Here is a 57,671-nt window from a genome sequence, read left to right as displayed (position 1 = left end):
TGTTGATTCGGGTCAAGCAGGGTTCAACTGTCGTACCCATTAATTTAGCATTGGAGAAGGAGATGTTTTAGTACCGTAATGCGGTTATTGTTCCAATACCTTTTCAAGCTCGCCGCACCAATTAGTCCAGCCATACTTAGCTCCATTGAGTGCTTGAGCATTGGAGATTCCGGTTTGTTCGAGATGAAGGTTAACCTTTCCGTCCCCTAAATCCTGCAGCGTCCAGGTGACCGTGTGCTTCTCTCCTCCACTGGCCCATGTATAGGACAATCAGTTTGGTGCGTCCACGATAAGCACTTCGCCGTCAACAATTCCATCCCACCATTCGGTCGGCTGCGTGCGAAACTGAAAACGGTGTCCCACGACGGGCTTAAAATCATTTTCCATCGTCCACTTGGCGAGCTTGCTTGAATCGGTTAAGGCGGACCAAAGCTTCTCAATTGATGTCGTGTACTGAAAATCCAAGGATAATGTTAAACTCATTCCTCTTCCTCCTCTAATAGTTGGTTCAGGCGCAACAAATTCGAACTCCAGAACTTGCTATAGAAAGCCACCCAATCTTGAATTTCTTTGAGCGGAGAGGCGTTTAGCCTAAATCGCGTTTCTCTGCCGACTTTTCGGTCAAGGACCAGTCCGGCCTCTTTAAGAATTGCCAAATGCTTGGATACCGCTGTACGGCCCATTTGAAATTGTGCCGTCAACTCATGAAGCGGTATCTCCTCTTTCTCTGCTAACAGACGAATCAGTCGGCGCCTAGTTGGATCTGCAATCGCGTCATACACATCCCGCAACGGGTTGTTCTCGCTCACAACACTCTCTCCTAAATATTATTACCAATATTACTAAGGGACAGCCGTTATTTCGCCGCCCCCCTCGTAATTGTTACGAGTGAAACTTATTCAGGGTCCTGTCCAAATGACTAACTCTTAATTAGACACCATTTAGTGTCACTTTGATTATAGGCTACCATTTTGTGTCGTGTCAACCTCATTGAAAAAAGCCTCGGCGCAATGTACCGAAGCTTGTCTTCCAACGAATCACCTCCAACTAAGACTCCTAATTTAGTTGAATTAGCACCATTTGTGTTTTTCTGCGGGCCTGCCTGCCTTGCGCCAGAACTCCCCCTTTTCCCCATCATAAACGAAGGTGAATAGAACAGATCGATAGGACCAGAAAAGAAGGCGGGAGTTTCCTGTATAATAGAGACACACGCGCAAGTGCGTATTTGCAGGTTAATGGGCCTGGGGGCAAAACATATGAAAAAAAACAGTTCTTTCAAGCGGATGTGCGGATAAACACGATTTGCGATCCGCTTAAAGAGTACAAATCATGGATACGCCTCAGCTATTCCTATCTAAATGAGCAGCTATTGAGAGAAGGCATCCTGAGGCTTGTCGAATTGGCAGACAGGGGCAGCGGTTCATCTAAGAAACAACTGCAGTAAAGTTGAAGCTCTCTCTCTAGTTTCTTCCATATACGATGTTTCATCAAACCGGCTGCATCACCTGCATAAACCTTCCCATCCGCTCCAGCACCTTCTCCAAATCGACGAGCGAGGTTGCATAGGAGCAGCGAATAAAGCCCTCTCCGCCCGATCCGAATACATGTCCCGGCACGACCGCCACCTTCGCTTCCTCCAGCAGCCGAAGAGCGAACTGCTCAGATGACATCCCGGTAGAAGCAATTGAAGGGAAGGCATAGAAAGCCCCCTCAGGCTCGTGACAGGACAGCCCGATTGCATTCAAGCCGGCTACAAACAGCTTGCGGCGTTCATTGTAGCTCGCGATCATCTCATCCTTGGCAGCCAAGCCATGACGCAATGATTCGAGCGCGGCGATCTGTGCAATGGTAGGGGCGCACATGGCCGTGTACTGGTGGATTTTCAGCATGCCGGCTATCAACTCGCGCGGGCCGCAAGCATAGCCTACCCGCCAGCCTGTCATCGCGAACGCTTTGGAAAAGCCGCTGATGACAATTGTACGATCCTTCATGCCCGGCAAGGAGGCGATACTGACATGTTGTCGCCCATAAGTCAGCTCGGCATAAACTTCATCCGAAATAACAACCAAATTATGTTTAATAATGAGCTCTACAATCGGCCACCAATCCTGTTCCGTCATAACTGTTCCGGTCGGATTACACGGATAATTAATCATCAGAGCCTTTGAATGAGGCGTAATCGCCGCTTGCAGCGCTTGCGGTGTCAGCTTGAACCGCTCCTCTGCCGTAGCCGCCACCTCCACGATTTTACCGCCATGTAGACGGGTAATCGGTTCATAGGCAATATAGCTTGGCGCGGGAATCAGCACCTCATCACCTGGATTGATCACTGCCCGCAGCGCCAGGTCGACGGCTTCACTGCTCCCCACCGTCACGATGATTTCCTGCCCGGGGTCGTAGGAAAGCGCGAAGCTGCTGGTAAAATAAGCCGAAAGCTCCTCCCGCAGCTCCGTCAAGCCGGCATTTGAGGTATATTTCGTCTGCCCTTCACGCAATGCCTGAATGCAAGCTTCACGTACCTTATCCGGTGTAACGAAATCTGGCTCTCCGACTCCAAGGGCGATTGTATCTCCGCCTGCTGCATTCAGATCAAAAAAAGCGCGAATTCCCGATGGTCGAATATCCCGTACATGCGAGGATAAAAACCGCCCTGCACTATCTTCACTAAACATATTGCCCTATCCCCCATTCCTGTTTCCGCTCATGGAGCGAGCTGACAATAATACGGTCCAGCAGCTGTGTAAAGGTCATACCTGCTGCAGCTGCGCTCTTCGGAAGCAGGCTGCCCGCGGTCATTCCCGGTAAAGTGTTTACTTCCAGCACGTAAGGTACATCCTGACACAAAATCATATCGACCCTTGCATAGACCTTGCACCGCAGCAGCCGGTAGCTGGCAAGCGCCGCCTCACGCACACGCTGCTCAATAACGGGAGGAAGCTGGATCACCTTCTCCTCAGCGCCGCCGTCCTCGTATTTCGCTTTGTAGTCGAACCACTCCGAATGCGCGGGGCGAATGCCGATAATCGGTAATACCTCGCCATCCACAATCGAGCAGGTAAGCTCCGTCCCTTTAATATAGGGCTCAATCAAGATTGCCTGACCCAAACTGCAAGCCTCCCGAACGGCCGGCAGCAGCTCCTTCTCATTATGCACAAGCTGGATGCCGATGCTGGACCCCCCCATATTCGGCTTCACAATAACCGGGTAACCCAGCTGCTCCATCGCATGCGGATCATATTGGTCCATCCCCTGCCAGCAAAGGCCTGCAGGCGTATGCACGCCCACTGCCTTCAGCAGCATCTTGGACAGTTGCTTATTCATGCATAGGCTGCTTGCCAGGACACCGCTTCCTGTATATGGAATGCCCAGCGTCTCCAGCGCTCCCTGCACCGTGCCGTCCTCGCCATATTGGCCATGCAGCGCCAATAGCGCGAGATCGATGCCTGCCTGCTGAACCTGTGCGATTAAATCCGCTCGCTGATCGATCACAATTGGAACCACCTGATAGCGACTGCGATCCAAATGATGGATCATCTCTTGACCTGTCTGCAGAGATACCTCACGCTCAGAGGAAATACCACCCATAACAACGCCAATCTTCATCATGACACCTCATTTTTAATAAAAATCGTTATGCCTTAAGAAAGCTACGCGCCTGTCTGCCGATGATCTGAATACCCCGCTCGATATTTTCATCCGTTACTCGTGAAAAGCCAAGCCGCAATGTATTCGTCCCTTCGCCTTCTTGAATAAAAAACTTGTCTCCCGGTGTAAATATAACACCCTGTTCTGTGCAAGCTTCTAGCAGCTGGCGTGTATTTACGCCTGACGGGAAGGTAAGAAACAAATGCAAGCCCCCGTCGCCAGACAGTTGCACTTCAGGGAGATGTGCCTCGCAGCATGCCTTCGTCAGCTCATATTTGCGCTTATATTCCATCCGTGCTTTTTTTACATATTTATCGAAATTTCCATTGAGCAAATATTGATATAATATCGATTGATCGATTGTTGATGTATGAATGGTGCGTGCACGCTTAATGCTTTCCAGATTGTCGATCAGCGCCCGGTCTCCAAGCACCCAGCCCACTCGCAAGCCGGGAAACAGCACCTTGGAGAGGCTGCCAATATAGATTACTCCGTTGCCTTGCCCTGCCGTCGCTATTAATGGGGCAACATGCGCTCCCGAGTAGCGCAGCTCCTCATTGAATCCATCCTCGATCACCGGAATCTGATAGCGCATCATTATTTTCATAACGGCGCTGCGCTTCGCCGGCGACATGACGATGCCTGTAGGATTGTGATAGGAAGGAGTCAAATAGGCCAGATCGAAGCTGTTTGTCTGCTTCTGCAATACCGCCTCAAGCTGCTCCACATCCATACCGTCACGCTCCATTGGAATGCCGGTAATCTCAAATCCTTGCAGCTTCAAATTTTTGATCGCTGTATGATGGGTTGGATTTTCACAAATTGCCGCTCCGCGGCGCGCAGAAGGGCGCAGTGCCGACAGCACAATGTCAAACCCTTCCGTAAACCCGCTAGTAATCAGCATATCCTTGCCGCTTAGATCGATGCCCTTATTCTCCATATAACGCATCAGGTAATCGATCAGCGGCTTGTAGCCCTTGGCGTAGCCGTAGTTGAGCAGCACCTGCCCTTCGATTGCCATCCGATCCATAAAGGCTCGCCTTACATCCCCCAGATCAAACAGCTGCTCATCCGGAGCGATGCTTGTGAACGAGATGGTTCCTTTTTTGGCGCGAATGCCCTGCTTCATCATATCCAGCTCCACAGCCGATACAGCATACTCGTTCATTCTTGCCTTCCAGTCGATCTGCCAGGCGGCTGAGCCGTCATCTCCTCCGTTTTCTGCAGCCAAATGGCCCACCATAGCGGCCACATAGCTGCCTTTGCCGGGAATCGCATACGTAAATCCGTCATCCTCCAGGCCTTCATAGGCTGCAATGACTGTATTGCGGCTTACCTTTAGCAGACCGCTCATTTCTCGTGTGGAGAGCAGCTTCTGATCCGCCTGAAGCGCCCCTTTTATAATTAAACGTTTGACGTATTCTTTCACTTGTATCGCGGCCGGACGGTCACCGACGAGCTTGAAATCCTGGAACATCCTTCATCGCCCCCATCTATAATGATGGCATAGGAGACAAGAGAAAAAAAGAACCACCGCACTGGATTTTTCATCCTTCGGTGGTTCCTCCGCATTGTACCCCCTGTACGTCCTCATATCCGTACCTCGTTACCCTGCATTATTACCTCTCATCTACTCTTCTATATATGGAATGACCGGGCTCCCGAGCTCCACAAGTTGTTCATAGGCTTCTTAGTCGGTTCACAAGAAACTTCTCATGCTCCCTTCACCAAACTCATCCTCCTTATGTTTGCCCTGCATGTCGCACCGTCATCCGATGCCGAACGACCGAGTCAAGCCTTTCCACTCGACCGGGTTTATAGTATGCTAGCCATATAAGGGAGGAGAGGGAATCTATGGTGAAACAACTGATCATCGGAGACGCCATGCATGAGCTGGCCACTACGCGCCGCATCCTGGAGCGTTTGCCCGAGGAGCATATGACGTGGAAGCCGCACGTGAAATCGATGACGTTGGGCGGGCTGGCCACGCATCTAATCAACCTGCTGAACTGGCAAGTCGCGATTTTTCTTTACCCGGAATTCGATCTTTCGACCGTGCCGCTTCGGCGGGAACCTTTGGAAAGACGCGAAGACGTGCTGGAGGAATTCGACGCGAACGTCGTCAAGCTTGAAAAGCTGTTAGCCGAATGCGACGAGAAAACGCTCGGCGAGGAATGGACCTTGCGGAACGGCGACCATATCATCCTGCGCCAACCGCGGGCCATCGCGCTTCGCACCTTCGGATTAAGCCACATGGTCCACCACCGGGCGCAGCTCGGGGTTTATTTGCGGCTTCTCGATATTCCGGTGCCGGGCCTCTACGGTCCCTCGGCCGACGAGGAAGGCAAATGAACTAAGACGCGCCGAAAAGTCGCAGGGCATCGGCATGACCGCCGGTACTCTGCGACTGTTTTTTGTCTGTATAAATCCGTATTCTCCTCAATGCTTTCCCTAAGTTTCTCTCCTATTAGGGAATAACGTCAAAATAAATTTTTTTAACTAATTTTGGAGGTGTCCCATACCAATCGTCATATGTGTCCCAAACTTCAACAATTACCGTCCCAACTTTTTTCCCTGTGAAATAATTATTTGCTGTAAACGCTTCTCCCCTAATTGATACTTTACCCGTACTACTTGGATCAATTCTATGAAACCCATAGAAATCAACTGTCTTCAACTTGATGTCTTCGTACAATTTTAAAGTATAATGCTCAACCGGTGCGAAAGCTCGGTTCACTTCTTGATTCTCCGTTGAAAGCTGCTCTGTGGAGATTGCTGCCGAAACTCCCCCAGACATCAACGAAAACGTTAGAACTGTAACAAAAAGCACTTTTCCGATTATTTCCACACTATTTCCCCCTCCTTCGTTTTTTGTTATTGGGCGCTTAGTTCACGACAACTACACGATCCCGAAAGCCTAATCGCCCGAAATCAACTATATAATACCATATATCCAATATTTTGGATTGTTTAATTGTGAAAATATTCGCATCCACGAATTAACGTGAACCCCTTGTGACTGTTAGCATTGATGGAAAACATCCGTGAAGCTTGGATCAATTTTTAGTCCGGACCGTTTACAGGTAGCCAACCGGTCAGCAGAGCTCCACCCTCCGAATGGTTTCCAGCAGCAAGTTCCCCTCCGTGACGCCTAATAATTTTTTGGGAAATCGTCAACCCTAACCCGCTGCCTCCGGTCGAACGATTCCTCGATGTTTCACCACGATATAAAGGTTCAAAAGCCCACTGCAGTTCTACCGGTGAGAAGCCCGGTCCTGTATCGCGTATCGTAAATTTCACTTGGTCGCGATCTACATAGCATTGAACAACAATTTCACCATAGGATGGGGTATGCCGGACCGCATTATCCAAAAGGTTGTTGATGGAACGCTCCAATAAGTGCATGTCACCGCTAATGAAGCAGTCGTCTGCGGCATGGTTCGAGATCGAGATTTGCTTTTGCCGGGCTAGCGGACTTAGACTGTCAATCGACTGCTGGATTAGGTGTTTAAAATCAATCTTCTTGTAATGAAGCTTCATCTCCAAATAGTCCATCTTGGTAAATGTGAAAAGGTCCTCTACCAGCCGGTCCAATTGCGCCGATTTTTCCTTACATACCGCCAAATATTTAGCTATTTTCTCCGGAGATTGCGCAACTCCTTGCTCCAAACCATCCAAATACCCCCGCAAGGCAAACAATGGGGTCCGTAAATCATGCGCGACAGCAGCGATCACGAATCGACGTTCTTCTTCCAATTCCGTTTGTTTCTGAAAAGATTGTTGCAGCCCCTTCACCATCACTTCGAATCCGTCGCGGACTTCAGAGATTTCGGTGATCCCGGACCAAGGCAGCTTCACATCCCAATCCCCTGCGGCGATTTGTCTGGCTGCCAAGCTCATCCTTTCGAGGGGCTTAAGAAGGAATCTTCGCATGGCAACACCGATAATAATGAAAGCAAGCAATACTCCGGTAAACACCGAAATCGTCTGAACCGTATTGGACTTCGGCAGGTAAATGACGACCTTTCCGAGTATTTGACCGTTCTCTATGACGGAGAACCGTTCGGCTGACGACAAAGCGCCTTGACGCTCCGGATTAGACTGATAAATTTCCTGATCTGACGCAGATAAGATAGCTACCTCTATGTTCGCTTGCTGTAACTGGGTATGCAGTTGATTTTGCCAATTCGAGTCTCTCCATTTGTCCGGGTTCGTTTCAATCAGGTGCGTGATGTCGGTCAAATATCTTTGCAGAACCTCGTCTTGCGGTTGGCTTCTTGCGAAGCTGAGCGTTTTCGTCTCCATGAAGTGAGCCGTCACAAAGAAGATCCACGGCACCAACTGGATGAAAAAGAAGCACAGCAGAGTAAACGTACGAATGCGAATCGTTCTCATGTTATCCTCCCTCGAAGCGATACCCTACTCCCCATACGTTGACCAGGTATTGTGGATGGTTCGGATCGGTTTCGATTTTTTCGCGAAGTCGACCGAGATGCACCCGGATCGTATGCTTATCGCCTACCCCATCCCAAAATTTTGCAAGTAATTGTTGATAGGTAAAAACATGTCTGGGATGTTCGGCAAATAATCGCAGCAACTCGTATTCTCTCGGCGTGAGCATTACATTCCTCCCATCCACCGTCACTTCTCTTGTGGACAGATTTAGCTTGATGCGGCCAAAATCCAGGATCCTTCCCTCCGTTTGATGCGGAGAAGCGGAACGCCGCAATACTGCTTTTACCCTGGCTATGATCTCGCCGGGTGAAGCGGATTTGACGATATAATCATCGCCGCCGAGCGTCAGCCCTCGAATCTTGTCCACGTCATCGCTGCGTGCGCTCAAGAAAAGGATCGGAACGTTGCTTTCCGCCCGAATCCGGCGGCATAACTCAAATCCGTTTTGTCCCGGCATCATGATGTCAAGAATAATACAATGAACGGAACTCTGCTGGAACACGGCCCACGCTTGAGCGGTATCGCAAGCGGTTATCACGTTAAAGTTTTCATACTCTAAAAAGTCCCTCAATAGTTCGACGATACTTGGGTCATCGTCCACAACCAGTATCGTAGTTGCTTCGCTCATGAATATCCCACCTTTGTTTGAATTCCAGTTTATCATGTTTCCCGCAAGAAACTAACGTAACCATCTGATTTGTGATGGATTGTTATTGTTTTGTGACCTTTTTACAGCTTCGTTTGAGATATTCATTTGTTAAAATTCTTCTAAACGGATAAAGGAGGTATTCAACTACTTTGGATACGAGGAGGATGAGGATTACTGATGTTAACGGTTCAAATTGTACTTTTTGACGGCTTCGACCTTCTGGATGCCATTGCACCTTACGAAGTTTTTTGCGCCGCTGCCATGAATGCCGAAAACGCGTTAAGTGTAGAATTCGTCACCGCCGAAGGGCCGAGGGCCGTGACTAGCGGCATCAACGGGTTAAACATTGAAGCAAGCGGCAGCTTGAATCCGGAACGTGCGGGCATCATTCTCGTGCCCGGCGCAGCGGGTGACGTTGAAGGAGATGGCCCCGATTCCATCCCGGCTATTCTGGCCCGGGCCATGAACACGGAATTGACCGATAGGATTGGACGTGCGCTCGGGCAAAAAGACATCGTAGTCGCCACGGTATGCGGCGGCTCCCTGCTGCTGGCCATGGGAGGGCTCTTGGAAGGCAGACCGGCGGTAACACATCATCTGGGCATGAATGTACTTGAAGCAACCGGAGCCGTTTCCGTCTCGGCGCGGGTCGTGGACGATGGCAACCTGGTTAGCGGCGGCGGCGTAACTTCGGGACTCGATGTAGCGCTGTATCTGGTGGAACGTGAGCTTGGACCGCGTATCGCTCACGCCGTAGACGGTTGTTCGAATTTGAACGGAGGGGGACGGTTTGGAGAGCAGCAGGAATGGCACCTTTCCGTCCAAAAACATGGACAGGCGACGAATCGAACATCACGGCGAATAAAGCCCCAATGGCTTATGTCACCCCGGATAACAAACTCACACAGGCATCCGTCTTCGAAGGCGATTGGGATACGACAATCGCTACGCCAGTTGGGAAACTACAGGTTAAGCTCTCCATCTCAACACGGAATGGGGTGATCCAAGGCAAGGCCACTCAAGGGAATGAGACGGTAGAGTTGTTGAACCCAATCCTTCTGGATAACAAGCTTACTTGGTCCCTGCAAATCACGAAACCGATGCGCTTGAATCTGAAATTCGAAGTTGCCGCCGACGGAGATCGCATGACCGGAATCGCCAAGGCCGGCATGCTGCCGGCATCCAAATTAACAGGCAATCGCGTTTCCTGACCCGGAGCTGTGTATTTGGTCATAAATAAGGAGCCGCGGAGGTTCGGATCACATGAAGAAACGGAACATACTATCCGGCCTTTTGGCTGGCGTCACGATTTTATTTATCCTCTACGCCTTGGTGGACAATTATATTATCGATCCCGGAGCCGAGGGATTTTTAAGCCATAAAACCGGACTCAAGCGGGAGCTGAATCTCCCGGTTTGGTTAAACGTGATGTACGTTCATGTTGCATTTGCCTGCATCGCCATGGCGGCCGGGCTGCTCAACTTTTCCAACCGAATTTTGGAAAAAAACCGCAAGTTCCATCGCATCAACGGCTACATTTATTTCGTGTCCGTACTTCTTGTCGTGCTGACTTCCGGATACATGGCGCCTTACGCCACCGGAGGAAAAATAAGCAGCATGGGGTTCAATGCACTGAATATTATATGGCTGTTTATCACAATAACGGCGCTCGTCCAAATCAAAATGAAACGGATCATCCGGCACCAAAACTGGATGATCCGAAGCTACGCTTTTTGTTTTACGAACATGTTCATTCATCTCATCACCTTTCTTTTTCATCAGGGTTTCGGTCTTGTTTACGCTACCAGCTATACCATTGGCGTCTATAGCTCCATTGTGCTGCTGCTGGTCATTCCTGATTTCATCATTAGAATGAACGGTTCATCCGGAGAAGCTGCGGTTCCCCATCAATGAGGTGGTCCACTCACCTCCAATCGAAAGGAATGGATAAGGTTGAAAATTTTTTTTGGATTGCTCCTGTCGTTTGTCCTGGTGCTAAGTCTGGTTGCCCCGGCAGCAAGTGCGCAAACAAGCGAGAATCATGATGCATTCAAGGACAAAAGTGTGCATGTTCAAATCGTTTTATTCGATGGCTTCGATCTGTTGGATGCCTTAGCGCCATATGAAGTATTCGCTGCTGCGGGAATGTACTCGGGAGGAGCTGTTACGCTGGAATTGGTCTCCGCAGAAGGCAAGCGCTCTGTCCCGAGCGGTATGAATGGGCCCGCCCTCGAAGCGCAAGCGGCATTAGATCCGAATCGTCCGGGGATTATTTTGGTGCCTGGAGCTGCGGGTAAACCGGCGGGAAATTCGGAAGATGCCATCCCGAATATATTAGGGCAGGCCATGAAGACAGGTTTACCGGATTTGCTGAAGCAAGCTGTTGACAATAAGGAAGTCACTGTGGCTACCGTATGCGGAGGTTCATTGCTGCTTGCTATGAAGGGTTTGTTGAAAGATAGACATGCCGTAACAAACCATTTGGGCATGGCTGCTTTAAAAGCTGCCGGTGCAATTCCGGTTGATGCAAGAGTCGTTGTAGACGGTCCTCGCCTCGTGAGCGGCGGAGGCGTGACTTCGGGACTTGACGTGGCCTTGTATTTGGTTGAGCGTGAGCTAGGGCCTCGAATCGCGAATGCCGTCGAAAAGTTATTCGAGTACGAGCGAAGAGGCACAGTGTGGAAAGCGGAAGGCGTTACGCCGATCGACTTTACGACGAGTCAGGAAGCATCTAAAGAAGCACAACCTGCTGCTGCTATGTAAGGAAACCAATATGCTTAACTGATTTGCTCGGCTCTGGGGAGCACCGAGAATAAGGGATAAAGCGATTCTTGGCGGAATCGATCTCGGTGCACCCGGGCCTGCTATTCCTCGCTTGCCCGTATCGTTTAAGCCAACTTGAGAAAAAGAAATGCCCCGGAATCGGCGAAAGTCGCCTCAACCGCCGGACCCGTTGACGCCGAAGGCGATCAAGCCGAGTGCAACCGTGTAAAGCATCCAGCCAGGATGACGGCCGCGTGTCGCCCAAAGGTTGACGAGAGCGCCATACAGGTAGGAACTGCCGACAAGCAGGCTAATCGCAAGCCTTACGTCCTTCTCGAACCAGAGCGCAGAAGCGATCAAGGCTAGACCGCCGAGAAACCAGTTGAACGTACTGAATTGCAAGAGTGACGGCACGAGCTTTTTGACTAACGTTAGCTCGTCGGCTAGAGCAGACTTCGTCAACGGCCTGATCATGAGCCGTTGGGTCAGACTCCCGTGAATCACCGCCACGCCACTTCCGATAAGCCCAGCCATCACCAAGGCTGCATCTTGCCAATTCATGTCAATCCCTCTCCTTTTTTATGCCCATAGTTCTTTTTAGTACGAATTCGTAGTAAATGTGTAAAAGAAGAGTCCAGATTACTACGAAATCGTAATATAAGTCTGAACTCAATTTAATACGTTTTCGTAGTAATGTCAATACTTTCATTTGACTGGACAGAAAATCCCCTCCAAGCAAACAGTAAGGACTTATCCTTTACGGTCTACTTAGAGGGGATACGATCAGTGCATTGCACCAGGGTTTCTGCTAGCCTCAATCATCCGCTTAATCTGATCGGTCACCTTTCGGGAAAACACCTGGTCAAACGTCTCAACGGGAATCTCTTGCGCCAGCAGCGGTCTGAGCACATTCGCCTCAAACTCATCCCAATTATCCCGAGTGTAGATAAAGGTGCCAAACCCTTTTCCGGGAGTAAAGTAAATATACTCTTGACTATGGTCGTCCATCTGCGACAAGCCGCAGATCTGACAATGAACCTCCAGCCAGTACAATTCTTTCTGCGTCAAACGCTCCTCGAACTCCCGGCGCACTCCCCACACATCATTGATTAGCGAAAACATCCCTTGAATTTTCATAGGAGGCACAAGTTCCGGATGTAGCCCGTGTACAAGGCCAGGCACCAGCATAAATTGACGAAGTGCATCCGGCAAGGCAAACCCTAATTCCTTTTCAGCTTTAGCAATCATGTCCTCCCTAAACGCAAGGGAGAGAATGGGCCCGAATTCCTTTTCCACTTGCGAGTTGAATTGGCTAAATGTTTCGTATGCCTTGTGGTACCGGGTCACTGCCTCCATAGCGGTTTCCTGTGCAGGTGCCTGTACATATTCTTGATCGACATCATGGCTGCTTTTCAAAAAGGCCTGGTACTCTACTGAGTTTATCGCATTTGCCAGTCGAGGCTCGTCTCTCAGATACGGTGACCCCATGGTTTGCATCCGCTGAAGAAAAGCAAATGCCTTCGCTTTCTCAGTGGGGTCAAACTCACTCAGCTTCAGGAGCAAAAGCGCTCTGGTGTCATAGAAATATTCAAGTACCGCTTCACCCTCGTTCGGTTTCGCCACTTTGAAGCAAGCCTTTACATGTTCCCAGGCTGTCAGGCATTCCTCTTTGGTAACAGCGCGTTCCATCAGCTCCCGTGCGAGCATATTATGGCAAGCGCGCAGCGTTTGGCGGGGCTCCGGCCGGTAGTTGAACAACATCCTCGGGGAGACATCGGCAATCGCTTCGCGGCAGGTCTCGAGCGCTTCTTCTACCCGCCCCAATTGATACAGCGCATTCCGCTTGCAGTCATAGATCCAGCTCATGTGCGTGACATCTACATCCGTGGAATCTGAGGCGAGCTCCTCCATTTGGAACGCCAAATCCAGAACTTCCTCATGTTCCTCCGCATCCATATGAGCCTGTGCCTCTTTCACCAGCTTCTCAAACTGATCGAGATCGAATGTCTTGTCATTTTCTTGGGTTTCTTCCTCGTTTGTACTGTATTCGTTCTCGGCATCCTCCTCATCATCGTATTCCAAATCCTCTTTGCATCCTGCAGCAAGCCACAGCCGGTGGACAAAATCGCCATCGCCATATTCAGTGAACCATTCCAGCACCAGATATTTGCCGTTCACTTCCCATACCTTGCTAATGTTGTTATCGCCCCAGCGCAGCATGATAGACGCATCGGGCAGCGGGTCGCCAAAAGAATCGGAAAGACGCTCAGCGATCACTGCAAAATACTGCTTAAACGCCTTTCTTTCCCATTCTCCGAGAAAAGGGTAATGCCCGTAATGCTCCTCGCTCACATAGGTGCCTGCCAGGACCTCCATCGCGCCTCTTTTTTTATACTCGTCGATCTCATCTTCATCCTCTTCCGATAGATCGTACACATCCCGTTCATACTGGCCATAGGGATAAAAATCTCTAGGTTCCGCATTCAAGAGGTCTTGTGCGGCAGCCGTAATATCTCCCTCCCAATATTGGATATCCTCAAAATGCTGGGCAGGCCGCTTGCACAAAAACGGACTCTCGACAATAAATGTATCCTTCTCACCTTCGCTTTGCCATACGATTCTTCCCTCAGCATTCAATAGCCGCAATACACGCTCCTGGGGATTCCCAGTCTCCTCCACCTGCAGTCTGCAAACTTCCCTTCCAGCAGCGTCCACGTAGACGACTTCGCCCTGCCGGATAAGAAACGGAGCCATTCCCTTGCCGCCATAAAAGCCCAGCACCCAGCCTTCATGATCCGTCAGCGGCTCCACATAAGGCATTTCCCGGAACTGGCCGTCCATCGTAAGAATCCCCCAGTTATCCTTGCGAAGAACGACACTGGCGCCGCACTCATGAAAAGGATCGGCCCAGTACTGCGGCGGGATCACCATCGTACCGGTACGATCGAAGAAGCCGATACCTCCGCCATAAGGCACATCTTCTTTTGCCAGCCCGCACAACATTTGGTCCGAGATCGACGTTCCCTCGACGATCACGTCGCCCTTTGTATTCAGATAACCCTTTCTTATGTTCATCATATCGGTATAATCACTGAAAAAAGCGAGCCCCTCTTCGTTGAACTCTTCGATACGTGAATAGGTCGGCTGCACGATCCATTCGCCTTGCGTATCGATCAATCCCCATAATTTACGTTTCTTTGCGGGGGCTATGCCATCGCTTGTATACATGCTGACATCTGTAAATTGCGGGGCAATCACCATTTCGCCTTTCATATTGATAATCCCACAAGCGGAGCCCCCCTGCTTTTTCACGGCAGCCAGCCCGATCGGCGAAAAGAAGCCTGCCTCGGCAAACGGCCCTTCGATGACGACTTGTCCCGTACAATCGATATAAGCATAACCATTGTGCAATCGAACCGCCGCCAAACCTGCGTGAAATGGCAGCGCCTCCTGAAACTGGGGTTGGATTTTGATCTCGCCGTTTAAGTCTACATAGCCCCATAGCCCTTCTTTTTTGAATCTGGCCATGCCCTCCTCGCCAAAAATGCGCGCATCCTCCAAAGTCGGCTCGATCAACCATCTGCCGTTTTGATCCATATACCCCCATTTTTCGTTTAAGTCCTGAGCAGCAGTAATGTAACCTCCCTTACCATTTGGAGTAAAGTTATGTACTTTAAGCAAATTCGGCTCGCGAACAAGATTTCCATTAACGTCGATCAACGCATTACGTAGCCCGAGCGATTTTTCGAATGGAAAACGTACGACATAGGGTGGATGAAACACGTTGCTATTTTCCGTCATGACCGCTTCTCCTCTGCATATTATTGGTGCAGCACGATTAAATGATCTGCTTGGATAGTGCACCAAAATATTCTACAACTACTTCACGGAATTCCAATGCGGCCCGCGAAATGTACCGACTCTTGTGCCATAATAAAGCAATCTCCCGTACTAATTCGTGGTCCTCTACCCGGAGGTATTGAATATGTTCCCGCGGATTCATGGCCGTGCTTGGTATGAAGCCAATGCCAATTCCGGCCTCCACAAGAGCGCTTAGCCTGGCAGGCTCATTTCCCTCATACACATATTTAGGTGCAAATCCGGCCGATTGGCATACGGAGTCTATTAAATCGCGAGTAAGGTAACCCCTCTTTACACCGACAAACCATTCGTCCCTTAGTTCTGCCAAGGATACGCTGGTTCGGTCTGCCAGCCGATGCCCCTTCGGAACAGCTACAAGGATGGGGTCGACGAACACGATTTGGCATTCGATGTCATCCCCTTGCATTGGGGGTGAGGACAAGCAGAAATCGACCTCTCCACGATGAAGAAGCGTTATCATTTCTTGCGTGGTCAGCATTTGCACATGAAATTGGATATGGGGATGCTTTTTCCGAAACTCTCGCAGGATTTGGGGCAGCGTGCTTGCGTTGGTCACCGCCAATTCGAGTGTGCCATGTTCCGGGCTGGACAAGTCGCTAATCTCCTGCTTCCCCTGTTCCAATTCAAACAACGCCCTTTCCGCACGACGAAGAAATCTGCTTCCGTATTCATTCAACCGCAGCTTCCTCCCTGTCCGATCAAATAGAGGGACCCCCAGATCCTCCTCCAGGCGCTGAATCGTTTTGCTTAGCGACGATTGAGTAACATGCAGAGCTCGTGCCGCTTCGGTCACATGCTCCAATCGAGCGACCGCGAGAAAATATTGCAGTTGAAGAAGCTCCATAACGCACCCTCCGTTCATTCCTTCAAGTCAATGAAATTATAGCATAAAATGCGTTGGAATAAATGTTCGATTTCAAGTACGATGACATCAATACACTTTGAGGAGGGCCAAAAATGGGGGTTCGCGGCTGGTGGTTGATGATTTCTGTTGGGCTTGGGGTACTACTGAACCCATTGAATTCTTCGATGATTGCTGTTGCTATTGCAAGGCTGCAAAATGTTTACCAACTTGACTTTACAGGTGTCTCCTGGATTATTTTTTCATTTTACATTGCGAGTGCTATCGCTCAACCTGTGATGGGAAGGGCCAGCGATTTATTCGGTCGCCGAAAGATATTTATTACCGGGCTTGTTGTAGCTTTCATTGCATCATTATTAGCTCCGCTATCGCCAAACTTTGGGTGGCTCCTCGTGTTCCGCATTGTGCAATCGATCGGAACAAGCATGATGGTTGCCGTTGGAATGGCCATCGTGCGAATTTATATTACGGAGAAACAAGCGACGGCACTGTCTGTTTTGTCCATATTCCTATCTGGAGCGGCAGCCATTGGACCCTTTATTGGCGGGGTTTTGATTCACTGGTGGGATTGGCCCGCGATCTTTCTCGTCAATATTCCGTTCGTGGCGGCGAGCTTTCTATTCGCTTGGAGGACCATTCCTAAGGACGAAACGCCAACATCTGCTGCTCGCAGCATGTCCTTTCGTAAATGGTTTGATTTGATTGATGGGTCAGGGATCCTGCTCTTCACCGTGGGTCTGGTTACCCTGCTCGTTGGACTACTGTCGGCAAAATCATCTGGGCACGTATCATTTTGGTATATCATTGTCGGGTTGATAGGCCTCGTTATACTGGGGGCTTTCGTACGACATGAGTTAAAAGCGACGTCACCCTTTATTCCTTTGCGCACATTCGCCAAATATCCTGCGATGACTTGGGTCAATATCCAATTCATGCTCGTTAACATTCTTTTCTACGCACTCTTTTTCGGGCTTCCGTCCTACCTGCAAATGGTACGTCATGTCAGCGAATTCCATACAGGGATTCTTATGTTAAGTTTAGGCTTGTGCTCGCTCGTTGCTTCTCCATTGGCAGGACGATGGATCGATAAATCAGGACCCAGGCCGGCATTGCTCGTATCCGCAATGTTAATGACATTGGGGTCAGTGTGGATCGTGACATTGAATCAAACTTCGCCGGTGATCAGTGTGTGTTTGGCTTTAGCTGCTTTCGGAATTAGTAACGGGTTGAACAGTGTCGGAATGCAAGCGGCCTTGTTCCAAAGTTCTCCAAAAGAAATCATCGGTGTAGCATCCGGATTATTTAATACATCAAGATACTTGGGAACCATTCTCTCTTCATTGTTGACAGGCATCGTCATGGGAGGTAAGTTCAGCTTCGAGGGATTTCGATGGCTTGGGGTGATCCTCACGGTAATTGCATTGTCGTTGTTATTCATGAGTTGGCGGCGCTGGAAGTCGGGGCAATGGGAAGAGCTTGAATTTCGTAAATGAACGCCTTGTTGGAATTAGAATGCGTAGAACCTGTAAAAGACCTTAGCTCGCCGCTCTTGATGCGGATGCGAAGGTCTTTTACAGGTTCTTATTCGTTAGGCATTTCGTTAAAAAAAGCTACATCCTCGATTGGCAGCCTCGTCGTCGGATGACCGGGCTTCGCCGCCTTGCCGATGGCGATCAGCATAATCGGAACATACCGGTCTGATATGCCGAAAGCTTCCGTGAACTTTTGTTTGTCATAACCGGCCATCGGTACCGTATCATAACCTTTGGCGCGGGCGACAAGCATAAGTTGCATCGATACTAGCCCGCCGTCGGTATAAACGATTTGACGGATAGCCTCGGGCGGCATGCTTGAATACATACCGGTATAGCGCTCAACAAATGATTTTGCCGTATCCGCAGGCATGAAACCCGCATCGACAGTCTGGCCGTAAATTTTCTCGGCCATCCGGATGTTCTCGAGGTCTCCAAGAACGGCGATGACAGCCGAAGCCTCGACCACTTGCTGTTGATTGAATGCGATCGGAAGCAGCTTCTGCTTCAGCTCCGGCGAGTCGATAACGAGGAACCGCCACGGCTGCAGGTTAGCGGCCGAGGGAGCCAGCGTGGCTTCCCGCACTATTTCGGTCAATTCCTCCCGCGAAATCTTAACCTCGGGATCATAGCCACGAACCGACCGGCGTTCTCGAATAACATCAAAAAAAAGTTGTTGCTCCATCGTTTGCGACGGTTGTGAAACCGACATGGTTCTCTCCTCCTCTTGGAAATGCGTCATTCAGCATTCTGTATCAATACAACAGTAGTTGCTTGAACAACACTTGTTGTATTGATATGTTATAATAACAACCGAATGGTACGCAACCATCAATATCCATAAACCGTTGCATAGACAACACTATTTCTATAATGTCGTTTTATTTGGGAGGTCCTTAACCATGATAATGAAAAAGAATGAAGCTGATCCTCGTGTGATACGTACACGGCGACTCCTTCAGGACGCTTTCGCTTCATTAATTCAAGAAAAAGATTTTGAATCGATAACCGTAAGGGATATTGCAGAGCGGGCTACTGTAAACAGAGCGACTTTTTATGCGCATTTTGCAGATAAATTCGAAATTCTCGAGTCCAGACTCACAGAATCTTTTATGACAATCATAAATCGTAGAATAAGCGGTCACAAAATATTAAATGAAGAAACCATTCAGAGTATTTTTCTGGGTGTATGCGATTTTCATAAGGATCTAAGCACCATGTGCAAAAGACGGTATAATTCGCTTGGACCTGTATTCGAAATTCAAATAAAGGAAAAAATTCAAAAGATACTTCTTTCCTTTATAGACAAAGACAAGATGCTTTCGAATCCAAACGCGCAATTCTTACTAAATACAGCTTCTATCATGTTAAGTTGGGGTATGTATGGAGCAGCTTACGTTTGGAACAATGAAGGGCGTCTAATATCTGCGGAATCATTCGTTAAACAGACCATGCCCTTAGTGATGAACGGGGCCAAAGAACTGCTGGACTAGGTCCTGTCTGGAAATTTCCCATACGGCGATGATCGCTCAGATCGAAGAAGCTTACGCGGGCGATTCTTCCTCCTATCGGCGAGACGAAGCGATTCGCAACGCCTCGCTGGCCGCTATGCAGCCTATGCTTGCGGCGAAAGCAAAAGGTCTCGACTCGGGCCCGTTGGTTGGCTTCGACGCCAACGCCTTTGTCAAAGCGTTCCATGTGCCGCCGATGTTCCCGTGCCGCGAAGCGCGATGTCAAATCTTTCTGATTGGAAACAATCCCATCCATACGCAAAAACGCAGCCTTATCCGGCTGCGTTACTTTTCTTCACTTCAATTTATCCCATCGTTTCGAAAAAACGAATCAACCGAAAGGTGGATAGGCAAGGTTTGGCGCATCCTCGGGATCTAAGTTCGACATTAAAACCTAAATGACCCGTAAGATGGTCAAAGTGTCCATCTTACGGGTCATAGATCAGAAGGTCATAGACCAAATTTCCGAACTGTCTTATATCTTTTAAATAACTATATTCGCCGGTATTGGTTAACTGGTTATACATTCGTACGACGACTGCATCATACTCCGGAATAACTAAGCATGCGCATCCCGTTATGCCAAGTATTTGATAAGAACTACCTGGCAAACGTTCACCTACTTGGTTCAAAGGAGTATCGCTTTGAAGCCACCATATATAACCGTTGCGAGGCAAATGAAGCGGAACCGTCTTCGGCGTGGCCAGTAAGGTTACTCGTTCAACACGTTGAATTGACTTTTTTGGTTCACCGGCTGTGAATCTTCGGGAGAGTCATGTCTTCCTGAATACCACTCATTTACAATAGTATCGTTTTTAATAATATAGGTGGCTGCTGCCGTGGCATGGATAGCCAATTGTATGTTATATACGTATTCATTGAGGCTTTGAAAATGATTGGTATTCAATTTCAGCAAGCTGCATGTCTCCTTTTCCTTGGCATAGGCGATAAGAAAAAGCCAAAACTGTTTATCCCCTTACGCCGGTGGTTTGATGGCTACGATGCGCAATCGGCGGGTGTCGGCCATCCATTGACCTCCCCGGTCAACGTGAGGCTTAACCTTTGCCTCGATGGTTCGGTAGATCGACGTTTTGTCTGCCGGGGTGACGTCCGGGAAGAAATAATCGGCGAACTTATCCAACCAGTTCCGTAGCCCTGTCTCTCCCTTCAGCGGAGTTGGCTTGTCGAAGTGCTGAGCCAACGTGACGCTGAAGCCCGTCTGCTCTAGAAGGCTGGAATATTCGCCAATGGTGGGAAAATACCACGGATTCCGACCCGCCCATGTATAACCATGTGTCTCCAGCGCCTCCTCCATCGCGTTGGTTAGCAGGGCGACATTGCCGCTGCCGGCGAATTCGGCAACGAATCGGCCGCCATCCCGCAGGGCCAGCCATATGGAGTTGACAACGGCAGGAGCATCCTTGATCCAATGCAACGCTGCATTGGAGAACACAGCGTCAAAGCGGACATCTGTGCGGTAATGACAAACATTTTCTACCTGAAAATTCAGTTCAGGGTATTTCTGTCTTGCCTGCCTAACCATCTCCTCCGACAGATCGATACCTGTAGGTATCGCTCCGGCGGCTGCGATCTCGGCCGTCAAGTTCCCATTCCCGCAGCCCACGTCCAGGATTCGCTCTCCGGGTCGGGGCTGCAGCAAGGTCAAGACCCCGCCCCCCGGCTTAGCGACAAAATCTTGGTTTTCATCAAATACTTCTGAATTCCGGTGACGGTCGCTTTCGAATTTCATATTCCCCACCCCAATTACAGACTTAATGTGTCCATGATAGCCATAATATTAAGGCCTGTCAAGAACCCTTTGTCGGCAATGGGATAAAGTTCTTGCCTTTTGCTCATGACAACAACATTATCCCATAAAACAAAAAAGCCGCGATTTACGTGGCAATTCACGAAATAATGTTACTGAAATTTTAAATTTCTATTTTTGTCTCAAAAAATTCAAGATACTTCGGGTCATCTTCCATAAAATGGCAATACCGCCACCCATGTAAGCCCGGGTTAGCTCGTCTGCTGCCTTCTCTAGGTTTTCCTGTTCATAGTACAACTGCCCTAGCCGAAGATGAATATAGGGGTTACCCAACCCCTTCGGACACTGTACCGCATTAAAAAAGCATTTGAATGCCTTGTCGTAATTCTTCATTCGAAAATGAACATCCCCAATAGCCACGTACAACCACGCAGCGGCCTCCCATTCTTGATGGTTTTCCGGCAATAAGCGGAGAGCCGCAACATACTTATGCTTGCCCGCCTCAAGATCGCCCGCCTTCACCAAATCATCGCCTTGTTTAGACAGAGCGGTAATTTCGGAATAGGTGGAATCAGAAAGTTGCACTGCCACCCCTCCTCTCCTATTCGATTCGATCCATGTTAAAGACTCTGCTCGTTGCCCTTTAACGAATTATCGTTTTTTGACTTTCATCAAAAATGATTGCGTTGGATATCGCCAATAAATAGTCTATCACCCAAATGATATGATTCGTGAAATCTCGTCGCTCATCGATCTTATCAACCGTATCAGATATTCCCGACATACGGCCCTCTGGAATCAGACCTCTTCGGCGCTGGAAAGATTGTCGAATCCGACAATTCGCACATCGTGGAAATTCACCAGCACGCCGTAAGGCTCACAGATATCCAAACTCCCCTCGGCAAACAAGATGGACCAGTCCAACCCGCCCCAGAACGTGAACTCCGGATCGGCAATCAACGGTGCCTTGCCCTCCCCTTCGGGATCGAGGCCCAGCTCGAGATCAAGAAATCCCTCGCCATATGGTATAGGCCTCTACCCCTGCGATTCTTACGCGAATGAACTCGAAATCGACTTGTTCCAACGATCGCGAGCGGGCAACTTGATGGAGAAAAACACCGGATTTCCTGAAGCGACATATTATAGTTTGTTTCACAGTCCATATATCCTACTATAGGTCCTATACAAACTAAATACGACAATTTACTTATTTTTCCCCAAAACGATCCTTTAATCCATACTTTAGTATCTATGACGGCGAGACGTATTGCGGATATAATGCACGTGAATGAGCGTGAATCACCCAATTCGGCCATATGCAGGCTGTAAACTACGGAGGAGGGAAACATGGATGCGAATCGAAGGTCTGCAGTCATTGTTGGCGTATTATTTTTAATTGCAACGGCGGCGTATATTTCAGGAAATGCACTGATTGAATCTATCATGAGCGCTCCGGATGATCTCAAAGATGTTTATTCAAAGAAAGACCAAGTCATCTGGGGAGTATTGCTTGAGCTCATAAATTCCGTCGCTGTTGTCGGAATCGCGATCGTATTGTTCCCGATCTTAAAGCAGCATAATGAAAAAATCGCCTTAGGCTACGTTGCTTTTCGGGTGATCGAAGCTATGCTCCTTATCGTTGGGACCATCGGCCCGTTATTGCGGATCAGATTAAGCCAAGAATATATCCAGGCAGGAGCCCCGGCTCATTCCTATTTTCACACCATTGGAGCGTTGGCGGCAGAAGGCAGTTTTTTGGCTTTTCAACTCGCGATGATTGTACTTGGTCTGTACAGCCTTTGGTTCTGTACTTTGCTGTATCGGACAAAACTCATTCCGCGATTCCTATCCGTCTTAGGCCTCATTGGATACGCATCGTTGTCAGCCAGCGCCATCGTAGAACTTATGGGTCACAATGGAATGGTACTGTATGCTCCGGGAGCCCTTTTCGAGATCATTATGCCGCTTTGGCTGATCGTCAAAGGGTTCAACTCATCCCAAATAAGGACTTGAAGGGTAAAATTAAAAAATCACCAAATCCATAAAAGGATTGGTGATTTTTTTCATCATCAGCTGAGATTTTACAGGTGAGATCCGCCACTTACATCGAGCAATTGACCGGTTACCCAGCGGCTGTCCGTCGAAGCGAGAAAGGCGGCAACATCCGCCACATCCTCAGGTTCTCCCCATCGGTTGAAGGTTGAAAGTCCCGCTGCATATCGCTGCCCATCGGGATTTTGCAGCGTCCCGGCATTCATCTCTGTATTAATGATCCCGGGCTGAATGGCGTTAACCGTAATATTACGGCTTCCAAGCTCTTTGGCCAGAAGGCGGGTGAAGGTGTCGATGGCTCCTTTAGACATGCTGTAGGTGAACACGCTTGGGGAGGCTACCCGCGTCACAAAGGAGGAAATATTAATAATGCTTCCCCCGTCCTTCAGACGCGGCAAAGCTTGCTGGGTGACGAAAAGCGGCGCTTTGACGTTGATTTTCATCACCTCGTCAAAAGATTGCTCCGTTGTCTCATCCAGGCTGACAATTTGACCGATTCCGGCATTGTTGACAAGAATATCGAATTCGCTGCCGCCCGTATGTTTCTTAAGGGCATCATCCAGTGCCGCGAATAAATCATGAACGCCATCGAGCGTGTTCAGGTCAGCGCCAATCGCGCAAGCGCGCCCTCCGCTTTGTTCGATCTGCTGTACGACGGCCTCCGCTTCACTTCGTCTTTTTCCATAATGTACGGCGACAAAAGCTCCCTCCTGCGCCAGACGCAATGCGATGCTGCGGCCAATTCCCCTGCTCGCCCCGGTGACTAAAGCGACTTTGCCTTCCAACTTATTCATGTCTTCATCTCCTTGTCCGAATTCAAGTATAGTTATATCACAACACATCATTTGAAATGTTGCTCTCCTATTCGGTTCCAAGGGGAAGGCTTTTTAGTCTATGACAGCCGGGATAATCCATTCCTTAATCAGTGTCCATCTGTCACGAGGATGAATGATGAATTCCGATGCCATGGCTACGACCAGGTCTTTTTCCGGAATGCAGCAAATGACGTTACCGCCATCGCCTAGCGCCAAGGTTGCGAAAACTCCGTCTTCTTCGCGTAACCACCATAGATAACCGTAGTTATGGGGGGTCATCGCTGTCGATTCGTCAATCCAGGCCTCGGAAACAATCTGATGATTGTCCCAATGGCCGCGGTTCAGATATACGAAGCCGAAACGTGCCATATCACGGGGAGTTAACGTAAGTCCCCATCCTCCTGTGGAGTTGCCGTTCGGGTCGTTAACCCACCCTTTCACATTTTTCCCGAATAAATCCTCAAACCCGAATGATTTCATTTCGTAATCCGGGATTTCTTTCATGCCGATCGGTTTAAATAAACGTTCGTTGGCAAACTCGCGGGCACTCGTTCCCGTGCTGCGAGTCAGGATGGCTGAAAGCAGATGCGCCCCTGCGGTAGAATACTTAAAAGCCCCGATACTTCCTTGTTGGCCCAGCATATCCAGTGTATATTTTACCCAGTCGGGCTGCATACACATCTTGTCCAGCGGTTCGTGCCAGTCCTCAAATGGGTAAGGAGCCGTCATCGTGAGAAGATGTCGTATGGTGATTTCGCGTTTCTGCCTGTCAGCAGCATCAGGAACATATTCGGGGAAAAAATCCAGCACCTTCTGATCTACACTCTTAATATATCCTGCATCGATGGCAATACCTATGAGGGCGGATAGTATGCTTTTCGTTACAGACGCAACATGGTGCGAATCGTCCGGGCCATAGCCGTTATAATAGCTTTCATAAGCAATGTATCCATTCCTCACAACAACAATACCGTTGATATTGCTGTACTCGGATTTTATCGTTGGTTCGAGCGCTGAAAGCTTTTCAGAATCCATGCGCAAGGTGGCCGGGTCTGAGGCTTGCCATTGTGTCGTTGGCCAATAGTTTTTTTGCATGATAGACACCTCTCTATTTTTTCTTTATGGGAAAATATACCTCGGTCACCATCTCCTCAGGACCGGCGGTTTGATTGGGGTCGGTTACATACACTTCATATGGGGATTTCACCGAGGCATATCCTTCGTTTTCCACCCATTCCCTCAGCTTGGCGTATACCGATGTCAATTCCGAATAGGAACCCTTTAACACAGACTTCGCACAGAGGCCTCCGGGCAAATCTCTCGTTCCTTTTACAGGCTCCTTGATCGGGATGGCAAACTCGGTATCATTGCCGGCAGGATTGTATTCAGCGCTGTGATATATCGTCATTGGCGTACCGAGCATGGTGAGTTTTTCCTTAGCAATCTTTTCATAGAGCCTGCCAAAATACTTTCCATATCCTGCAGCATAGTCATCACTGCTCAACATCTCACGCATATAAAGGATATTCATGGGCTGGGTTTCAACAAGCTGTACTTCGATTTTGTCAAGGTATGACATCATGGGGATGCCCTTCTCTAAGCTTAAAATGTCATTGCTCATTTGGTTTAGGGTATATTCTAGAGCATGCAGCTTCTCCTGTATTTCCCTTCTCTTGCGATGAAGGGCAGAACAAAGCTTCTCTTCGGATTGATCCTCTTCCAATTCCAGGATGGCTCTGATTTCTTCCAGAGAAAAATGATAAGATTTCAAGCGGTTGATAAAAAGCATCTTTTTTAGCTGCTTGATGGAATAATACCGATAGCCGGTTTCAAGATTAATCTCATCGGGATGAATTAATCCGACTTCCTCATAATACCGAAGCGTCTTTGTCGAGACTTCGCAGATCTTCGAGAATTCTCCAATCGATAGCAAAAGGTCACCTCCATTCCTATTTTGATGCGGACTTTGTTCCCTTTCACTGTACAGCTTACCCTAAGGGCAAAGTCAACGGCAAAAAATAAAACGACCGTTTCCCGGTGGAATACCGATAAACGGTCGTGACATACATGAGTTCAGCCCATCGCTTCGAGACTTTCCGGAATAATCTGCCCGCCATCGACGACGATCGTTTGGCCCGTAATATAACCGGCCTCCTTCGAAGCCAAAAAGATAGCGGCGTAAGCGATATCTTCGACGCTTCCGAGCCGCTTGAGCGGAATGGAGGCCGTCATCGCCTGCAAATAATTATCTCCAAGGCCTTCCAGCCCTTCCGTTATAATGTTGCCGGGCATGACGGCGTTAATCGTAATGTTGTAACGCGCAAGCTCGAGCGCCGCACTGCGCATGAATCCAAGCTGCGCCGCTTTGCTTGCGCCGTAGTGCGACCATCCGGCATAGCCGGTAACCGGCCCCGTAATGGAAGAGGTAACGATGATGCGGCCGTAGTCCGCTTTCTTCAGGAAAGGCAGGCAGGCCTGAAGAGAAAACAGCGTCCCGCGTGCATTCGTGCTCATCACTTGATCCCACTGCTCGCCGGTCATCTCCTCAATCGGCGCATTCGGAAAAATACCCGCATTGGCGCACAGCACGTCGATCCCTCCGAACATACCGGCCGTCTCATCGGCCACGCGCTTCATCGACTCCAAATCGGCGACATTGCCTTCGAAGGCATGAGCAACGCCTCCGTTCTCCCGGATTTCCGCCACCGTTTCCTCCGCATTCGTCAGACTGCGTGCGACAACGGCGACCTTCGCCCCCTTCGCGGCGAAGGTTCTGGCAATTCCTTTGCCGATTCCTTTGCTGGCTCCGGTCACAACGACCGTCTTATCCTTCAGTGGCGTCAGCATGCAATAACACTCCTGTTCTCTTGAAGTATGAGCTGCTATTTTTTCCATTAGCTGGTTCCCCTATGATCGTACTACAAATCCAAATGCGGAGGCAACATATGGAATCACGCTGACTGGACGAGCAACTTTATTCCAACAACAAAAAGACCGCAAATTACGCGGTCTTTAATGAGATCCTATTCCTACAATGAAAGAAATGCATGCAAAGCTTATTCTTCAGGTAAATCTACATTGTGATAAACTTGTTGAACATCCTCCAGATCTTCGAGAGTATCGACCAATTTCTCGAACTGTACCAGAGCGTCTCCCGAAAGAGTCACATAATTTTGCGCCAGCATCGTCTGTTCTGCAACGATAAATTCCGTAATGCCCGCCTGCTTGAACGCAGATTGTACGGCATGAAACTGATCAGGCTCGGCATAAACGATAACCGAATCCTCTTCCTCTGCAATATCCCGAACGTCTACATCTGCCTCCATCAATAGCTCCAAAACTTCATCGGATGTCTTCCCTTCGACCCCAAAGACGGCCGTCGGACTGAACATATAAGTTACAGAGCCGCTGACTCCCATGCTTCCGCCGCTTTTATTGAAAGCCGAGCGTACGTCCGCGGCAGTACGGTTTACGTTATTGGTGAGCGTGTCGACGATGATCATGGCGCCGTTCGGACCGAATCCCTCGTAACGGAGTTCCGTATAATTCTCTTCCGAATTTCCTTTCGCCTTCTCTAACGCACGGTCGATGATGGCTTTCGGTACGTTGTATGTTTTGGCTCGTTCGAGCACGAATTTTAAAGCTTGATTGGATTCCGGATCAGGTTCGCCCTTCTTCGCCGCGACATAAATCTCAACTCCGAACTTCGCATAGATTCGACTTGTGCTGGCGTCCTTCGATGCTTTTTTCTCTTTAATATTATTCCACTTACGTCCCATACTGGTACCCGCTTTCTCTTTCTTATTTTTTATCCTCACCCTATTATATTGAATAAAGCGGTATTTGGACAAGTTTAGCGCATCCTGGAATTGAAAAAAAAAGCCGCAATATGCGACTTTTTTCGTAAGATTTATATCCCTGCCCAGACATCTTTGGCATAGCTGCCGTTCGACTGAAGTTGTTCCAACCATTGTTCTGCATCTTGCTTATCGACCCCGTGGACGGCCTGATAAGCTTTCTGCAGCTCGTTTTCGACATCGGGCGCCATTTTGCTGCCGTCTCCACACACGTAAAGCCGCCCGCCAGCGTCAAGAACGCGGATTAACTCCGCTGCATTCTTCGCCATCAAATGCTGTACGTACGTTTTGGGTACGTCTTCCATGCGGGAAAAAGCCGTATGAAGCGTAACCACGCCGTCTCTTTCGTATTGTTCCAGCTCTTCGCGGTAAATATAATCCGCTTCGTTTCTGCAGCCGAAATAAAGATGGGCTTCGCCCAGCGACTGTCCTTCCCGCTTCATCTGCGCTCGTGCCTGCAGGAAACCGCGGAATGGCGCTACCCCCGTCCCCGGCCCTACCATAATCACGGGAGTCTGCGGATCTTCCGGAAGCTGGAAGCCGGATTCCGGTGTACGAACGAACATGACGATGTCCACTCCCGATGGACGCTCCGCCAAATAATTCGAGGCGACTCCGACATATTCTCCTTGTCCGCTCCAAGCCGGACTGCGGACGACCCCTACCGTAATGCTGGCCCGGCCTGCGTTCATCCGCGGGGAACTGGATATCGAATAATATCTTGGTTTTAACGGAGGCAACAGCTCCAAAAACTTCGCGAACGGAATTTCGCAGGCTTCGTATTTTTCAACAAGGTCAAGCATCGTGATCCGTTTCTTCAATATCTGCTCTTCGTAGGTCCCCTCTTCTAACAAAGCTTCCAATTCGCGCTTATGCGGAGGACAAACCGTAAAAGCGGCAACCTCGCGGATCTGGGCTCGTGTTGCAGCCTCCTGCAGCTCCACATTATGGCTAAGCAGGTCCGAGAGCGATACAGGCCGGTCTAAAGGCAGATGGGACGCGCTGACTCCGCTTGCCGTCAAAATCACTTGCTCTTTCTCACTCAAGCCAAAGCGTCGCAGAATGCGGCTGACGTTCTCTTTTCTGTTGCTAGGAAAGACTCCAAGGTGATCTCCCTCTTGATACGTAACCTCCTCCGGCAATTCGATCTCGATATGCCGCGTGCTGCGTCCGCTGCCAGGCTGCTGAAGTTCGCGGTTTTCCGCGATTGTCGCGTGAACCGCATCGTACGATTGAGCGAGAGGCGTCTCGGCAAAGCCGCTGACATACTGAATATTTAAAGTGCTCCGTTCTTTTTCCGCATTTTCGTTTAGTTTTAAATCGAACGTCTTCATTGCATCGGTCCACATTTGACTTTTCCATGCTTCAAACTGCTTTTCGAAGTCGCCGCTCGCATCAGCCTCTCCGCGAAGGGAGAACCTTGTCGCTCCTTTTGCGGCGAGCTGTTCGTCAATGAATCTCGGCACCTCTTGATACGTCGAGGCCCAGTTGTGGTCCCCGCAGCCAAATACGGAATAGTGCACCCCGCTAAGCTCGCCCGGTTCGACCTGCTCCAGCCATTGAACGAACTGTCGCGCATTGCCCGGCGGTTTCCCGTTATAGGAAGAGGTGACGATGATTAAAGCGCCTTCCTTCGGCAAATGGCCCAACCGATCGTTCAGTGCCGCCGCTTCGCTTCGAATACCGTGCAAACGGGCGAGGTCCGCCAGTTCTTTGGCGATGCGTTCCGCAGTTCCCATATTGGAGCCGTAAAGTACAAGCAGCGGCCTGTTGTTCACTCCGAGGACGGAAGCTTGCTGCGCTTGTTTTTCAGGGTTGGGAGCTTGGGCAAGGTCTTCTCCCGGTTTGGCGGTATACGCAGCGGTTATTTTCCTGTCTCGCAATTGAACACGGATCTTGAAGTCGTCCGGCTTCAGCGTCAGCGTTTGTTTGACTTTCAACTGGTAGTTCAAATGATCGAGCAATTCGAATTGCTGAAGGATCATCCCGAGCACTAAAGTCGCTTCGTGAAGCGCAAACTGCATGCCGATACAGGCTCGTTGCCCGTTCCCGAACGGTTTATAGGCATGGTTCGGTACTTGGGCAGGGTCTTCAAACCGTTCCGGCCGGAATTGCTCCGCATCGTCCCCCCATACCCCTTTATCCCGGTGAAGCTTGGGCAAAACAATCGAAACGGCTTCCCCTTTCTTAATGGGATACTTTCCTCCAATGACGGTATCTTCCTTGGCGAACAGGCTAAATTGGGGAGCGGTCGGCCATAGACGCAAAGACTCGTTTAAAATCATTCGGATATATTTCAGCTTCAGAACTTGTTCGTACGTTGGCGTTGCGTCTGTTAGCACTTCGTCCACTTCGGCGTAAGCCTTTTTTAATACTTCCGGATGCTTTAATAAAAAGTAAATCGTAAATGACAATAGTCCGCTTGTGGTTTCATGACCGGCGATCAGGAACGTGATTATTTGGTATCGAATATTTTGATCATCCAGCTGTTGACCGGTCTCGGGATCTTTGGCGGTCAGCATTCGGGCAAGCAAATCGGTTTCTCCCTGGTCCCCTTTTGCTTTGCGCTCGGCGATGATTTTATCAACCAAGGAGAACATCGATTGAATATCTTGCTCGTACTGGCGTTTGGTTTTCACCATCAGCATGTTTTGAATCGGCAGCCTGTTGCCGTAATGCATCGCTTCATCCAGCGAACGAACCATACTGACAATAAAAGGATTTGGCGTTTCTCTGTAGTAGCTGTTGAAACGATAGTTAAATCCGCACAAGCCAATGGTGTCCAGGGTGAGCCGCGTCATATCGTCTGGAACGTCGATGCTTTCGTCCGGATTAAGGCGCGCCCATTTTTGGACAAGCTGCACAGCGATATCCACCATCATGTCATGATACCCCTTCATCGCTTGAAGGCTAAAGGAAGGCATCAGAATCGCATGCGCCTTTTTCCAATTCGGCTCTTCCGTAAGACTTGTGAACAGTCCGTCTCCGGCAAAATCGCGTACCTTCAGCAAATGACCTATCGCTTTGTCAAAACGCGATTCGTCACATACATCGGCCACCAAGTCGGGTCCGGAGATGATATAAACAGATCTTCCCAATGCCTCAAAACGGAAAATAGGACCGTACTCGTCAGCAAGTTTACAAAAAGATAAAGTAGGCGAATCCTTATCGATCAAGGGGATATTCCCTAGAACGCCATACGTTTTGGGCTGGGGGATCGGCATCAGATTTTCCATAAAGAAACCTCCCTCTTTTTTATAATTAACCAGATACGCAGCAATCTCTTTCCAACCTAATATTCCCCAACATGGCTAACAAAAATTACCCTAAAGGAGCATTCGGAAGAAAAGTTGTTTTTTTGTCCCTTCGAAAACTTATTCGAAAGTATGGGTTAATTTTAACCGCGGCGATCCATAATATCCAATGTATAATTGAACATCAATTCATTACATTGAAACAATGAATGGGGCAAGAAAATGGAACTGCAGCAGCTTCGCTATTTTCAAACCGTAGCCCGAATGGAGCACATGACACAGGCAGCCGAGGAATTAAACATTACCCAACTGGCGCTGAGCAGGACGATCTCCCGATTGGAAGAAGATATCGGGGTTCCCCTATTTGAAAGAAAGGGCCGTCATATCCGGCTGAATCGATATGGCGAGATTTTTCTTGCCCACCTGGAGCGGTCGTTTCTGGAGTTGGATCAAGCCAAGAAGAAAATCAATGACATAGCCCGGATCGAAAATCTCTCGGTTTCCATTGCTACCACAAACGTCAGTATATTTCCGAGTCTGGTATCGGCTTTTCTGCTTCAATACCCGGATATACGGATACGTCAGTATTTGCGAAGCGACATCAATATGTACCAACTGCTAGAAAAAGGCGAGATCGACATGTGCATTTCTTCCGAGCCTATAGAAGGCCCTGATGTCCAATGGGACCCTTTATTTACGGACGAATTATTGCTGCTGGTCCCCAGAGAGGAACGCTTTATTCATCGCCAAGACATACGGCTTGTGGAAGTCGCCGACGAAAGATTTATCAGCAGCACTACCAATTACGATTCATCGAATTGGCTGGAACATGTTTGTCAGCAAGCCGGTTTTGCTCCCAAAATTTCGTTCGAGGGAAATGACTCCGTGGTCATTGGAGAAATGGTAAGTCTCGGTCTGGGCCTCTCCTTTATCCCTAAGCATCTGTGGGACAAGTTCTCTGAAATCCTAAAGGATCGGCTTCATGTTCTGACCATGACGGAGCCCCATTGTACCATGACCACCGGGATATCGAGAATCACGGGCCGTTATCTGCCCACCGCCGCGCATACCTTCTATAGCTTCGCGATTCAGCGAACTTGGGATGAAAAAAATGGACATTCCGTCTTTTGAAAACGGATGTCCATATACGATGTGAGATATTCGCTTATCGACGTCCCCGAAAGGTGCGTCGCAAGTCGTCAACCCACTGGTCCGGGATTTCCCATGGGATGAAGTGACCGCCTCGTTCGTGAACAGCGATATTGACATGGTTGTACCAGGGCGCGCGGTCGCTGTCCAGAATGTGGCCAACCCGATTATCGGTCGTAATGCCTGGCGGATTCTCATAGCCAACGAACGTGATGCCGGTAGGCGCTTCTACCACCGGCCATCGGTCATGAGACGGTGTCCACGGGTAACGATTGGCGTTCGCGTAAACGCGCATGGAGGTTTCAATATTGTCGCTCCATCTTGCCCAACGCTCCAGAATCCATGCAAGCATGCCAACCGGCGAGTCGCTCAGCCCGTAGGAGAGCGTACTCGGATCGAGCACGTGTACGGCGAGATGCGACGCGAAACGACGATCAAACTTCAGGATCTCGCTCCGTATGCTTGCAGGGATATGGTCAGGAATGTGCTACCCTCCGGAGAGATCCCAAGCGCGATCCCCGTTGAATAAGCTCAGCTTTTGTGCAGGCCCGATGTGGATGGCGTAAAGCTCCCCGCTATATTTGTGTCCGAGTTGCTTTTCCAAAACAACAAAACCTCCCGTCTCGCTTTCGTCAAGCGGGATTGGAGGTTATTGGCCGTCTCGGGCTGGAATGAAAAAGACAGCAATCCTATGATGTGAGATAGAATGGTTTAAGATAGCGGTGCCCAAACTGCTCTTGTCCAAGCCATGCGCATCCCAATTCGTTCCATGTTATTTTGACTGGAGCTCCCAAAACGCGCTTGTGCTGCAACAAGCTCACAACCGGCTTTGTACGCTTCATGCATCCGCCAATTCAAAAGAGCAGTTTGCAAGCCCTTCTGTCTAAATTCGGGAATCGTTGCCGCTAACGTGAAGGAGGCGATGTCTCTGCTAACGTACATGACAGCCACAGCGGCCGGCACATCATTCCAACAAGCCAAAAATAATTTCCAACCGGGACGATTCAGTAAACCTATGTTGTTGTTCACAAGGTGGTGCTTATGTGCGAGATCCATACCGGACCCGACACAATGGATACCCGCATAGATATCAAAATCGGTTTGATTGTCAATTTGGCGTATTTTTATATTTGGAGGGAGCTCCGGCAGGCTTGAAGTAAAGAAATCAATTTCAGACTGTTCTATCCGTTTAGCCAATTGTTCGTTAATTACCGGTAACCGCATTTATGGTCACGTCCTATTCCGGTTTAATCCAATACACACAGCGGTTGTCGCCATTTAAAATATGCTCGCCTCTGGTGATCTCAATCCCGTCGCCAATGATGCGTTGGAACATGTCCAATTCCTGCTTGCAAAGTCCGGAGCATGCTTTCGCCGCCTCGCAAATCGGGCAATGCTTCTCTACAAGACAAAAGGAACCGTCGGAGTTCTCGATCACCTCGGCCATATATCCCTCAGACGTTCGCGATTCCGCGAGAATCTTTAATTTTTCCTTCAGCGGCAGACTCGCCGGCACTTTGTTCCGGTAGTCCTCAAGTTGTTTGCGGTTACGGATTTCCAGCAGTTTCTCCAAGCCTTCGTCTCCGAACGCTTCTTTCATGGATTCGATCAAACTGACGGTAAGATCGGCGTACCCGTCCGGAAACAGCCGATTTGCCTCGGAAGTGAGCGTCCACATCTTCGCAGGCCGCCCCATCGTCCTCGATTCTTCCTTGAAGGTGACCAACCCTTGTTCCTGCAGATCATACAAGTGCTGCCGTACCGCCATCGCGGTCACCCCAAGCTGGCTGGCCAAGCTTAAAGCATCCATGAAGCCGTTGTGTTTGAGCAGTTTCACAATGGCTCTTCGCGTTCTTTCGGCACCTTCTTTTGCGTGCGAATTCGCTTTGTTCATTCCATTCACCTTTAATCCATTGAGATTCTAGGTATCCATCGAAATATGATCCCATGCTTCATCACGGTGACCTATGATCCAGAACAATCCCCGGCGTCTTTCTAAGACGATGCTTTCGTTCATGCCGGCCGGAGCTTCTTCCCCTTGGATTCGGCTGTTGACGCACGCCCAGTGAAGCCGATAAATTTTGTCAGCCTCATCCAACATTTCTTCCTTGCTGCGCATCGCGGTTTTCAGAACAAATTGTTCGAACGTTTCGCAGCTGGAAACGACCTCAATCGCATAGTCACAGTCGCATACTTGATCGGGAAAATCAAGCGTGTCCACAAGACCCAGCGCCCAAATAAGCACCCAATACGCTTCATATTGCCAGGAAATATTGATTGCGTCTTCCCTAACCGGCTCATCATCCTGCAATAGCTTTTTTTCGTTCTCCGTGAGGTACTCTTCCACGCCAAATTTTTGCAGCATGCCGGTGAAAAAGTCTCTCGACCCCTGAATATCTTCGCCTTGCGCCACATCGCAAGCGAATTGGATGACGATTAATAAGGCTACCGCTCTTCTTGCGATGTCTTCTTTCTTTTTAAACTGGCATTGTTCCAAGGGCGGAAGCTGCGGCAGTCCGTGAATAAACGGAATCCCTCTTTCGCTTAAGTAGGCGATTGTCTTGCTTTTTCGTTGTTCGCCTTCCTCGGATGTGATTTCAGGGCCTAGCACCTTTCTGGTGCAGGCGTGAGGCCTGAAGTTAGACGGGCCCGATGTACCGTCAGGATATACAATGACCTCTCCCGCTTGATCAAGCAAAATTCCGTTCGGCAAAAAGCCGATTCCTCCGATTCGCGACAGCAGCCCCGTAAATAATTGCATCTGCCCGTCGGTTATGTCCTTCTCCGTTTCGATGGCAAGCATCGTATTTAAGACGGATATTTGCGTCATGACCAACCCTTTTAGGTTCTCGTCTTCAAAAGGAATGCGATCATAGAACCCCATCATCCCGGGAATATTGTTAGCGAAATAATCGGGATTCGTATCCTCGGACGCGACTCTTATCGTCATCTTATGTTTGCTGAACAGCGTTTTGGACTTGAGAAAATAATCATTGTCGTCTCTCTTGATTTCGTAGGCTTTTGCAAAAACGTCGGATATCGTAGTTTCGATATCATCAATGTCATTCTTGGATGCGAATATCGTGAAATGCTTCAAAATGTGTGCCTCCCCAAATCCATCATTTGCCTATGTTTGAATTTACTCTATAAGAGCATCAAGTTCAATAGATAGTAACGATTATTTTCATTTAAGCACTTGACCTTAGGTCTGACCTAAGGTGTATCGTTAAGATATTCCAAGCCTCGTCCTAGGAGTGAACTTGATGAAAAGTGAAATTACGATTAGTGAACTAGCTAAGCTTATGAACGTGTCTGTGCATCAAATTCGTTATTTTGAAGAAAAAGGCGTCCTTCAGCCTGCTTACACAGATCATAATCAGTACAGAATGTATAGCATTGATCAAATTTATCAGCTAGCGCACATTCTGCTGCTCCGCAAGCTTAGGGTGCCTGTTCAGTCCATAAAAGACTGCATGACCTCCTATTCTGCAGATCAATATCGACAGCTTCTTCAGCATTCCCTGCGGGAAGTAGATGCGGAGCTGCAGCGACTCCAAGAGCTTCAGCAGTTCATCAAAAAAGTTTTGCGCGAACAACAAAGCTTTAACTTGCAGCCCAATTCATACCAAATCAAGCGGCATGATACCACTTATCTGGCACGCTGGATTGAAATGGATTCGCGCACGAAGCTTAATGCCGCACGATTGGCTGAACAGCCGAAGCACGTTCCGAACTTGTTCGAATCGGACATTCATTATGTATTAGACGGTTCGAGCACCGTTACCTTATACCTGGAAACGCAGGCGCCCGGCGACTTGTTTTTACCTGGCGGCGATTACCTTTCCATACAAACCCTTGTGAATGAAGATGAAGATCTTGAACCGTTGATTGCACAGTTTTACGACTATGCTGCTGCGCAGTCTCATGTCATCACAGGTCCTCTGATTCTCGTTGAAAAATCTTATTTATCCCTATTTAGCCAAAGCCAACTGCACTATGAACTGCGGGGCTTAATCGAACCGGCTGCAAAATCCGAAAGGAGGAATCGAACATGACAGCAGCACCTGTAACGATTGAAGCTATGCAGGCCAAGTATAATCCACAGGTCGGCCGATTGCTTGTTCTCGGGTTTGGCGGAAAATTTCAAAACCTGACGAACATGAATGATGGGGAGCTCGCCCTTTTTTTCGAAAAGCTTCTTGACCATTTCCCCACTAACCCGGCAAGTCAACGAATGGTCGCCCTGCAGGAGGGGGAAGTGATCGGAACCATATCCATCAAATGGAAGTCGGAATCTGCTGCGAAGCAAAAGCTTCCTTCCTGGAAGAATTTCAATCGGTTTGGAACATGGAAGCTGCTTAAAATGTTGATCGGTTTATATTTATTCGACCATAAACCAAAGGCCGGAGAATGTTATATTTCGGATGTTGTTGTCCATCCGGATCATCGAGGCAAAGGAGTTGGAAAGCTCCTATTGCAATGGGCCCAGTATTTTGTGCAAACGAAACAAAGCCTCGACAGGCTAAGTCTATACGTCTCAGGTAAAAACCCGCGGGCGAAGCATCTATACGAGCAGTTGTTATTCCGTACTCATTCGCAATCGAAAAGTTTAGTGTGGCATCTCTTATTCAAGGAAATGAAATGGGACTATATGGTAATGGAATTTGCAAAGGAGAAGGTCTGAAAAAGATGTACATTCCGAAACGGAAATTCAGGACTTCGGCGTAAAGCGTTAAAGGGAGATGATGCAGCATGAGTCAATCAATGAGTCAAGCGAAAGAGCGGATAACCGCCATTGATTTTGCCAGAGCCTTTGCGATCTTCGGAATGATTATCGTGAACTATAAGCTTGCCATGCAGGCAGAAAATGGCGGACCGGCATGGCTGCAATCGATAGCGGGTTTGTTCGAAGGAAGAGCATCCGCACTGTTTGTCGTATTGGCCGGCATCGGGGTGTCATTAATGACCTCGAAAGCCCGAAATTCGATGAGCGGGGAGCTCATTCGTCAAAGCCGGAACAGCTTGTACCGAAGAGCCGCTTTCCTGTTTATCGCTGGCGTGCTTTTATTGCTAATGGGCTGGAGCGCCGACATTTTGCATTATTATGCCGTGTTCATGCTTGTCGCTGCGATCTTGATCACCGTATCCAACAATAAAAAAAATAGACTGTCGAAACAGTCTAACCAACGGATATCATTCATTTAAGCGAGTCACGCGCCCGCCTCTATCTGCCGATGGAAAGCCTCCAGCGCTTCTCTTACCTCGGCGGCCGTATCCAGCGCCAGTACCCGCTCTGCCAAAGCGGCACACTCGCTTCGATTCACATGAACGATCACCTTTTTCACCTTGGAAAGCGAAGATGCGGACATGCTCCATTCGTGAAGGCCCAAGCCAACCAATAGAGGAGCGGCAAGCGGGTCCCCGGCCATCGTTCCGCACATCCCCGTCCACTTGCCATTACGGACTGACGCATCGATCACCTGCTTCACCAATCTTAGGACGGCCGGATGGAAGTAGTCGTACAAATGGGAGACCTTTTCGTTCATACGATCGACGGCAACCGTATACTGCACCAAATCATTCGTTCCGATGCTGAAAAAATCAACTTCCTTAGCAAAGCTGTCGGCCATCAGAGCCGCAGACGGAACTTCGATCATGATCCCAAGCTCTACCGCATCGGCAAACGGCTTGCCTTCCTGACGAAGCTGTTCGCATGCCTGCTCGTAAATCGCTTTCGCCTCGCGCCATTCCTCCAGTCCCGAAATCATCGGAAACATAATCTTGACGTTTCCATGAACGCCGGCTCTGGCGATCGCTTTAAGCTGGGTAAGAAGAAGCTCCTTTCTATCCAGGCCAATCCGGATCGCCCGATAGCCGAGAAAAGGGTTCATCTCCTTCGGCAGCTCCAAATAAGGAAGCTCCTTATCTCCTCCGATATCCAGCGTACGAATGACAACGGGACGGCCCCGCATCGCTTCGGCCACGGCCGAATACGCTTGATATTGGGTTTCTTCATCGGGCAATTGAGATTGTCCCATGAACAAAAATTCCGTCCGGTACAGCCCTACCCCTTCAGCCCCTTGCTCTAATAGGGACAAGGATTCTTGAACCGTTCCGATATTCGCAGCCAGCTCCGCTCGAAAGCCATCCTTCGTGACGGCCGTACGATTCGCGTAAGCCTTCAAATCGGCCCATTCCGATTGTTCCCGTTGCTGCTGCTCCCGATACGCTTCTACAGTTGCCGAAGACGGGTTCACGATGCAATCTCCCACGGAGCCGTCGATAATAAGCTCATCGCCGTGACCGATGGCTTCCATTTCGTCCCCGATCCCCAAGACGGCGGCGATGCCTAGCGAGTTGGCCAGAATCGCCGTATGCGACGTCTTGCCCCCTATTCGGGTAACAAAACCGAGCACCAAGCTTTTATCCAACTGGACCGTATCCGAAGGGGTCAGATCGTCCGCGACCAGAATGACCTGCTCCCGAATGTCCGAGAGCCGGGTGCCTTGATGATCGGACAATTGGGCGAACAACCGGTTGCCCACATCGCGAACGTCGGCTGCTCTTTCCCGCATGTACTCGTTCGCCATGCTCTCGAACAACCCCGCCACCTGAGTCACGACTTTGTGAACCGCCGTCTCGGCCGTCCACTGGTCTTGCACAATCAGATCCTCCATCGGCGGATAAAAGGCCGGGTCCGACAAGAAGCTGAGCTGCCCCTTCAGGATCATCGCCTTATCTTCTCCTAGCGTGCTTTGCGCGCGATCAATCAGCGCTTGAAGCTGCTCTGAGCATTTCGCTTTTGCTTGTTGAAGCCGCTGCAATTCCAGGCCGCTATCATCGGCTTTCCTGCTCTCGATATCCGCCAGCCTGACAGGCGAGTAGACGAAAGCTTTACCGATTCTCACCCCGGCCGACACGCCAAGTCCCTTCAGTTTTTTTTCCGCCATCGATCGTCTCTCCATTCCCTGGCTCTTTGTTCTGCGAGGCTAACCTTCCCCAAATCCGCTCTCTACCAATTCGACTAGCGAATCAAGCGCTTCCCGCTCATCTGGTCCGTCCGCCGAAAGGGTAACGACGGAGCCTTTTTCCAGTCCCAAGGTCATCAGACCTAGGATGCTTTTCCCATCCGCTTCGGCCGTATCGGACTCCTTGTGGAAGTTCACTGTAATTTTCGATTGAAACGTCGTCGCTTTCTCCGTAAATAGCTGGGCAGGCCGAATATGAAATCCGGATGCGTTCCGGATGGTAACTTCTTTCGTTAGCATACGCTTGTCTCCTCCTAAATGGTTTGCAATAGGTCGATCAATTGCTGCGGCTCCGTAACGTTCAACAAGCTTTGGCGGAACTGTTCGTCAATCAGCTTCCGGGAAAGCGCGATCAAGATTTGCAGATGCTCGTTGCCTGCCGCCTCCTCCGGAACGGCGATCATAAACACGACCGATACCGGATTTCCGTCCAGAGACTGCCAGTCGAGCGGCTGCGTCAGCTTGGCAAAAGCCAATCCGGCTTTACTTACGCCGCCAGACTTTCCGTGCGGAATGGCGACGCCGAAGCCGATTCCTGTCGAGCCCGTCTCCTCCCGCTTCATCACAGCGTCTAAATAAGTGGACTTGTCGCGGAGGCATCCTGCGGCTTCAAGCCCGTCGATCATCGCCCGGATACAGCTTTCCTTGTCAGATGCTTCCAGCGAAATCATAATGCTTTGTTCCTGCAAAAGTCCTTGAATATTCATACGTTCATCCTCCTATTTTAAAACAGGCTTTTTTAATACATTCAATACGATCGCCGTAACGATGGTTCCTGCGACGATAGCTGCGGCATACAAGGCCAAGTGGCTCACCGCGTTCGGAATTGGCAGGACGAAGATGCCGCCGTGAGGCGCACGAAGCGTCGCGCCGAAAAGCATCGATAAAGCGCCTGTTAACGCGGAGCCGACCATAATCGAAGGAATGACGCGGAACGGATCGCTTGCCGCAAACGGAATCGCGCCCTCCGTAATAAACGAAATCCCTAAGACGGAGGCCGCTTTGCCGGCATCCCGTTCTTCCTTGGTATACTTCTTCGGAGCAAGCAGCGTCGCCAACCATAACCCGAGCGGAGGCGTCATCCCTGCAGCCATCACAGCGGCCATCGGCCCGTACACATCGCTGGCCAATAAGCCTACGGAAAACGTATACGCCGCTTTATTCACCGGTCCGCCCATATCGAAGGCCATCATCAGTCCAAGCAAACCGCCAAGCAGAACGGCGTTGGTCGATCCGAGCGATTTCAGCCACTCCGTCAAGCCGTCCATAATCGTCTTCACAGGCTCCCCGATGACGTAGATCATCAGAAGTCCCGTAATTCCGGTCGCAAGAAGAGGAATAAGCAGAATCGGCTTTAAGCCCTCCAAGTTTCTGGGCAGCTTGATGTAGTCTTTTAACCATTTCGCCACATACCCTGCCAAGAAACCGGCAATGATGCCGCCAAGGAACCCTGCGCCGATTTTGGAGGCCAGCATGCCGCCTACGAGACCGGGGGCAAGACCCGGCTTTTCCGCAATTGAGAACGCGATGAATCCGGCCAAAATCGGAACCATGAGCGCGAAAGCCGCTCCGCCTCCGATATCCATTAACGCTGCGGCCATCGTGCCTTTTTCTTTAAACGCCTCAATACCGAACACGAAGGAAAGAGCAATCAGCAGCCCGCCTGCCACGACCAAGGGAAGCATGTTGGATACGCCGGTCATCAAATGCTTGTACGCCCCGGTACGGGAAGCGCTGCGCTGCGCCTTCGATTGCTCCACTTGCTCCCGGTAGTCTGCTGCAGGCGCGGCTTGTTTGTTAAGCGCTTCGTCAATAAGCCCGGCCGGATCTTTAATAGCCTGGGCTACCGGCACTTTGACAACAGGTTTGCCCGCAAAACGGGACTCCAATACGTCCGTGTCAGCCGCTACAATGATCGCATGCGCCTCGGCGATTTCCTCCGGGGAAAGCTCGTTCTCGACGCCGACGGCTCCTCGCGTCTCTACCTTCATCGGAACCTGCTTCTCTCTCGCCGCTTTGGCCAAAGATTCGGCAGCCATGTAAGTATGCGCCACGCCGGTCGGACAAGCGGTCACAGCCAAAATCTTTTTCATATGGAGTGCCTCCTCAACTCATGATCACAAATGAAACTATAAGGGCCATATCGTCACCTTGCTTACCTTCTCTTCCACTTCGGCAAGCGTACAAACTTCCGTTCCCGGCTTGGAAGCGGTCACCGTTCCCGCAGCCGATGTCCAGCGGGCCATCTCCTCCAGCAGCTTCCCTTCCAGCAGGCAGTACACCAAAGCGGCCACCATGGAATCGCCGGCACCGACCGTGCTCAGAGGCACAATCGGGAACGGTTTCGCGCGCACCGCTTCCGTTTCGCTGACCAGAATCGACCCTTCGGCTCCTAAAGAAACGGATACGTAAGCGATACCTTTGCCTGTGAGCCTTCTTGCAGCGGAAACAATCTCCGTGTCGCTTTGGAAGGTTTCTTTAAAAAGCGATTCCAACTCGTGAATGTTCGGCTTAATCGCATACGGAACGGCTTCAATCCCGTGCGTGAACGGCTCTCCGTCGGCATCCAGCACCGTCCGGGCTCCGGCACGATTCGCAATCTCGATTAACGTCTTATACGTATCGTCCGGCGCCCCGGGCGGCAAGCTGCCACCCAATACGACAACCGACACGTTGCGGACAGCGTCGGTATACCTCTCGATAAACTCATGCAGTGATTTCCGGTCCACCGTAAAGCCCGCTTCGTTGAACTCCGTCGTTTCTTTGGTGCATTCGACGTATACTTTCAAATTGGTTCTGGTTTCGCCTTCCGTCTCGATAAAAAAGCTAGGAATGTTCAGACCGGCGAGCTGTTCGGTGATGATTTTTCCCTGGTGGCCGGCCGTCAGCCCCCAAGATGCCACATCGACGGAAAAATGCTTGAGCGCTTTGGCGACGTTGATTCCTTTGCCGCCGGCGTCCGTTCTCCACGCTTTAATCCGATTTAATCCGCCGCTCACGAACTCTTCAATCGTGACGGTTTTGTCCAATGCCGGATTGAGGGTGACGGTCAGGACTTTAGAGCTCATGTCCTCTCCCCCCAGCATGGACAACCGTCACCGATAGGCCAGCCGCCTCCAGCTCCTCCCGCGCATTGTCCGGCAATCCGTCGTCGGTGATCCAGTGGTCGATCTCCGGAAGTTCGGCCACTTTGGCAAACGATACTTTTCCGAATTTGCTATGGTCCGCAAGCAAAATCACCTGTTTGGCCGAGCGAAGAATACTTTGCTTCGCCGAAGCTTCCAATATATTCGGCGTCGTCAGCCCGATCACCGGGTCCAGCCCGTTTGTTGCCAGGAAGGCTTTGTCCACATAGACCGCTTTCAAAGCTTTCTCCGTCAACGGCCCGACCATCGCGAGCGTTTCATGACGAAGCGATCCGCCGGTCAGCACGAGATCCACGCCCGGATGCGTGAGCAGTTCTTGAGCGGCCATGACCGAATTGGTCACCACGGTTAATTGCTTGAAAGCTTTCAGTTCCTTGGCCAAATAATAAGTTGTCGTGCCGGAATCCAGAACGATCGTATCCCCTTCCTGGATCATGGCCGCGGCGGCTTTGGCGATCGCCTCCTTCTGTGCCCGGTAGCTGTCTTCCTTCTCGATGAACGGCGGTTCCGAATTATCGTTTACCAGCGCTACCGCTCCCCCATGCGTGCGGCGAAGCTGGCTGCTCTCCTCCAGAATCTTCAGATCCCTGCGGACGGTCGATTCGGATACTTGAAACTGCTGTGCCAGTTCCTGAACCGAAGCTCGTTCCCGCGTTTGAACATAATCGGCGATTTTCTGCTGACGCTCTTCCTCAAACAGCATTCGTGTCCCTCCCCCTACGCTGCCTTCACATGCTCATATTTGACTGATAATTCATCGATGTTTCTCATTTATGATTGTATATGATTATTTATGATTTGTACAGCGCTTACTTTTGTCTAAATTATTAAATATCAATCACATTTGGTCACGAAAGTGCAAGGGCAGCAAAAATGCCGTTCTCTTCATCCCCCCTTGCTTCCTCTGGTTCCAAATTCGACGATTCGGGCATTCACTTTAACCTCGATCGAAGCTTCGCTAAACGTAGAATCCCAGTTCTCTTTCACTTTGTTCCATACCCGAGGATATTCGACTTGCAGGCGTTTTCCGAACCCGGCGGCATCCAGCATCAGTTTCTTTTGCATTTTGACCAGCACTTTTTTAAGCGAAGACTTAATCGACGCTTCTGCCGCCCGCTCCGCCCTGGCGATAAATTCTTCCTTAAAAGCATTGTCCGAATCGACCCAATCTTCCCGCAGCCTTCCTTCCGTCTTAATCTCCACCTGAAAGGAGATACGACCGTCCTTGTGCTTGGGCTTGATGGTTCTTGCGAATTTGCGGACCTCATAGACGATCTTTTCCCCGCTGATCGGGTCCGTTCCTTCGATAATTCCCGTTCTCTTCCTCTCCCCCTTCAGCCAATTCAAGCCAACCGTCTCTTCCTCATCCAGCCAACCGGCCATTCTGGCATCCTTTCCCCGGATCACGGCGGCCCCGGACAACGTCGTTTCCTCTCGCGCTGCAGTTACCCATTGAATGACGAAATTTTCTTTTTTCGTTAAGTTTTCGGACAGTTCTCCAAGCTTCATGATCGGAGGGATACGCAGCGTCTTGCGGAAGCCTTCTACAAGTCCTCTTAAATTCAAAGCCGGATTCGCCACGATGCCTTTCTTTTCTAACACGGTTCTTGTTTTCCCCTCGCATACCAATACACGAATCGACCGTCTCGCCTCCGGGTTGCGCAGCAAGAAGTTGATGATATCTCTCAGATCAAAGCTGCGCGCCACCTCTTCGCTGATGAGAATAACTCTCAGATGCTCATAACTGGGAGTGCGAGACAAGCGCGTTGACAAACCGTTAATGTTATCAAATACGACCCTTCCCTCGCTAAAGACGTTTATATAATCCTTTTGTGGTGAACCCCCCTCTTTTGCGGAAAATTGCTTTGGCACGGCAAAATGATGCGTCATGGCGATTCGCTCAGCCTTGCCTTGTTTTCCTTCGGACATCCCATTCTCTTGATTCGTTCCTTCATGGGCAGGCATGTCAAAGCCGATGCCAAGCACAATCCCTACGTCCTCTATCTCTACCCGATCCCAGCAGCCCGTCATGGATACAAGAAATAAACTTGCCGAAAGCAAACACAGCCTTCTAGCCGTTCTCATGGACTTTCCTCCTCAGCTTGACGAAGATCCAGAAGTAGATGGGCATGATCACAATAATGAACATGGCAAAATTATTAAGAAATTTGCCAACGCTAAATACGTTGTTTAATGTTTTCGGCACCATGGCAACGATATAAACCACTGGGAACAGGAGGTAAATATAGGTTCGGTAATTTCTTCGGAACAGATGCCCTAATCCGAGGCTTGCCACATAATAGTACGGAACAAAAGTCGCATACATCGACATGACCCAAAGCACGGAGAACAATGACTCGAACCGCTCGAAAAATCCTCCCGGCAACTCGATATCCTTGGCTACGGACATGGTCGGCCAGGTCAGCGTCTTGACTTCTTCGGCCGTTAGCGTGCCGAACGAGATAAATACGGTCAGCGTATAGAAAAGAATAACTACACCGATGCCGCTCAGCATGGATTTCACAGCGTCCCGGGGCTCTTTCATGAACGCGCTTAAGACCAGCATAATCTCGAAGCCGCTGTAAGAGAACGTTGAAGACGGTATCCCTTTCCATACGGGCGTGAATCCTTCTGCCAGTACCGGCCGTATATTGTCCAGTTCGAACTCCTTAAAGCTGAAGGCGATCAGAGTGACGAGGATGATTAAGATCGCGGGTAAAAATAGCTCGATCAAGCGCGCAATCGGGTAGATTCCTCCTATGGCGAGATACACCCCAACCAGCATAAAGACAATCACGATGAACGAAATCGGGGTTTTATCCAGCAAATACATGCGGATCACTTCGCCCATGACACGCGCCAAATACCCGGCAGATATCGCAAAATAAGCGCTCAGTAGTACAATATGAACCGCGCCTATCACCTTGCCAAACAACGTTTGGCTGAATTCGAAAAACGTTTGTTTGGGAAAACGCTGATTTAATTTGATGATGACATACCCGGCCAGCAAAGCGAGGAACCCGCCAATCAGAACGGAAATCCATCCGTCCGGGGTCCCTACCTTCTTCGCCATAACCTGCGGCAAAAACAGAATCCCTGTCCCGATCATGCTTTTGGATACGATAAAAGAAGCTTGCACGGATGTAATTTCATCTTTACGGCTCATGATCTGTGACAACTCACCCTTATCTTTTCTATTGGCGCGTGCGGTCTTGCGGTCTAAGCAGTTTCGGACGCCGCTTCATCATTTGGAGGGGTACTCTTACAATCAGGTCTTTCCAATCGTTTGCCCGCATGGGCGTGAAGGGAGCCATATAATCGACCCCAAAGCTCTTGAGCTTCACCAGATGGGCCATGATCAAGATAAAAAGCAGGATCACGCCGTAAAGCCCGAGTATGGCCGCCGCCATCATCATCGCAAACCGGAGCATACGAATGGCAATTGCCGAAGAATACTGCGGAAAGGCAAAGGAAGAAATGGCCGTCAGCGCAACGACGATCACCATGATGGGACTCACGATGGCCGCTTGCACAGCGGCTTGCCCGATGACCAATCCGCCGACAATGCCGACCGCTTGTCCGATCGGTTTCGGCAGCCGCAGCCCCGCTTCCCGAAGAAGTTCGAGCGTCACTTCCATAATGAGCGCTTCGATGATCGATGGAAAAGGAACCCCTTCCCGTCCTGCTGCGATGGAGATGACCAGTTTTGTCGGAATCAATCCGTGGTTGTAAGAAATCAAAGCAATATAAAGTGCAGGAAGAAACAGAGCGATGAATGCCGCCCCATATCGCAGGATACGAATCAAGGAAGCAGGCATCCACCGTTCGAAATAGTCTTCGGAAGAAGTCATCAGCATGGAAAAAGTAACCGGAATAATCAAAGCAAAAGGAGTCCCGTCTACCAACAAGGCGATACGGCCCTGCATCAAAGCGCCCGCTACCCGGTCGGGCCGCTCCGTGTTTTGCATCTGCGGAAACGGAGAGTAAGTATGATCCTCGATGAGCTGCTCAATATAGCCGGAGTCGGATATCTCATCAATATCGATCCGCTCGATTCGGCTCTTCGCTTCTTCCACGAGCTCCTGGTTCGTTAATCCCTTGATATAGATCAGGTAGACGTCCGTTTGAGACCGGCGTCCAAGCTTATAAGGGATCATGGTGAAGCCCGGGTCTTTAATTCGGCGCCGAAGGATGGCCGTATTGGTATGAAGCTTCTCGACAAAGCCTTCTCTCGGTCCTCGAACAACCGCTTCCGATAACGGTTCTTCAATGGAACGACCCTCTCCGCCGACGGTGCTTAGAACGATAACATCGGCAAAGCCTTCCAAAAATAGCGCGGTATTCCCATCAAGGACTTTACGAACGCACTCCTTCAAGCAGCGCACCTCATGAACCTCCGCCGTCGAAACGACGGAATCGGAAATGCTGCTTTTGAGCTGCTCTTTATTCGTGACGGAATCGCTGTACAGACTTCGTTCCTGCATTAAAGGCTTGATCACTTGCTCGTTCAGAACGGTTTTATCGACCAGACCTTCGATATACACAACAGCCGCTTGCCAGGGGGAATGTCCGACCCGAAACTCTCGGAAAATCACGTCAGGGCTGTGCCCAATCGCATCCTTCATCATCCGAAGGTTTCCGGATAGGTTATCTGTGAACGGAACATCCGGCATGTCATCCACCTTCTCCAGCCATAGGTTGGTTTCTAGATTCTTCCCTCTGTATTATCCCCAAAGAATTACATTTTATGATGCCTTTGTATTCGTTCATGTAAGAAAAAAACCTGCACCGGCAAGCTGCTTACGCCAGGAACAGGAGTTTCGGTATCGGGTATGCTTTGGGAGTCAGTTCAATGTCGCCATCATTTGCTTCGCTTCCAAATACAGGACTTGCACGAATTTTTTCGTATTGATTTTATGGTTTACGCTGGATTTTCGATCCTCTTCCAATTCGTTCATTCTTCTACGGACTTCCATAAAATCGAAAAATTTCGCAGCGTAATTTTCAAACTTGGGATGGGTATAATCCGTTATACCTAACGATGCGAGATGATTTAGCGCATGAGATATAGCTCTCCGTACACGCTGCTCAGCCGCCTTGAATTCTTTTTGAATGAGCTCGGAGTCAACGCGTTCCCCGAGTTTTTTCGATGAAATTTGCCAAAATATATCTTTTAAAGCCGGAAATTCATCCTTTAACGCTCGTTCCGATTCATCTTGGAATAAGTACTCCAACATCTCCAGCAAGTCCTGGGTTCCGCTTTCTCCCGCCATCCCCAGCTCCGACAACAAATAATTTCCGCAAGTTAGGATGGACGCATCTCCTGATCGCCGGGTCTTATTTTCGCTTATATCATACGGAGAAAGAAAATCGATCGATTGCTTGATGGTTTGAATCGACGTTTCAAGAAGCATGCTTTCCATCACTTTCTTAACGATCGCTATGAGCTCAATCCGGTTTAAAGGCTTAAGGATGTAATATTCGATGCCCAGGGAGTAAGTACGGCTGACGATGTCTTTCGAACCAACCTCGGAAAGCATAATGATCTTTCCCAAGAATACGGGCAATAGTGCACGAACCGTCTCGATTCCGTCCCGGTTCGGCATAAGGACGTCAACGAAAAGAATATCCACCTGCTTCATGATGATCGATTGCGCATCGATCTTCGATCCATCTTCCGCTTCCCCCACGACTTGGCCGAGACCCTCATCTTCAATCAATTGCGCCAGCATGAGACGCACCGCAGGGTCATCGTCTACAATAAAAAACCTCATGACTTTGCCTCTCCAATAGCCGTGTCGCTCACGAATGCACAGCCTCCTATTGTCGGTTAACAGACGCTTAAATCCCACGCTTGGGCGATATGCTTTAAGAGCATATGCCCCGCCGTACTGTTGCCATACTTATCGATGGCGGGGCCATATATACCGATCCCGCATCCGTCCGGAAAAGGGAGCTCTCTGGATTTCGCGCGAGGCGGAACAGCAGCCATAATGCCTCCAGATACGCCGCTTTTGGCCGGTACTCCGACAAAAGCAGCGAATTTTCCCGAAGCGTTATACATACCGCACGTAAGCATCAAAGCTTTCGTGATGCGAGCGATATCTTTGGATACCACTTGCTTCTTCCGTACCGGGTCGTAGCCGTCGCACCCAAGGATCATCCCGATGGCGGCCAAATCTTCCACCGTGACTTCAAGCGAGCATTGCTTCAAATAAACCTCCAGCGCGACTTCCACGTCGGATTGCAGACAATTCATTTCCTTCAGACAATACGCCAGCGCTCGATTGCGATGGGCCGTCTGCCACTCGGACTGAAACACCTCTCGGCTATAGGTCGGGCTTTTTCCCGTTAAAACTTCCAATAAAGCCGTTATAACCTCAAGCTTGGATTCCGCAGTCGCTCCCGGCTGCATGGAAGCTATGGTGATGGCTCCCGCATTAATCATGGGATTAAAGGGCCTGCCCGGCTTGTGAAGCTCCAATCGAACGATTGAATTGAAAGCGTCTCCAGTAGGCTCCACATCTACATATTCCAGCACGGTGTCGATGCCGCAGCTCAAACAAGCGGCCATAAATCCGATCACTTTGGAAATACTTTGGATCGTAAAGGGCAACTCGGTCTCTCCGGCTTTTACGATCGTTCCGTCTGCTCCAATCATGCAAATGCCCAATTGAGACGGATCGGCCTCTCGTAAAGCCGGAATGTAATCGGCACAGCTCCCAAGGGCGGAGTAAGACCGATACCGGTCCACCCATTCGCCCAAGTCTATCGTTCTATCGCCTACGCTCGTCATATCCATTGATAACCAACCCCGTCCCCTTCCGGTCACGAACTATTCGTCAGCCTCGATAACGCTTTCACTCCCTCGACCGGAAATGGCACGCATCCAATAGTTTCCATAAACCAAACACACTTTGAACATAACATCTCGACTACGAAAACATATAAAAATCTACACGGCGGTTGAAGCACTTCTTATTTTAAAGGTTGGGATACGCACGATAAATGTCGTGCCGATGCCTTCTTCGGAAGAGCCGATGGCAATCTCCCCATCGAGCGAATGGACGATATCGCGCACATGCGACAGTCCGATCCCGGCTGCGGCTACCCCGCTTTCGTTATATTTTGTCGTAAAGCCCGGTTGAAAAATAATACCGAGATGCGATTCCCGAATGCCGCATCCCGTATCGGAAACTACGAAGACCGTCTCCGCCGTATCTTCATACACGCGTATACCGATGGCCCCATGCTCTTGAATGGCTTCCACCGCGTTCGAGACGAGGTTATTTACAATGGTTAGCAAGGGAATAAAATCGGCGGTCCGGTAATCCGCATCCACATCGGTCGTGAACTTGATTTTCTTTTGGAACATGCGGCTGTACTTTTGATTCGCTTTTACGACAAAGCCGAGCATTTCCGCCAAGCTCATATCGACAACGATCTCACTGTCGTATAATTTCGTCAGGCCGGCCAAGATGCGCTGCGAATCCTTCTTAACTTCGTGAATCTGCTGGGCGATACTTAAGGCTTTTTGGCCGTAACGCTCCAGGTTCTCTTCTTTTAATTTGGAATAAAGAATGTAGCTCTGCTCGGTAATCGCTTCGATCGTGCCCATTGATTTTTTCAAATAAAACGTTTCCCCGTACAGCCCCGTACCCACATGCAGCATCTGCTCCATTCGTTTTTCCTTCTCGGCATGAACGACGCGCATTTGGCCGATCATAATGCTGCTGTACAGCCCGATGACAAAATAACTGCGCACCACGGTAAGGATCAATAAGAGAAGCCAGTCGCCCCAATCCATCACATTCACGCCGAGCAGCAGCCATCGCAAGAAGAGCTCGGCCCCATTCGAGATCAGATCGATTCCTGTGACAAGCCCGCCTAACTTAAGGGGGTTGTATTCGTGAATTTTTGTTCGAAGCCTGCCCATGCAGAGGGCAAACACGATATAATAGACACCGGCCGCCACATTATTCTGCAGGCTTGCCGTGAAAGAAAGCGGGGTCGAGTGGGTTAGCCATTCGGTCCCCTGAAAGCATACGTTGAATATACCCGTGATGATCCCGATCTTGAGGTAAGGCAAGTGGCGCATAAACAGCAAGAAGAACAAAAACGTACTGGCGCCAAGCCCCATACGAAAATAATCTCCATGAAACGGATATACTTTAATTTCAGCGCCAATAGCCGTCGTTAGGGCGATGACCAGAATTTGCATCGTTTCATTTTTTAGAAACCTCCTCACAGGTGTTCCCCCTATGGCGATACTTTTTTAAAATGAGTATAAACGAAAGGAGATTCTTCCGCCAACCTTCCAAATCCAGGTCTCCGCGAAGCTTGGAAGCTTTTTATAATAAAATCGGTCAACGAAAAGGATTATCGCGGATCATGTCGAAAATGAAGTGGTAACTTAACTGGAAAATAAGGAGGGGGATACCATGTCCGGGCCATTCGGGATTCGCTGTGCCGAAAAGAATAAAATCAGTCTTGCCACCCTGCTAACCGGACTGGTCTCCCTTTCCGTCGCGCTTACTTTAACGATTCTGCTTCTTGCCTCTTATCATTCCAATAAGCAATCGTTATTCGAAACGACCTTTGCGTTGAACTATTCGGCCGCGACCAAAATGAGCCATTCCATCGATTCCTTGTTCCAATCGATGCGGGCCGGCCTGGCTTATACCGGTGCCCGTCTTTCGGCCGGCGATCTATCGGATACGCAAGAAATGCGGAGGCAGCTTGAAGCGCTGCGCCTGGGCAGCCATTATTTCAACTCCATCGCCGTCGTGGACGAAACGGGTCTGGTCCGCGGTGTGGACCCGCCTTCCGTCGGCACGACAGGACTGTATATCACGACGGAAGCGACCAAAGAAGCATTGGCGGTAAAAAAATCCTATATATCCAAGCCCTACTATTCGGCCACCGGACGGCTGATCGTTTTTATGAGCGAGCCGCTTTTTGACAAAGACGGAACCTATCGCGGTTTTATCGGGGGCAGTCTTTATTTGCAGGAAAACAATATATTGAATATGATGTTCGGGATGCATAATCATCTCAATAGCGACGGCTCGTACTTTTACGTCGTCAGCTCCAACGGTCATTTATTGTTTCATCCCGACAAATCCCGGATCGGCGACGATATCAATGCCAATCTAGTCGTTCAGAAGACGCTTCGGGGCGAAAGCGGATACGAACAGGTGACCAATTCCCAAGGAATCACCTTTCTTGCGGGCTATTCCCCCGTTCTGGAAAACGGCTGGGGAGTCGTCGTCCAGTCCCCCATCAATGTCGTTTACGACGAATTGAACCGCAATATTCGCACGATCCTGCTGTACACTCTGGCACCGTTTGTCATATTGATGATCGCCGCCATCTGGCTTGCCCGGCGTTTGGCCCGTCCGTTCGTCTCTCTTGCCGATCTGGCCGGAAGATTGGGCAGAGGCGAAAGAATCGTTCTTCCGGAGGCCAAGCATCACTGGAACCGGGAAGCCGACTTGTTGACACAGACGATTACGCTTGCGTTAAGCGATTTGCAGAAGCAGACCGAGCAGTTGGCTCATGCCGCCATGACCGATTCTTTAACAGGGTTAACGAACCGCAGGACGTTTGAATCCATCATGACGCAATGGACGGAAGAGCAGTACTCCTTCGCCCTGATTGTCATGGATATCGACCGGTTCAAGTCCATCAACGATACCTACGGTCATCAGGCGGGCGACGAAATATTGAAGCACCTGGCCCGCGTCGTCACTGCGTCCGTAGGCCCCCATGACATATGCTGCCGCTACGGCGGAGAGGAATTTGTCGTGCTTCTGCCGCTCGCCACCGCGCCGGAGGCTTTGACCACGGCGGAGCGAATTCGCACCGCTTTTGAAACGAGGGAAAATCCTCTCGGAATCCCGATAACGGTCTCGTCAGGTATCGCCCACTATCCATCCCACGCCAAATCGGCTGACATGCTGTTTCAACGAGCCGACCACGCTTTGTACCGGGCCAAGGAATCGGGGAAAAACAGAACCCTCGTGGCCGACTAGAAAACGGAGCGCTTCCACATTCTTCGCATCGTGGAGGCGCTCCGTTCGTTGTGCCGGTTTATACGCGAAGCATCCAGTTTTGCAGGATGATTTTGAAGCTGGTGCCGGCGACCATTCCCTCTGCTGCCGACTGACCGATTTTCTGGTTTTTCTCCACAAACGCTCTCATCTCTTGTTCGTAGGCTGCAAAAGCCCGTGGTGCATACTCCCCTTGTGCGAGTTTCAGCTCACCGGCCAGCACATAAGCGGCGATGGGCCATAGGCCGCGTAGGGCCAATAGAGGTTACGAAGGGGTGGGGTATCTCTATTTCAGTCAAAAACCTATTTTCTCAGCAGCCAGAGCCCTTGTCATACTCAAATGACAGGAGCTTTTTTCTTATAAAACGAAAAAGCTTTGGAATAATTTCTCCCCTTTCGATAAAAAGTTCTCCCTTCTTTCGGATGCGGAACATCCCATATAATAGTAAGTAATCCTTATAGCGGAAAGGAGGATAGTTAAGGGACCGAACGACTGGAAGGAGGCATGCTGAAGATTGTCTTTTTGTGATGAAGATTTTTTGTAAGCGCTTTATAAATAGTTCGAAATCAAATACCAATCCAATAAGGAGGCTCAACTGATGAACTTCCATGGTTCCCCCTCGTACGTACGCTTACGTACCCATTTACTGATAGGACTCATTGCCTCGCTCATCGTCTCGCTATTCTCCGTGATTGCTGCTCCCCTCCCCTCCCGCCGGAGGCTATAAAATCGTCGGCTATTGGCACAACTTCGACAACGGCTCGGGCTTTATCCGGCTGCGCGACGTATCTCCGGATTTTGACGTGATTAACGTTTCGTTCGCGGAGCCGACCGGCAGCAGTGGCGGTGTGATCGGCTTCACCCCCTATAACTACACCGAAGCCGACTTCAAAGCCGACGTTGCGTATCTGCAGAGCAAAGGCAAAAAGGTCGTCATCTCCATCGGCGGCGCGAACGGTCAAGTGCAGTTGGCGACTACGGCTGCCCGCGACGCGTTCGTCAGCTCGGTGACGGGCATCATCGAGAAATACGGATTCGACGGACTCGATGTCGACTTCGAAGGACACTCGCTCTACTTGAACGCCGGCGATTCCGACTTCCGCCATCCCACAACGCCCGTCATCGTCAACCTGATCGATGCGCTCAAGTCGCTGAACAGCCATTTCGGTACGGACAAATTCATTCTGACCATGGCCCCGGAGACGTTCTTCGTCCAGCTCGGGTATTCGTTCTATGGCGGAAGCTGCATCAGCTGCGATTCGCGAGCCGGCGCCTACCTGCCCGTTATCTATGCGACGCGCGACATTCTGGACTGGCTCCAAGTGCAAAATTACAACTCCGGCCCGATCATCGGCCTCGACGACCAGTATCATACGATGGGCAGCGCCGATTTTCACGTCGCCATGGCCGACATGCTGTTGACCGGGTTCCCCGTGAACAAGAACGCCAACCTGTTCTTCCCGCCGCTGCGTCAGGAGCAGGTGCTGCTTGGCTTGCCGGCGAACGGGAATGCGGGCGGCGGCTTTACACCGGTTGCCGAAGTGCATAAGGCGCTCGACGCGCTTGTGAAGGGCCAACAGCTTAGCACCTACAAAACGCGGGGCAGCGCAACCGGCTATCCGAACTTTGGCGGTCTGATGACGTGGTCGATCAACTGGGATAAGTTCAATCAATTCGAGTTTTCCACGAAGCACCGCGCTTATTTGAACGCCTTGAACCCGCCGGCACCGGATACCCATCCTCCGACGGCTCCGGCGAATTTGGTATCGACCGGCAAAACTGCGACCAGCGTCTCCCTGTCCTGGAGCGCCTCGACCGACAATGTCGGCGTGACGGGCTACACGGTATCCTACGGCTCCTCGCAGGCGAGCGTGACGGGCACGAGCACAACCATACAGGGTCTGAAGCCGAACACCAGCTATACATTCTCGGTGACGGCCAAGGATGCCGCCGGCAACGTCTCGGCCGCCAGCAATCCGGTGACGATCAAGACGGACGAATCGTCCGGCGACAACCAAGCTCCGACCGCGCCGACCCAACTGAGCGTGGTCTCCAAATCGGCTACGAGCGTAACGTTGAGCTGGGCAGCATCCTCCGATAATGTCGGCGTGACCGGCTACACGGTCGCCTACGGCACTTCGCAAGTGAACGTGACAGGAACGAGTGCAGCGATAGAGGGACTGAAGCCGAATACCAGCTATACGTTCTCGGTAACGGCCAGAGATGCCGCGGGCAATGTCTCGCCTGCCGCAGTACTTACGGTGACGACGGACGCACTGTCAGGCGCGCAGCCGTGGGCTCCCGGAACCGCCTATAAAATCGGTGATGAGGTTACGTACGCAGGCAAAACCTATGTATGCCGGCAAAACCACACTTCGCTGCAAGGCTGGGAACCGCCGAACGTTGCGGCACTGTGGCAGCTGAAGTAATCCGAGCGCGCAGCGGCCGACGAAGCCGATGATGACGCGCGCGCGAAATGCCGCTTGCCGCCGGATGGCGGCAAGCGCTTAAGCGCAAGGTTTGACGAGTCCGTGATTTACCACTTCCGTATCACAAGTATAAACGAAGCCAAGACTGCGCTCATTAATTATCCAAAAGCTTATCCAAAGCCTATGCTCGAGAGGGTATTTTAGTTAGCGCGGTATCTCCTGCTCTGATTAAAACAGCAGCGGCCTCATATCGAGCTAGGGCGGCCAGGACGTCCGGAGGAGGTAGCCGCCGCGGTCGTGTTTCTAGCCTCCGAGCAAGCCTCCTTTATCAATGGCGGGAATCTGCGCGTTGACGGCGGCTCTGTCGCCAGCATCTAACCGATCGTGTGAATGGAGCCGTAGAAGTCTTTTCTACGGCTCTTCGTATGGCTTCTACCCTACCGGTTTGATCACAGAACCTGCCGCTGAATCGTTCTTGCGCTTATTTCACGATAAATTTAACTCTGGTTCCGTCCGAGTACTTGGAGAGCTTATTTCCTACCCAGCTTCCCGCCCCTCGGTTGTCGGACGGATTAATGTACCGAATATCGGCCCCTCTTCCCCCTTCCAAGCACATCGCCATCGGCCATTCGTCCCGATCGTAACCTTTCTTCGGCGGATAGCCCCTCAGAGATTCTTCGCGCCGCTCACGGGTACCATCGCGCTCGATAGTACATACATCGGACTTGCCCGCTGCAATGGCATCTTTAATATGCGCTCCTGTTTCGGGGTATCGGTCTCTCGGAAAAATGAGAATGTAGTCGTAAGATGATGCCGCGAAGGAAACGTTATTCGAGCCTGCAACCGGAAAAAAACTCGCCAGTAAAACCGAGATGAGGAATACAATCGAAAATAGCGACTTACCCTGCTTCTTAACCATCTGATTACCTCCATATTTCATATTTGGAATAATATACCTTTATCATTGTATTTGATAAATAGGTTAGCTCTCAATAGTTTTGTGTCAAGTTTATTTTATAGCTTTTGTAAAGACGCTATGGCCGAAAAAAACCCAGGTCTTCTTCTTGGCAGAAGTCGACCTGGGTTTCTCTCCGTCTGTATGTGGAAATCAATATTATTACGCGTTTGACATAGGAATGCCGATACTAATTTTTGTGATTGGCTAGGAATTTTTTAAGTTCTTCCACAGGAATGGCGCCAACGATTTTGTCGACCGGTTCACCGTTTTTAAACAGGATCGTCGTTGGTATACTCATGACTCCAAACTGAGCGGCCGTATTGGTTTGTTCATCTACATTGACCTTGAGGATTCTCACTTCGCTGCTATGTTCCCGATCAAACGTTTCGAGTACGGTACCAAAGAAGCGGCAAGGCGCACACCAGGGCGCCCAAAAATTGACTAGTGTCAAGCCGTCGCTTTTTAAATCGTTGGTGAAGGTAGTATCTGTAGTGTGGCAAATGGTCATTTGTAGCTTCCTCCCTTTATTCATATCCTAAATTTGCTCCAAATAAATCGAACCGACGGAGATTCCATCACCTCCTCCACCCAGCTCCGCGGTCCGGCAGCTAACCGTGCGTTTATTTCCCGAAATCTTCCTCTGTCAAATCCAAATTAACGCCCATCGCCGTTCGGCTGCCGTCGGCTGCGGCAAAAACCACTTGGGACGGCATGAAGTACGAAGCGTCTCCTGCGGCATATAAACCGGGTATCGAGGTCCTTCCCCATGCATCCGTCTTGATCCCGCCATTCTCCGTCCTTTCGCAGCCCAGACGTTCTCCGAACGGTACGGCCGACACAAATCTCGGCATCACGAAGCCGCCGGCTCTCGGAAGTTCCGTCCCATCCGCAAAACGAACATGCTCAAGCTGCCCGTTGTGGCCGACGAAAGCCGTGACAGGCTGCTCCAACACCACGATTCCCTTGGATTGAAGACTTGTCTTCTGTTCGTCCGACAGGGACGACTTGCCGTGCGTGCAGACAACCAAATCTTTGCTCCAATTGAGGAGAAGCTTGGCTGTATGAAACACGGTCGGAGATTCGGAAACAACGACAAGCGGTTGATCCCGCAGCTCCCAGCCGTCGCAATAGGGGCAATTAAACAAGCTTTTCCCGTACAGCGGATAGAAACCGTCGATTTCGGGAAATATTTCTTTGACCCCCGTCGCCAGAAGCAGCTTTTGCGCTTGAATCCTATAACCTGATGCATCCAGCACCTCGAAAAATCCGGATTCGATTTTGCGAACCTCGACAGCCTCGGTTTGCAGATGCTCGATGGACGGATAATGGAGAACCTCCTCATAAGCAATGCGGCGAAATTCGGCCGGCGTTACGCCGTCTCTCGTAATAAAGCCGTGAGAAGCATGCGTAACGGCATTTCGCGGCTTGCTGTTATCGATTAAAGCCACGCTTCGTCTTGCCCTGCCGAGTACGAGGGCTGCATTCAATCCGGCGGGGCCGCCGCCAATAATCGCGCAATCGTAAATCATAATGTTCATCTCCTAAAATAAGATATTATAGACTCATTATATCTATAATTAATTTAAAAAAACTTGTTCGTGCTCTGCACCGTGTTTTTCTTTCAACGAGAGGGACTCATCTTAAGCTTGTGTTTGCTTTTGGGCCAAATCCACCAATTTCGCTTCTTTGAGATGCGACTCCATCTTCGCTTCCGCTTCCTTCATTACCGCTTGAATCAGGCATTCGTCGCCGTGGACAAATTCGCATTCGAATAAGGAGGCGTTGCCTTCAATGGCATGGATAATATCCAAAAACGTAATGTCATCTTTTTTGCGCGATAACCGATAGCCGCCGTTAGCTCCG

The 57,671-nt window shown here is 50.0% G+C and carries 52 protein-coding genes and 4 pseudogenes; 15 read left to right on the top strand and 41 right to left on the bottom strand.

Annotation, left to right across the window (positions count from 1 at the left end):
- Nucleotides 1-84: 84 nt before the first annotated feature.
- The 5 genes and pseudogenes from QJ48_RS26405 to QJ48_RS26385 form a co-directional block, all read right to left on the bottom strand.
- Nucleotides 85-483 (bottom strand): annotated as a pseudogene (locus QJ48_RS26405) (SRPBCC domain-containing protein).
- Entirely contained in the window at nucleotides 480-809 is a 330-nt protein-coding gene (locus QJ48_RS26400; RefSeq protein ID WP_054976384.1) for a helix-turn-helix transcriptional regulator, read from the bottom strand. The pseudogene QJ48_RS26405 and the gene QJ48_RS26400 overlap by 4 nt, the downstream one beginning before the upstream one ends.
- Nucleotides 810-1,487: 678 nt before the next feature.
- A complete protein-coding gene (locus QJ48_RS26395) occupies nucleotides 1,488-2,672 on the bottom strand; it encodes an aminotransferase class I/II-fold pyridoxal phosphate-dependent enzyme (protein ID WP_054976383.1) in 1,185 nt (394 codons plus the stop codon).
- Nucleotides 2,665-3,603 carry a D-alanine--D-alanine ligase gene (locus QJ48_RS26390; protein WP_054976382.1) on the bottom strand — a complete coding sequence of 313 codons (939 nt, stop codon included), beginning with the start codon at nucleotides 3,601-3,603 and terminating at the stop codon, nucleotides 2,665-2,667. The genes QJ48_RS26395 and QJ48_RS26390 overlap by 8 nt, the downstream gene beginning before the upstream one ends.
- A 28-nt stretch (nucleotides 3,604-3,631) precedes the next feature.
- Nucleotides 3,632-5,122 (bottom strand): PLP-dependent aminotransferase family protein, encoded by a 1,491-nt coding sequence (locus QJ48_RS26385; RefSeq protein WP_054976381.1) that lies wholly within the window; start codon nucleotides 5,120-5,122, stop codon nucleotides 3,632-3,634.
- A gap of 377 nt (nucleotides 5,123-5,499) precedes the next feature.
- Here QJ48_RS26385 and QJ48_RS26380 point away from each other — a divergent pair, with 377 nt between their 5' ends.
- Nucleotides 5,500-5,997 carry a DinB family protein gene (locus tag QJ48_RS26380; protein ID WP_054976380.1) on the top strand — a complete coding sequence of 166 codons (498 nt, stop codon included), beginning with the start codon at nucleotides 5,500-5,502 and terminating at the stop codon, nucleotides 5,995-5,997.
- A 115-nt stretch (nucleotides 5,998-6,112) separates the two neighbouring features.
- Here QJ48_RS26380 and QJ48_RS26375 read toward each other — a convergent pair whose 3' ends face one another.
- From QJ48_RS26375 to QJ48_RS26365, 3 genes are all read right to left on the bottom strand, one after another.
- Nucleotides 6,113-6,493 (bottom strand): hypothetical protein, encoded by a 381-nt coding sequence (locus QJ48_RS26375; RefSeq protein ID WP_054976379.1) that lies wholly within the window; start codon nucleotides 6,491-6,493, stop codon nucleotides 6,113-6,115.
- Nucleotides 6,494-6,708: 215 nt separating this feature from the next.
- Nucleotides 6,709-8,040, bottom strand: a complete 1,332-nt coding sequence (locus QJ48_RS26370; protein ID WP_054976378.1) for a cell wall metabolism sensor histidine kinase WalK — start codon at nucleotides 8,038-8,040, stop codon at nucleotides 6,709-6,711.
- 1 nt (nucleotide 8,041) lies between these two features.
- Nucleotides 8,042-8,728 carry a response regulator transcription factor gene (locus tag QJ48_RS26365; protein WP_054976377.1) on the bottom strand — a complete coding sequence of 229 codons (687 nt, stop codon included), beginning with the start codon at nucleotides 8,726-8,728 and terminating at the stop codon, nucleotides 8,042-8,044.
- 198 nt (nucleotides 8,729-8,926) lie between these two features.
- On the opposite strand from QJ48_RS26365, the pseudogene QJ48_RS26360 reads away from it, so the two are divergent.
- The 3 genes and pseudogenes from QJ48_RS26360 (at nucleotide 8,927) to QJ48_RS26350 (ending at nucleotide 11,512) form a co-directional block, all read left to right on the top strand.
- Nucleotides 8,927-9,960 (top strand): annotated as a pseudogene (locus QJ48_RS26360) (DJ-1/PfpI family protein).
- Nucleotides 9,961-10,012: 52 nt separating this feature from the next.
- Nucleotides 10,013-10,663, top strand: coding sequence for a DUF2306 domain-containing protein (locus QJ48_RS26355; RefSeq protein WP_054976376.1), 651 nt, complete (start codon nucleotides 10,013-10,015; stop codon nucleotides 10,661-10,663).
- A 39-nt stretch (nucleotides 10,664-10,702) separates the two neighbouring features.
- Nucleotides 10,703-11,512, top strand: coding sequence for a DJ-1/PfpI family protein (locus QJ48_RS26350; protein ID WP_054976375.1), 810 nt, complete (start codon nucleotides 10,703-10,705; stop codon nucleotides 11,510-11,512).
- 174 nt (nucleotides 11,513-11,686) lie between these two features.
- Here QJ48_RS26350 and QJ48_RS26345 read toward each other — a convergent pair whose 3' ends face one another.
- The 3 genes from QJ48_RS26345 to QJ48_RS26335 all read right to left on the bottom strand — a co-directional run bounded on the left by QJ48_RS26345 (nucleotide 11,687) and on the right by QJ48_RS26335 (nucleotide 16,238).
- On the bottom strand, nucleotides 11,687-12,073 hold the full coding sequence (locus QJ48_RS26345) for a hypothetical protein (RefSeq protein ID WP_054976374.1): 387 nt from the start codon (nucleotides 12,071-12,073) through the stop codon (nucleotides 11,687-11,689).
- Nucleotides 12,074-12,295: 222 nt separating this feature from the next.
- Nucleotides 12,296-15,313 (bottom strand): WG repeat-containing protein, encoded by a 3,018-nt coding sequence (locus tag QJ48_RS26340; RefSeq protein WP_054976373.1) that lies wholly within the window; start codon nucleotides 15,311-15,313, stop codon nucleotides 12,296-12,298.
- A gap of 37 nt (nucleotides 15,314-15,350) precedes the next feature.
- Nucleotides 15,351-16,238, bottom strand: coding sequence for a LysR family transcriptional regulator (locus QJ48_RS26335; protein ID WP_054976372.1), 888 nt, complete (start codon nucleotides 16,236-16,238; stop codon nucleotides 15,351-15,353).
- A gap of 113 nt (nucleotides 16,239-16,351) precedes the next feature.
- Here QJ48_RS26335 and QJ48_RS26330 point away from each other — a divergent pair, with 113 nt between their 5' ends.
- Nucleotides 16,352-17,749, top strand: coding sequence for an MFS transporter (locus tag QJ48_RS26330; protein ID WP_054976371.1), 1,398 nt, complete (start codon nucleotides 16,352-16,354; stop codon nucleotides 17,747-17,749).
- Between the two features lie 88 nt (nucleotides 17,750-17,837).
- On the opposite strand, the gene QJ48_RS26325 is transcribed toward QJ48_RS26330, so the two are convergent.
- Nucleotides 17,838-18,500 (bottom strand): nitroreductase family protein, encoded by a 663-nt coding sequence (locus tag QJ48_RS26325; RefSeq protein ID WP_054976370.1) that lies wholly within the window; start codon nucleotides 18,498-18,500, stop codon nucleotides 17,838-17,840.
- A 190-nt stretch (nucleotides 18,501-18,690) separates the two neighbouring features.
- On the opposite strand from QJ48_RS26325, the gene QJ48_RS26320 reads away from it, so the two are divergent.
- Together QJ48_RS26320 and QJ48_RS36280 are read left to right on the top strand one after the other, a co-directional pair.
- Complete coding sequence (locus QJ48_RS26320) at nucleotides 18,691-19,281, top strand: TetR/AcrR family transcriptional regulator (protein ID WP_054976369.1); 591 nt, start codon at nucleotides 18,691-18,693, stop codon at nucleotides 19,279-19,281.
- Between the two features lie 34 nt (nucleotides 19,282-19,315).
- Nucleotides 19,316-19,495, top strand: a pseudogene (locus QJ48_RS36280) (nitroreductase family protein); the annotation flags it as partial.
- A 516-nt stretch (nucleotides 19,496-20,011) separates the two neighbouring features.
- Here the strand turns inward: QJ48_RS36280 and QJ48_RS38985 are convergent.
- The 4 genes and pseudogenes from QJ48_RS38985 to QJ48_RS37085 form a co-directional block, all read right to left on the bottom strand.
- Nucleotides 20,012-20,215 carry a hypothetical protein gene (locus QJ48_RS38985; protein ID WP_054976367.1) on the bottom strand — a complete coding sequence of 68 codons (204 nt, stop codon included), beginning with the start codon at nucleotides 20,213-20,215 and terminating at the stop codon, nucleotides 20,012-20,014.
- A gap of 60 nt (nucleotides 20,216-20,275) precedes the next feature.
- Nucleotides 20,276-21,049, bottom strand: a complete 774-nt coding sequence (locus QJ48_RS26305) for a class I SAM-dependent methyltransferase (RefSeq protein WP_054976366.1) — start codon at nucleotides 21,047-21,049, stop codon at nucleotides 20,276-20,278.
- A 181-nt stretch (nucleotides 21,050-21,230) separates the two neighbouring features.
- A pseudogene (locus tag QJ48_RS26300) lies at nucleotides 21,231-21,652 on the bottom strand (tetratricopeptide repeat protein).
- Between the two features lie 213 nt (nucleotides 21,653-21,865).
- On the bottom strand, nucleotides 21,866-22,027 hold the full coding sequence (locus tag QJ48_RS37085) for a hypothetical protein (protein WP_157261760.1): 162 nt from the start codon (nucleotides 22,025-22,027) through the stop codon (nucleotides 21,866-21,868).
- 387 nt (nucleotides 22,028-22,414) lie between these two features.
- Here QJ48_RS37085 and QJ48_RS26295 point away from each other — a divergent pair, with 387 nt between their 5' ends.
- Nucleotides 22,415-23,080: a DUF4386 domain-containing protein gene (locus QJ48_RS26295; protein WP_054976365.1), complete on the top strand. Its 666-nt coding sequence runs from the start codon at nucleotides 22,415-22,417 to the stop codon at nucleotides 23,078-23,080.
- A gap of 68 nt (nucleotides 23,081-23,148) precedes the next feature.
- On the opposite strand, the gene QJ48_RS26290 is transcribed toward QJ48_RS26295, so the two are convergent.
- From QJ48_RS26290 to QJ48_RS26265, 6 genes are all read right to left on the bottom strand, one after another.
- Nucleotides 23,149-23,913, bottom strand: a complete 765-nt coding sequence (locus QJ48_RS26290) for a glucose 1-dehydrogenase (protein ID WP_054976364.1) — start codon at nucleotides 23,911-23,913, stop codon at nucleotides 23,149-23,151.
- Between the two features lie 93 nt (nucleotides 23,914-24,006).
- Nucleotides 24,007-25,029, bottom strand: a complete 1,023-nt coding sequence (locus QJ48_RS26285) for a serine hydrolase (protein WP_054976363.1) — start codon at nucleotides 25,027-25,029, stop codon at nucleotides 24,007-24,009.
- A 13-nt stretch (nucleotides 25,030-25,042) separates the two neighbouring features.
- The gene (locus QJ48_RS26280; RefSeq protein ID WP_054976362.1) at nucleotides 25,043-25,867 is read right to left on the bottom strand and encodes a MerR family transcriptional regulator; all 825 of its coding nucleotides are present in this window, start codon (nucleotides 25,865-25,867) and stop codon (nucleotides 25,043-25,045) included.
- Between the two features lie 140 nt (nucleotides 25,868-26,007).
- Entirely contained in the window at nucleotides 26,008-26,781 is a 774-nt protein-coding gene (fabG, locus tag QJ48_RS26275) for a 3-oxoacyl-ACP reductase FabG (protein ID WP_054976361.1), read from the bottom strand.
- Between the two features lie 209 nt (nucleotides 26,782-26,990).
- Nucleotides 26,991-27,713, bottom strand: a complete 723-nt coding sequence (locus QJ48_RS26270; protein ID WP_054976360.1) for a YebC/PmpR family DNA-binding transcriptional regulator — start codon at nucleotides 27,711-27,713, stop codon at nucleotides 26,991-26,993.
- A 131-nt stretch (nucleotides 27,714-27,844) separates the two neighbouring features.
- On the bottom strand, nucleotides 27,845-31,027 hold the full coding sequence (locus QJ48_RS26265) for a bifunctional cytochrome P450/NADPH--P450 reductase (RefSeq protein WP_054976359.1): 3,183 nt from the start codon (nucleotides 31,025-31,027) through the stop codon (nucleotides 27,845-27,847).
- A 240-nt stretch (nucleotides 31,028-31,267) separates the two neighbouring features.
- Between QJ48_RS26265 and QJ48_RS26260 the strand changes: the two genes are divergently transcribed.
- Nucleotides 31,268-32,176 carry a LysR family transcriptional regulator gene (locus QJ48_RS26260; protein WP_054976358.1) on the top strand — a complete coding sequence of 303 codons (909 nt, stop codon included), beginning with the start codon at nucleotides 31,268-31,270 and terminating at the stop codon, nucleotides 32,174-32,176.
- Nucleotides 32,177-32,905: 729 nt separating this feature from the next.
- On the opposite strand, the gene QJ48_RS26250 is transcribed toward QJ48_RS26260, so the two are convergent.
- From QJ48_RS26250 to QJ48_RS26240, 3 genes are read right to left on the bottom strand one after another with little or no spacing between them, the layout of a single operon-like run.
- Nucleotides 32,906-33,418: a GNAT family N-acetyltransferase gene (locus QJ48_RS26250; RefSeq protein WP_054976357.1), complete on the bottom strand. Its 513-nt coding sequence runs from the start codon at nucleotides 33,416-33,418 to the stop codon at nucleotides 32,906-32,908.
- Between the two features lie 13 nt (nucleotides 33,419-33,431).
- Nucleotides 33,432-34,088, bottom strand: coding sequence for a metalloregulator ArsR/SmtB family transcription factor (locus QJ48_RS26245; protein WP_054976356.1), 657 nt, complete (start codon nucleotides 34,086-34,088; stop codon nucleotides 33,432-33,434).
- Nucleotides 34,089-34,115: 27 nt separating this feature from the next.
- Entirely contained in the window at nucleotides 34,116-35,291 is a 1,176-nt protein-coding gene (locus tag QJ48_RS26240; protein WP_054976355.1) for a DUF4272 domain-containing protein, read from the bottom strand.
- A gap of 166 nt (nucleotides 35,292-35,457) precedes the next feature.
- Between QJ48_RS26240 and QJ48_RS26235 the strand changes: the two genes are divergently transcribed.
- From QJ48_RS26235 to QJ48_RS26225, 3 genes are all read left to right on the top strand, one after another.
- Complete coding sequence (locus tag QJ48_RS26235; protein ID WP_054976354.1) at nucleotides 35,458-36,249, top strand: MerR family transcriptional regulator; 792 nt, start codon at nucleotides 35,458-35,460, stop codon at nucleotides 36,247-36,249.
- Entirely contained in the window at nucleotides 36,246-36,878 is a 633-nt protein-coding gene (locus QJ48_RS26230) for a GNAT family N-acetyltransferase (protein WP_054976353.1), read from the top strand. The genes QJ48_RS26235 and QJ48_RS26230 overlap by 4 nt, the downstream gene beginning before the upstream one ends.
- Nucleotides 36,879-36,946: 68 nt before the next feature.
- Entirely contained in the window at nucleotides 36,947-37,399 is a 453-nt protein-coding gene (locus QJ48_RS26225) for a heparan-alpha-glucosaminide N-acetyltransferase domain-containing protein (RefSeq protein WP_054976352.1), read from the top strand.
- 5 nt (nucleotides 37,400-37,404) lie between these two features.
- Here QJ48_RS26225 and ptsP read toward each other — a convergent pair whose 3' ends face one another.
- The 12 genes from ptsP to QJ48_RS26165 form a co-directional block, all read right to left on the bottom strand.
- A complete protein-coding gene (gene ptsP / locus QJ48_RS26220; protein ID WP_054976351.1) occupies nucleotides 37,405-39,144 on the bottom strand; it encodes a phosphoenolpyruvate--protein phosphotransferase in 1,740 nt (579 codons plus the stop codon).
- A gap of 39 nt (nucleotides 39,145-39,183) precedes the next feature.
- Nucleotides 39,184-39,462 (bottom strand): HPr family phosphocarrier protein, encoded by a 279-nt coding sequence (locus QJ48_RS26215; protein WP_054976350.1) that lies wholly within the window; start codon nucleotides 39,460-39,462, stop codon nucleotides 39,184-39,186.
- Nucleotides 39,463-39,476: 14 nt separating this feature from the next.
- Entirely contained in the window at nucleotides 39,477-39,929 is a 453-nt protein-coding gene (locus QJ48_RS26210; protein ID WP_054976349.1) for a PTS sugar transporter subunit IIA, read from the bottom strand.
- 12 nt (nucleotides 39,930-39,941) lie between these two features.
- The gene (locus tag QJ48_RS26205) at nucleotides 39,942-41,315 is read right to left on the bottom strand and encodes a PTS fructose transporter subunit IIC (RefSeq protein ID WP_054976348.1); all 1,374 of its coding nucleotides are present in this window, start codon (nucleotides 41,313-41,315) and stop codon (nucleotides 39,942-39,944) included.
- 36 nt (nucleotides 41,316-41,351) lie between these two features.
- Nucleotides 41,352-42,290, bottom strand: coding sequence for a 1-phosphofructokinase (gene pfkB / locus QJ48_RS26200; protein WP_054976347.1), 939 nt, complete (start codon nucleotides 42,288-42,290; stop codon nucleotides 41,352-41,354).
- Complete coding sequence (locus tag QJ48_RS26195) at nucleotides 42,280-43,071, bottom strand: DeoR/GlpR family DNA-binding transcription regulator (RefSeq protein WP_054976346.1); 792 nt, start codon at nucleotides 43,069-43,071, stop codon at nucleotides 42,280-42,282. The genes pfkB and QJ48_RS26195 overlap by 11 nt, the downstream gene beginning before the upstream one ends.
- Before the next feature lie 182 nt (nucleotides 43,072-43,253).
- Nucleotides 43,254-44,453: a Ger(x)C family spore germination protein gene (locus tag QJ48_RS26190; RefSeq protein ID WP_054976345.1), complete on the bottom strand. Its 1,200-nt coding sequence runs from the start codon at nucleotides 44,451-44,453 to the stop codon at nucleotides 43,254-43,256.
- Nucleotides 44,440-45,534: a GerAB/ArcD/ProY family transporter gene (locus QJ48_RS26185; protein ID WP_054976344.1), complete on the bottom strand. Its 1,095-nt coding sequence runs from the start codon at nucleotides 45,532-45,534 to the stop codon at nucleotides 44,440-44,442. The genes QJ48_RS26190 and QJ48_RS26185 overlap by 14 nt, the downstream gene beginning before the upstream one ends.
- Nucleotides 45,535-45,562: 28 nt before the next feature.
- Entirely contained in the window at nucleotides 45,563-47,041 is a 1,479-nt protein-coding gene (locus QJ48_RS26180) for a spore germination protein (protein ID WP_054976343.1), read from the bottom strand.
- A gap of 171 nt (nucleotides 47,042-47,212) precedes the next feature.
- Entirely contained in the window at nucleotides 47,213-48,142 is a 930-nt protein-coding gene (locus QJ48_RS26175; protein WP_054976342.1) for a response regulator, read from the bottom strand.
- A gap of 56 nt (nucleotides 48,143-48,198) precedes the next feature.
- Nucleotides 48,199-49,170, bottom strand: a complete 972-nt coding sequence (locus tag QJ48_RS26170) for a glutaminase (RefSeq protein ID WP_054976341.1) — start codon at nucleotides 49,168-49,170, stop codon at nucleotides 48,199-48,201.
- Nucleotides 49,171-49,323: 153 nt separating this feature from the next.
- Entirely contained in the window at nucleotides 49,324-50,616 is a 1,293-nt protein-coding gene (locus QJ48_RS26165) for an ATP-binding protein (protein ID WP_054976340.1), read from the bottom strand.
- Between the two features lie 193 nt (nucleotides 50,617-50,809).
- On the opposite strand from QJ48_RS26165, the gene QJ48_RS26160 reads away from it, so the two are divergent.
- The 3 genes from QJ48_RS26160 to QJ48_RS39400 all read left to right on the top strand — a co-directional run bounded on the left by QJ48_RS26160 (nucleotide 50,810) and on the right by QJ48_RS39400 (nucleotide 55,228).
- Nucleotides 50,810-52,402, top strand: a complete 1,593-nt coding sequence (locus tag QJ48_RS26160) for a sensor domain-containing diguanylate cyclase (protein ID WP_054976339.1) — start codon at nucleotides 50,810-50,812, stop codon at nucleotides 52,400-52,402.
- A 711-nt stretch (nucleotides 52,403-53,113) separates the two neighbouring features.
- Nucleotides 53,114-54,850: a fibronectin type III domain-containing protein gene (locus tag QJ48_RS36270; RefSeq protein ID WP_337589640.1), complete on the top strand. Its 1,737-nt coding sequence runs from the start codon at nucleotides 53,114-53,116 to the stop codon at nucleotides 54,848-54,850.
- Nucleotides 54,851-55,099: 249 nt separating this feature from the next.
- Entirely contained in the window at nucleotides 55,100-55,228 is a 129-nt protein-coding gene (locus QJ48_RS39400) for an SDR family oxidoreductase (protein ID WP_202813846.1), read from the top strand.
- Nucleotides 55,229-55,331: 103 nt separating this feature from the next.
- Here QJ48_RS39400 and QJ48_RS26140 read toward each other — a convergent pair whose 3' ends face one another.
- From QJ48_RS26140 to QJ48_RS26125, 4 genes are all read right to left on the bottom strand, one after another.
- Entirely contained in the window at nucleotides 55,332-55,769 is a 438-nt protein-coding gene (locus QJ48_RS26140) for a NucA/NucB deoxyribonuclease domain-containing protein (protein ID WP_054976336.1), read from the bottom strand.
- Nucleotides 55,770-55,995: 226 nt separating this feature from the next.
- Nucleotides 55,996-56,316 carry a thioredoxin gene (gene trxA, locus QJ48_RS26135; protein WP_054976335.1) on the bottom strand — a complete coding sequence of 107 codons (321 nt, stop codon included), beginning with the start codon at nucleotides 56,314-56,316 and terminating at the stop codon, nucleotides 55,996-55,998.
- 112 nt (nucleotides 56,317-56,428) lie between these two features.
- Nucleotides 56,429-57,337 carry an NAD(P)/FAD-dependent oxidoreductase gene (locus tag QJ48_RS26130; RefSeq protein WP_054976334.1) on the bottom strand — a complete coding sequence of 303 codons (909 nt, stop codon included), beginning with the start codon at nucleotides 57,335-57,337 and terminating at the stop codon, nucleotides 56,429-56,431.
- Between the two features lie 111 nt (nucleotides 57,338-57,448).
- Nucleotides 57,449-57,671: Rrf2 family transcriptional regulator (locus tag QJ48_RS26125; protein WP_193394503.1), on the bottom strand; the 223-nt coding region annotated here is incomplete at its 5' end.

The sequence above is a fragment of the Paenibacillus sp. A3 genome (assembly GCF_001399685.1).
In the GTDB taxonomy this organism is placed as follows: Bacteria; Bacillota; Bacilli; order Paenibacillales; family NBRC-103111; genus Paenibacillus_G.
This window is presented reverse-complemented; position numbering and strand designations above follow the sequence as displayed.

Coding starts and splice junctions, on each gene's coding strand:
- QJ48_RS26395 (WP_054976383.1), bottom strand. CDS start 2,672: ATGTTTAGTGAAGATAGTGCAGGGCGGTTTTTATCCTCGCATGTACGG.
- QJ48_RS26390 (WP_054976382.1), bottom strand. CDS start 3,603: ATGAAGATTGGCGTTGTTATGGGTGGTATTTCCTCTGAGCGTGAGGTA.
- QJ48_RS26385 (WP_054976381.1), bottom strand. CDS start 5,122: ATGTTCCAGGATTTCAAGCTCGTCGGTGACCGTCCGGCCGCGATACAA.
- QJ48_RS26380 (WP_054976380.1), top strand. CDS start 5,500: ATGGTGAAACAACTGATCATCGGAGACGCCATGCATGAGCTGGCCACT.
- QJ48_RS26370 (WP_054976378.1), bottom strand. CDS start 8,040: ATGAGAACGATTCGCATTCGTACGTTTACTCTGCTGTGCTTCTTTTTC.
- QJ48_RS26365 (WP_054976377.1), bottom strand. CDS start 8,728: ATGAGCGAAGCAACTACGATACTGGTTGTGGACGATGACCCAAGTATC.
- QJ48_RS26355 (WP_054976376.1), top strand. CDS start 10,013: ATGAAGAAACGGAACATACTATCCGGCCTTTTGGCTGGCGTCACGATT.
- QJ48_RS26345 (WP_054976374.1), bottom strand. CDS start 12,073: ATGAATTGGCAAGATGCAGCCTTGGTGATGGCTGGGCTTATCGGAAGT.
- QJ48_RS26340 (WP_054976373.1), bottom strand. CDS start 15,313: ATGACGGAAAATAGCAACGTGTTTCATCCACCCTATGTCGTACGTTTT.
- QJ48_RS26335 (WP_054976372.1), bottom strand. CDS start 16,238: ATGGAGCTTCTTCAACTGCAATATTTTCTCGCGGTCGCTCGATTGGAG.
- QJ48_RS26330 (WP_054976371.1), top strand. CDS start 16,352: ATGGGGGTTCGCGGCTGGTGGTTGATGATTTCTGTTGGGCTTGGGGTA.
- QJ48_RS26325 (WP_054976370.1), bottom strand. CDS start 18,500: ATGTCGGTTTCACAACCGTCGCAAACGATGGAGCAACAACTTTTTTTT.
- QJ48_RS26320 (WP_054976369.1), top strand. CDS start 18,691: ATGATAATGAAAAAGAATGAAGCTGATCCTCGTGTGATACGTACACGG.
- QJ48_RS26305 (WP_054976366.1), bottom strand. CDS start 21,049: ATGAAATTCGAAAGCGACCGTCACCGGAATTCAGAAGTATTTGATGAA.
- QJ48_RS26295 (WP_054976365.1), top strand. CDS start 22,415: ATGGATGCGAATCGAAGGTCTGCAGTCATTGTTGGCGTATTATTTTTA.
- QJ48_RS26290 (WP_054976364.1), bottom strand. CDS start 23,913: ATGAATAAGTTGGAAGGCAAAGTCGCTTTAGTCACCGGGGCGAGCAGG.
- QJ48_RS26285 (WP_054976363.1), bottom strand. CDS start 25,029: ATGCAAAAAAACTATTGGCCAACGACACAATGGCAAGCCTCAGACCCG.
- fabG (WP_054976361.1), bottom strand. CDS start 26,781: ATGCTGACGCCACTGAAGGATAAGACGGTCGTTGTGACCGGAGCCAGC.
- QJ48_RS26270 (WP_054976360.1), bottom strand. CDS start 27,713: ATGGGACGTAAGTGGAATAATATTAAAGAGAAAAAAGCATCGAAGGAC.
- QJ48_RS26265 (WP_054976359.1), bottom strand. CDS start 31,027: ATGGAAAATCTGATGCCGATCCCCCAGCCCAAAACGTATGGCGTTCTA.
- QJ48_RS26260 (WP_054976358.1), top strand. CDS start 31,268: ATGGAACTGCAGCAGCTTCGCTATTTTCAAACCGTAGCCCGAATGGAG.
- QJ48_RS26250 (WP_054976357.1), bottom strand. CDS start 33,418: ATGCGGTTACCGGTAATTAACGAACAATTGGCTAAACGGATAGAACAG.
- QJ48_RS26245 (WP_054976356.1), bottom strand. CDS start 34,088: ATGAACAAAGCGAATTCGCACGCAAAAGAAGGTGCCGAAAGAACGCGA.
- QJ48_RS26235 (WP_054976354.1), top strand. CDS start 35,458: ATGAAAAGTGAAATTACGATTAGTGAACTAGCTAAGCTTATGAACGTG.
- QJ48_RS26230 (WP_054976353.1), top strand. CDS start 36,246: ATGACAGCAGCACCTGTAACGATTGAAGCTATGCAGGCCAAGTATAAT.
- QJ48_RS26225 (WP_054976352.1), top strand. CDS start 36,947: ATGAGTCAATCAATGAGTCAAGCGAAAGAGCGGATAACCGCCATTGAT.
- ptsP (WP_054976351.1), bottom strand. CDS start 39,144: ATGGCGGAAAAAAAACTGAAGGGACTTGGCGTGTCGGCCGGGGTGAGA.
- QJ48_RS26215 (WP_054976350.1), bottom strand. CDS start 39,462: ATGCTAACGAAAGAAGTTACCATCCGGAACGCATCCGGATTTCATATT.
- QJ48_RS26210 (WP_054976349.1), bottom strand. CDS start 39,929: ATGAATATTCAAGGACTTTTGCAGGAACAAAGCATTATGATTTCGCTG.
- QJ48_RS26205 (WP_054976348.1), bottom strand. CDS start 41,315: ATGAAAAAGATTTTGGCTGTGACCGCTTGTCCGACCGGCGTGGCGCAT.
- pfkB (WP_054976347.1), bottom strand. CDS start 42,290: ATGAGCTCTAAAGTCCTGACCGTCACCCTCAATCCGGCATTGGACAAA.
- QJ48_RS26195 (WP_054976346.1), bottom strand. CDS start 43,071: ATGCTGTTTGAGGAAGAGCGTCAGCAGAAAATCGCCGATTATGTTCAA.
- QJ48_RS26190 (WP_054976345.1), bottom strand. CDS start 44,453: ATGAGAACGGCTAGAAGGCTGTGTTTGCTTTCGGCAAGTTTATTTCTT.
- QJ48_RS26185 (WP_054976344.1), bottom strand. CDS start 45,534: ATGAGCCGTAAAGATGAAATTACATCCGTGCAAGCTTCTTTTATCGTA.
- QJ48_RS26180 (WP_054976343.1), bottom strand. CDS start 47,041: ATGCCGGATGTTCCGTTCACAGATAACCTATCCGGAAACCTTCGGATG.
- QJ48_RS26175 (WP_054976342.1), bottom strand. CDS start 48,142: ATGAGGTTTTTTATTGTAGACGATGACCCTGCGGTGCGTCTCATGCTG.
- QJ48_RS26170 (WP_054976341.1), bottom strand. CDS start 49,170: ATGGATATGACGAGCGTAGGCGATAGAACGATAGACTTGGGCGAATGG.
- QJ48_RS26160 (WP_054976339.1), top strand. CDS start 50,810: ATGTCCGGGCCATTCGGGATTCGCTGTGCCGAAAAGAATAAAATCAGT.
- QJ48_RS26140 (WP_054976336.1), bottom strand. CDS start 55,769: ATGGTTAAGAAGCAGGGTAAGTCGCTATTTTCGATTGTATTCCTCATC.
- trxA (WP_054976335.1), bottom strand. CDS start 56,316: ATGACCATTTGCCACACTACAGATACTACCTTCACCAACGATTTAAAA.
- QJ48_RS26130 (WP_054976334.1), bottom strand. CDS start 57,337: ATGATTTACGATTGCGCGATTATTGGCGGCGGCCCCGCCGGATTGAAT.